Origin of the sequence: Streptomyces sp. NPDC048255 (genome assembly GCF_040652415.1) — a bacterium.
In the GTDB taxonomy this organism is placed as follows: domain Bacteria; phylum Actinomycetota; class Actinomycetes; order Streptomycetales; family Streptomycetaceae; genus Streptomyces.
Genome location: NZ_JBEZMA010000032.1, coordinates 1 through 56,662 on the forward strand (window position 1 = coordinate 1; position 56,662 = coordinate 56,662).

Annotated in this window: 49 protein-coding genes and 2 pseudogenes (1 of these 51 cut by a window edge); 37 read left to right on the top strand and 14 right to left on the bottom strand. The window is 73.2% G+C overall.

The annotated features are described in order from the left end of the window. Positions 1 to 1,208 precede the first annotated feature (1,208 nt). From AB0D94_RS23625 to AB0D94_RS23650, 6 genes are read left to right on the top strand one after another with little or no spacing between them, the layout of a single operon-like run. A complete protein-coding gene (locus AB0D94_RS23625) occupies positions 1,209 to 2,177 on the top strand; it encodes a TauD/TfdA family dioxygenase (protein WP_362055187.1) in 969 nt (322 codons plus the stop codon). A 59-nt stretch (positions 2,178 to 2,236) separates the two neighbouring features. Continuing rightward, positions 2,237 to 2,800 (top strand): NADPH-dependent FMN reductase, encoded by a 564-nt coding sequence (gene ssuE, locus AB0D94_RS23630; RefSeq protein ID WP_362055189.1) that lies wholly within the window; start codon positions 2,237 to 2,239, stop codon positions 2,798 to 2,800. A gap of 48 nt (positions 2,801 to 2,848) precedes the next feature. Further along, entirely contained in the window at positions 2,849 to 3,880 is a 1,032-nt protein-coding gene (locus AB0D94_RS23635; RefSeq protein ID WP_362055191.1) for an ABC transporter substrate-binding protein, read from the top strand. Between the two features lie 6 nt (positions 3,881 to 3,886). Next, complete coding sequence (locus AB0D94_RS23640) at positions 3,887 to 4,717, top strand: ABC transporter ATP-binding protein (RefSeq protein WP_362055193.1); 831 nt, start codon at positions 3,887 to 3,889, stop codon at positions 4,715 to 4,717. Further along, complete coding sequence (locus AB0D94_RS23645; protein ID WP_362055195.1) at positions 4,714 to 5,739, top strand: ABC transporter permease; 1,026 nt, start codon at positions 4,714 to 4,716, stop codon at positions 5,737 to 5,739. Before AB0D94_RS23640 ends, AB0D94_RS23645 begins: the two co-directional genes overlap by 4 nt. A 58-nt stretch (positions 5,740 to 5,797) precedes the next feature. Continuing rightward, complete coding sequence (locus AB0D94_RS23650) at positions 5,798 to 7,150, top strand: LLM class flavin-dependent oxidoreductase (protein WP_362055197.1); 1,353 nt, start codon at positions 5,798 to 5,800, stop codon at positions 7,148 to 7,150. Positions 7,151 to 7,217: 67 nt separating this feature from the next. On the opposite strand, the gene AB0D94_RS23655 is transcribed toward AB0D94_RS23650, so the two are convergent. Then, positions 7,218 to 8,138 (bottom strand): NADP-dependent oxidoreductase, encoded by a 921-nt coding sequence (locus AB0D94_RS23655; RefSeq protein WP_362055199.1) that lies wholly within the window; start codon positions 8,136 to 8,138, stop codon positions 7,218 to 7,220. Between the two features lie 69 nt (positions 8,139 to 8,207). Further along, positions 8,208 to 8,948 (bottom strand): DUF2470 domain-containing protein, encoded by a 741-nt coding sequence (locus AB0D94_RS23660; RefSeq protein WP_362055201.1) that lies wholly within the window; start codon positions 8,946 to 8,948, stop codon positions 8,208 to 8,210. 157 nt (positions 8,949 to 9,105) lie between these two features. Between AB0D94_RS23660 and AB0D94_RS23665 the strand changes: the two genes are divergently transcribed. The 4 genes from AB0D94_RS23665 to AB0D94_RS23680 all read left to right on the top strand — a co-directional run bounded on the left by AB0D94_RS23665 (position 9,106) and on the right by AB0D94_RS23680 (position 12,063). After that, on the top strand, positions 9,106 to 9,501 hold the full coding sequence (locus AB0D94_RS23665; RefSeq protein WP_362055203.1) for a cell division protein SepF: 396 nt from the start codon (positions 9,106 to 9,108) through the stop codon (positions 9,499 to 9,501). Positions 9,502 to 9,946: 445 nt separating this feature from the next. Continuing rightward, the gene (locus AB0D94_RS23670; RefSeq protein WP_362055302.1) at positions 9,947 to 11,089 is read left to right on the top strand and encodes an ATP-binding protein; all 1,143 of its coding nucleotides are present in this window, start codon (positions 9,947 to 9,949) and stop codon (positions 11,087 to 11,089) included. Next, positions 11,086 to 11,454, top strand: coding sequence for a nucleotide pyrophosphohydrolase (locus tag AB0D94_RS23675; RefSeq protein WP_266940428.1), 369 nt, complete (start codon positions 11,086 to 11,088; stop codon positions 11,452 to 11,454). Before AB0D94_RS23670 ends, AB0D94_RS23675 begins: the two co-directional genes overlap by 4 nt. 123 nt (positions 11,455 to 11,577) lie before the next feature. Beyond that, complete coding sequence (locus tag AB0D94_RS23680; RefSeq protein ID WP_362055205.1) at positions 11,578 to 12,063, top strand: DUF6099 family protein; 486 nt, start codon at positions 11,578 to 11,580, stop codon at positions 12,061 to 12,063. Positions 12,064 to 12,189: 126 nt separating this feature from the next. On the opposite strand, the gene AB0D94_RS23685 is transcribed toward AB0D94_RS23680, so the two are convergent. Then, a complete protein-coding gene (locus tag AB0D94_RS23685; RefSeq protein WP_362055310.1) occupies positions 12,190 to 12,468 on the bottom strand; it encodes a hypothetical protein in 279 nt (92 codons plus the stop codon). A 205-nt stretch (positions 12,469 to 12,673) separates the two neighbouring features. Between AB0D94_RS23685 and AB0D94_RS23690 the strand changes: the two genes are divergently transcribed. Both AB0D94_RS23690 and mmuM read left to right on the top strand, forming a co-directional pair. After that, positions 12,674 to 13,597 carry an LLM class F420-dependent oxidoreductase gene (locus AB0D94_RS23690; RefSeq protein WP_362055207.1) on the top strand — a complete coding sequence of 308 codons (924 nt, stop codon included), beginning with the start codon at positions 12,674 to 12,676 and terminating at the stop codon, positions 13,595 to 13,597. 16 nt (positions 13,598 to 13,613) lie between these two features. Then, positions 13,614 to 14,519 (top strand): homocysteine S-methyltransferase, encoded by a 906-nt coding sequence (gene mmuM, locus AB0D94_RS23695; RefSeq protein ID WP_362055209.1) that lies wholly within the window; start codon positions 13,614 to 13,616, stop codon positions 14,517 to 14,519. Between the two features lie 71 nt (positions 14,520 to 14,590). Here mmuM and AB0D94_RS23700 read toward each other — a convergent pair. Further along, a pseudogene (locus tag AB0D94_RS23700) lies at positions 14,591 to 14,743 on the bottom strand (excalibur calcium-binding domain-containing protein); the annotation flags it as partial. A 797-nt stretch (positions 14,744 to 15,540) separates the two neighbouring features. On the opposite strand from AB0D94_RS23700, the gene AB0D94_RS23705 reads away from it, so the two are divergent. The 5 genes from AB0D94_RS23705 to argF all read left to right on the top strand — a co-directional run bounded on the left by AB0D94_RS23705 (position 15,541) and on the right by argF (position 23,019). Further along, positions 15,541 to 17,034 (top strand): 3' terminal RNA ribose 2'-O-methyltransferase Hen1, encoded by a 1,494-nt coding sequence (locus AB0D94_RS23705; RefSeq protein ID WP_362055211.1) that lies wholly within the window; start codon positions 15,541 to 15,543, stop codon positions 17,032 to 17,034. Next, positions 17,031 to 19,742 carry a polynucleotide kinase-phosphatase gene (locus AB0D94_RS23710; RefSeq protein ID WP_362055213.1) on the top strand — a complete coding sequence of 904 codons (2,712 nt, stop codon included), beginning with the start codon at positions 17,031 to 17,033 and terminating at the stop codon, positions 19,740 to 19,742. Before AB0D94_RS23705 ends, AB0D94_RS23710 begins: the two co-directional genes overlap by 4 nt. A gap of 305 nt (positions 19,743 to 20,047) precedes the next feature. Next, positions 20,048 to 20,560, top strand: coding sequence for a hypothetical protein (locus AB0D94_RS23715; protein ID WP_362055215.1), 513 nt, complete (start codon positions 20,048 to 20,050; stop codon positions 20,558 to 20,560). Positions 20,561 to 20,606: 46 nt separating this feature from the next. Continuing rightward, the gene (locus tag AB0D94_RS23720; RefSeq protein ID WP_362055217.1) at positions 20,607 to 21,833 is read left to right on the top strand and encodes an arginine deiminase; all 1,227 of its coding nucleotides are present in this window, start codon (positions 20,607 to 20,609) and stop codon (positions 21,831 to 21,833) included. 175 nt (positions 21,834 to 22,008) lie between these two features. Next, entirely contained in the window at positions 22,009 to 23,019 is a 1,011-nt protein-coding gene (gene argF / locus AB0D94_RS23725) for an ornithine carbamoyltransferase (RefSeq protein ID WP_362055219.1), read from the top strand. Here argF and AB0D94_RS23730 read toward each other — a convergent pair. Further along, a pseudogene (locus tag AB0D94_RS23730) lies at positions 23,020 to 23,316 on the bottom strand (ATP-binding protein); the annotation flags it as partial. 96 nt (positions 23,317 to 23,412) lie between these two features. On the opposite strand from AB0D94_RS23730, the gene AB0D94_RS23735 reads away from it, so the two are divergent. Further along, positions 23,413 to 24,240, top strand: coding sequence for an enoyl-CoA hydratase family protein (locus tag AB0D94_RS23735; RefSeq protein WP_362055221.1), 828 nt, complete (start codon positions 23,413 to 23,415; stop codon positions 24,238 to 24,240). A 4-nt stretch (positions 24,241 to 24,244) separates the two neighbouring features. Further along, a complete protein-coding gene (locus tag AB0D94_RS23740) occupies positions 24,245 to 26,512 on the top strand; it encodes a bifunctional salicylyl-CoA 5-hydroxylase/oxidoreductase (RefSeq protein WP_362055223.1) in 2,268 nt (755 codons plus the stop codon). An 88-nt stretch (positions 26,513 to 26,600) separates the two neighbouring features. On the opposite strand, the gene AB0D94_RS23745 is transcribed toward AB0D94_RS23740, so the two are convergent. From AB0D94_RS23745 to AB0D94_RS23755, 3 genes are read right to left on the bottom strand one after another with little or no spacing between them, the layout of a single operon-like run. After that, positions 26,601 to 27,440, bottom strand: a complete 840-nt coding sequence (locus AB0D94_RS23745) for a GNAT family N-acetyltransferase (RefSeq protein ID WP_362055225.1) — start codon at positions 27,438 to 27,440, stop codon at positions 26,601 to 26,603. Positions 27,441 to 27,485: 45 nt separating this feature from the next. Then, positions 27,486 to 28,286, bottom strand: a complete 801-nt coding sequence (locus AB0D94_RS23750; protein ID WP_362055227.1) for a PaaX family transcriptional regulator C-terminal domain-containing protein — start codon at positions 28,284 to 28,286, stop codon at positions 27,486 to 27,488. Positions 28,287 to 28,295: 9 nt separating this feature from the next. Continuing rightward, positions 28,296 to 29,936 (bottom strand): AMP-binding protein, encoded by a 1,641-nt coding sequence (locus AB0D94_RS23755; protein ID WP_362055229.1) that lies wholly within the window; start codon positions 29,934 to 29,936, stop codon positions 28,296 to 28,298. Between the two features lie 120 nt (positions 29,937 to 30,056). Between AB0D94_RS23755 and AB0D94_RS23760 the strand changes: the two genes are divergently transcribed. Continuing rightward, a complete protein-coding gene (locus tag AB0D94_RS23760; RefSeq protein WP_362055231.1) occupies positions 30,057 to 31,196 on the top strand; it encodes an acyl-CoA dehydrogenase family protein in 1,140 nt (379 codons plus the stop codon). Next, positions 31,193 to 31,591, top strand: a complete 399-nt coding sequence (locus tag AB0D94_RS23765; RefSeq protein WP_362055233.1) for a RidA family protein — start codon at positions 31,193 to 31,195, stop codon at positions 31,589 to 31,591. Before AB0D94_RS23760 ends, AB0D94_RS23765 begins: the two co-directional genes overlap by 4 nt. A 153-nt stretch (positions 31,592 to 31,744) precedes the next feature. On the opposite strand, the gene AB0D94_RS23770 is transcribed toward AB0D94_RS23765, so the two are convergent. Together AB0D94_RS23770 and AB0D94_RS23775 are read right to left on the bottom strand one after the other, a co-directional pair. Beyond that, a complete protein-coding gene (locus tag AB0D94_RS23770) occupies positions 31,745 to 31,954 on the bottom strand; it encodes a 4-oxalocrotonate tautomerase family protein (RefSeq protein WP_362055235.1) in 210 nt (69 codons plus the stop codon). A gap of 50 nt (positions 31,955 to 32,004) precedes the next feature. After that, positions 32,005 to 32,754, bottom strand: a complete 750-nt coding sequence (locus tag AB0D94_RS23775) for an SDR family oxidoreductase (RefSeq protein WP_362055237.1) — start codon at positions 32,752 to 32,754, stop codon at positions 32,005 to 32,007. Between the two features lie 111 nt (positions 32,755 to 32,865). Here AB0D94_RS23775 and AB0D94_RS23780 point away from each other — a divergent pair, with 111 nt between their 5' ends. Next, positions 32,866 to 33,795, top strand: a complete 930-nt coding sequence (locus tag AB0D94_RS23780) for a LysR family transcriptional regulator (protein ID WP_362055239.1) — start codon at positions 32,866 to 32,868, stop codon at positions 33,793 to 33,795. A gap of 32 nt (positions 33,796 to 33,827) precedes the next feature. Here the strand turns inward: AB0D94_RS23780 and AB0D94_RS23785 are convergent, their stop codons facing one another. Continuing rightward, positions 33,828 to 35,198: an aminopeptidase P family protein gene (locus AB0D94_RS23785; protein ID WP_362055241.1), complete on the bottom strand. Its 1,371-nt coding sequence runs from the start codon at positions 35,196 to 35,198 to the stop codon at positions 33,828 to 33,830. 174 nt (positions 35,199 to 35,372) lie between these two features. Here AB0D94_RS23785 and AB0D94_RS23790 point away from each other — a divergent pair, with 174 nt between their 5' ends. From AB0D94_RS23790 to AB0D94_RS23855, 14 genes are all read left to right on the top strand, one after another. After that, positions 35,373 to 37,757, top strand: a complete 2,385-nt coding sequence (locus AB0D94_RS23790; RefSeq protein ID WP_362055243.1) for a collagenase — start codon at positions 35,373 to 35,375, stop codon at positions 37,755 to 37,757. A gap of 104 nt (positions 37,758 to 37,861) precedes the next feature. Next, positions 37,862 to 39,058 (top strand): FAD-binding oxidoreductase, encoded by a 1,197-nt coding sequence (locus AB0D94_RS23795; RefSeq protein ID WP_362055245.1) that lies wholly within the window; start codon positions 37,862 to 37,864, stop codon positions 39,056 to 39,058. After that, positions 39,058 to 39,384, top strand: coding sequence for a (2Fe-2S)-binding protein (locus tag AB0D94_RS23800; protein WP_362055247.1), 327 nt, complete (start codon positions 39,058 to 39,060; stop codon positions 39,382 to 39,384). The genes AB0D94_RS23795 and AB0D94_RS23800 overlap by 1 nt, the downstream gene beginning before the upstream one ends. Before the next feature lie 202 nt (positions 39,385 to 39,586). After that, a complete protein-coding gene (locus AB0D94_RS23805) occupies positions 39,587 to 41,023 on the top strand; it encodes an NAD(P)/FAD-dependent oxidoreductase (RefSeq protein ID WP_362055304.1) in 1,437 nt (478 codons plus the stop codon). Between the two features lie 76 nt (positions 41,024 to 41,099). After that, positions 41,100 to 42,017: a dihydrodipicolinate synthase family protein gene (locus AB0D94_RS23810; RefSeq protein ID WP_362055249.1), complete on the top strand. Its 918-nt coding sequence runs from the start codon at positions 41,100 to 41,102 to the stop codon at positions 42,015 to 42,017. A 20-nt stretch (positions 42,018 to 42,037) separates the two neighbouring features. Continuing rightward, entirely contained in the window at positions 42,038 to 43,042 is a 1,005-nt protein-coding gene (locus AB0D94_RS23815) for a proline racemase family protein (RefSeq protein ID WP_362055251.1), read from the top strand. Next, on the top strand, positions 43,039 to 44,073 hold the full coding sequence (locus tag AB0D94_RS23820; protein ID WP_362055253.1) for a proline racemase family protein: 1,035 nt from the start codon (positions 43,039 to 43,041) through the stop codon (positions 44,071 to 44,073). Before AB0D94_RS23815 ends, AB0D94_RS23820 begins: the two co-directional genes overlap by 4 nt. 89 nt (positions 44,074 to 44,162) lie before the next feature. Next, complete coding sequence (locus tag AB0D94_RS23825; RefSeq protein WP_362055255.1) at positions 44,163 to 45,080, top strand: ornithine cyclodeaminase family protein; 918 nt, start codon at positions 44,163 to 44,165, stop codon at positions 45,078 to 45,080. A 56-nt stretch (positions 45,081 to 45,136) separates the two neighbouring features. Continuing rightward, a complete protein-coding gene (locus tag AB0D94_RS23830; protein ID WP_362055257.1) occupies positions 45,137 to 45,853 on the top strand; it encodes a GntR family transcriptional regulator in 717 nt (238 codons plus the stop codon). A 183-nt stretch (positions 45,854 to 46,036) separates the two neighbouring features. After that, positions 46,037 to 47,779, top strand: a complete 1,743-nt coding sequence (locus AB0D94_RS23835) for an ABC transporter substrate-binding protein (protein ID WP_362055259.1) — start codon at positions 46,037 to 46,039, stop codon at positions 47,777 to 47,779. A 29-nt stretch (positions 47,780 to 47,808) separates the two neighbouring features. Continuing rightward, complete coding sequence (locus AB0D94_RS23840; RefSeq protein WP_362055261.1) at positions 47,809 to 48,759, top strand: ABC transporter permease; 951 nt, start codon at positions 47,809 to 47,811, stop codon at positions 48,757 to 48,759. Beyond that, positions 48,756 to 49,742 (top strand): ABC transporter permease, encoded by a 987-nt coding sequence (locus tag AB0D94_RS23845; protein WP_362055263.1) that lies wholly within the window; start codon positions 48,756 to 48,758, stop codon positions 49,740 to 49,742. The genes AB0D94_RS23840 and AB0D94_RS23845 overlap by 4 nt, the downstream gene beginning before the upstream one ends. After that, entirely contained in the window at positions 49,742 to 50,767 is a 1,026-nt protein-coding gene (locus tag AB0D94_RS23850) for an ABC transporter ATP-binding protein (RefSeq protein WP_362055265.1), read from the top strand. Before AB0D94_RS23845 ends, AB0D94_RS23850 begins: the two co-directional genes overlap by 1 nt. Continuing rightward, positions 50,764 to 51,741 carry a dipeptide ABC transporter ATP-binding protein gene (locus AB0D94_RS23855; RefSeq protein ID WP_362055267.1) on the top strand — a complete coding sequence of 326 codons (978 nt, stop codon included), beginning with the start codon at positions 50,764 to 50,766 and terminating at the stop codon, positions 51,739 to 51,741. The genes AB0D94_RS23850 and AB0D94_RS23855 overlap by 4 nt, the downstream gene beginning before the upstream one ends. Positions 51,742 to 52,151: 410 nt before the next feature. Here AB0D94_RS23855 and AB0D94_RS23860 read toward each other — a convergent pair whose 3' ends face one another. Then, positions 52,152 to 52,673: a DinB family protein gene (locus tag AB0D94_RS23860; protein WP_362055306.1), complete on the bottom strand. Its 522-nt coding sequence runs from the start codon at positions 52,671 to 52,673 to the stop codon at positions 52,152 to 52,154. A gap of 221 nt (positions 52,674 to 52,894) precedes the next feature. Beyond that, the gene (locus tag AB0D94_RS23865; RefSeq protein WP_362055269.1) at positions 52,895 to 54,802 is read right to left on the bottom strand and encodes a prolyl oligopeptidase family serine peptidase; all 1,908 of its coding nucleotides are present in this window, start codon (positions 54,800 to 54,802) and stop codon (positions 52,895 to 52,897) included. 277 nt (positions 54,803 to 55,079) lie between these two features. Here AB0D94_RS23865 and AB0D94_RS23870 point away from each other — a divergent pair, with 277 nt between their 5' ends. After that, positions 55,080 to 56,636, top strand: coding sequence for an MFS transporter (locus AB0D94_RS23870; protein ID WP_362055271.1), 1,557 nt, complete (start codon positions 55,080 to 55,082; stop codon positions 56,634 to 56,636). Here AB0D94_RS23870 and AB0D94_RS23875 read toward each other — a convergent pair. Then, positions 56,633 to 56,662 carry the 3' portion of a hypothetical protein gene (locus AB0D94_RS23875; RefSeq protein WP_362055273.1) on the bottom strand. 537 nt of this gene lie beyond the right edge of the window, so the window shows 30 of its 567 coding nt (coding positions 538-567); the start codon falls outside the window, past its right edge — the gene reads right to left on this strand; it ends in the stop codon at positions 56,633 to 56,635. The two genes, AB0D94_RS23870 and AB0D94_RS23875, sit on opposite strands and share 4 nt — an antisense overlap.

Below are 56,662 nucleotides of genomic sequence, written 5' to 3' on the forward strand. Positions count from 1 at the left end.
CGCCAGGCCTGGCTTCCGAAGCCGAGGCGTGGGACGGGGACGCGCAGGAGAGTCCCCGCAGGACGAGCGCGCAACCCAGGCCGGACATTCGCAGCATGGGCTCAGTGCGCGAGCCGAGGAGACGCTCCGGAGCGGCCCCGGCCCACACCCGCCACAGGACGGAAACGGGTCTGGCTTTCGAAGCCCGGGCCCACACCCCGCCACGGCTTCGACGGAGACGGGTCTGGCTTCCGGAGCCTGGGCCCCCACCCCGGAACGGCTTTCGACGGAGACAGGGCTGGCTTCCAAAGCCGGGGCCCCACCCCGGCGCGGCTTCCGAGGGTGGCGGGGTTGGCTTCCGGAGCCTGGGCGTGGGGTGGGGACGTGCAGGAGGGTCCCCGCAGGACGAGCGCGCAACCTGGGCCGGGCTTTCGTAGCGGGGGTTAAGTGCGCGAGCCGAGGAGACGCTCCGGAGCGGCCCCGCCGCACACCCCGCACCCCGGTAAGCACGGCGCAGCCGAGGCCGCATCCGCCAAGCCCCCCGCAGGGGAACCCGACCCCGCCCCACACCCCGGTAGGCACGGCAGGGCCCAGGTTGCATCTGCCGAGCCCCCCGCAGGGGACGTGGCGGTGGCGTTGCGGGGGCGTGAAATCCGGCCACGGGTTTCGGCCGTTCGGGGAGAGTGGCGTGAGGGGGGAAAGGGCAGGTCGGAGGCGGGGTGGGGGCTTTGGGCCGGGGGGCCGGCGGCGGCCTTGGCCGGGGTTGACCGGGCGCGGGGCCGCTGACACGCTCCGAGCCATGTCCGCGATCGAGCACCTCGTCCCGCGGCTCCACACCCCCGGCCCCTGTACCGCGCCGGGCCGGTGTCCGGGCCGCTGTCCGGCCCCGCGCCGAGCCTGAGCTCCGCCACCCCCGCGCCACGGCCCCGTGACCTTCCGGCCGTCGGCTCCCACGGAACGGCCCGCTGTACCGGCGAGCGGCTCCCGCGGAACGGCCCGCTGTAGCGGCGAGCGGCTCCCGCGGAACGGCCCGCTGTACCGGCGAGCGGCTCCCGCAGGAGCGGCCCGCTGTACCGGCGAGCGGCTCCCGCGGAACGGCCCGCCGTACCGGGGAACTCCGCGTCCCCGGTACGCCCGGCCCCACTTGCAGCGCGTCGTGCCCCGTTCGCGCACCCCCATTTCTTCCGCTGCGGAGATACATACGCGCAGCCCTGCCCCGAGGAGCAGCCATGGCCACCGCCACCCAGACCACCACCGTCACCAGGATCGGCGGGCGCATCGGCGCCGAGATCGGCGGCGTCCGGCTCGGCGGGGACCTGCCCGCTGCCACCGTCGCCGAGATCCGCGCCGCGCTCCTCGCCCACAAGGTCGTCTTCTTCCGCGGCCAGGACCACCTCGACGAGGCCGGCCACGAGGCCTTCGCCCAGCTGCTCGGCGCGCCGGTCGCGCACCCCACCGTGCCCTCCGCCGACGGCCGCTACGCCCTCGGCATCGACTCCCACCACGGCGCCCGCGCCAACCAGTGGCACACCGACGTCACCTTCGTCCCCGCCTACCCCGCCTTCTCCATCCTGCGCGCCGTCACCGTCCCCCCGTACGGAGGCAACACCCTCTGGGCCAACACCGCCACCGCCTACGCCCACCTCCCCGAGCCGCTCCGCGCCCTCGCCGACGGCCTGCGCGCCGTCCACTCCAACGCGTACGACTACGCGGGCCTCAAGCCCGACGCCCTCCCCGAGGCCCTGGCCCAGTACCGCGAGGTGTTCACCTCCACCGAGTTCCTCACCGAGCACCCGGTGGTCCGCATCCACCCCGAGACCGGCGAACGCACCCTGCTGCTCGGCAACTTCGTCCAGCGGATCAGCGGCCTCACCGGACGTGACTCCCGCACCCTCCAGGACCTCTTCCAGTCCCACATCGAGAGCCCCGAGAACACCGTCCGCTGGCAGTGGCGGTCCGGTGACGTCGCGATCTGGGACAACCGCGCCACCCAGCACTACGGCGTGGACGACTCCGACGACCACGAGCGCACCCTGCGCCGGGTCACCGTCGACGGTGACGTCCCGGTCGGCCCCGACGGCGTCCCGTCCCGCCTGATCAGCCCGGAGACCGTCCCGGACCCCGCCTTCGGCATCGCCTCCGGCGCCTCCACCACCGAGCCCGGCGAGCCCGGAACCGCCTCCGAGAACGCCGCCTGACGGGCCGCAGCCCGCCCGGCCCGCCGCCCAGCTCCCCGTACGACACCGAAGGAGCCCCCGTGCCCCGCCTGCTCGCCATCACCGGCAGCCCCTCCGCCCACTCCCGTACCGCCGTCGTCGCCGACCACGTGCTGCACCGCCTCTCCCACGCCGGGTTCGAGACCTCGCACCTGTCCGTACGCGATCTCCCCGCCGCCGACCTCCTCTCGGCCCGGCGCGGCGAGCCCGAGATCCGCCGGGCCCTCGAAGCCGTCGCCGCCGCCGACGGCCTCGTCGTCGCGACACCGATATACAAGGCCGCGTACACGGGCCTGCTCAAGGCCTTCCTCGACCTGCTGCCGCAGGACGGCCTGGCCGGGAAGACGGTCCTGCCGCTCGCCACCGGCGGCAGCCTCGCCCACGTACTGACCATCGACTACGCCCTGCGCCCCGTGCTCGCCGCGCTCGGCGCCCGGCACGTCACCGCCGGCCGGTTCGTCCTGGACTCCTCCGTCGAACGCGGCTCAGGCCCCGACCGGCTGCGGCCCGAGGCCGAACTGGACCTCTTCCAGGCCGTCGACGAGTTCGCGGACGCCCTGCTGGGCCGCACCGCGGCACCCGCCGCCCTCACCACCACCCCGTAGCCCCCGGCCACCCCGCTCCGGCCCCGCCCGTACCGACAAGGACCCGCCATGCCCACAGCCTTCGCCCCGCGCCCCACCTCCCGACGCCAGTTCCTCGCCCTGCTCGGCATCTCGGCGGCCGCGGTGAGCTGCGGCACGGCCACCGCTACCGGCGGATCCGGCAAGCAGATCACCTCCCTCAAGTACCAGGGGGCGGTCGGAGCGGTCACGCTCCCCGAACTCGCCGCGGACCTCGGCTACCTGGGGGACGTCACCCTGGACTGGGTCGGCAACACCATCAGCGGCCCGCAGGACATCCAGTCCGCCGCCACGGGCCAGACCCACTTCGGCAGCGCCTTCAACGGCGCCGTCATCAAGCTCGCCTCCACCAAGGCCCCGATCAAGGCCGTCGTCGCCTCCTACGGCTCCGACCAGCACTCCTACGGCGGCTACTACGTCCTGGAGGACAGCCCGATCCGCTCGGCCCGCGATCTGATCGGCAAGAAGGTCGGCATGAACACCCTCGGCGCCCATTACCAGGCGCTGCTCGACATCTACCTGAGCCGGGGCGGCCTCTCGAAGGCCGAGGCCGACAAGGTCGAGCCGCTCGTGGTGCCGCCCGTCAACACCGAGCAGTCCCTGCGGCAGAGGACGATCGAGGTCGGCGTACTCACCGGGGTCCTGCGCGACAAGGCCCTCGCGGCCGGAGGCATCCGCCCGCTGTTCACCGACGTCGAACTGCTCGGCCCGTTCAGCGCCGGCACCTACATCATGACCGAGCGCTTCATCAAGCAGAACCCGGACACCGTACGGACCTTCGCGACCGGGGTGGCCAAGGCCATCGAATGGTCCCGCACCACCCCGCGCGAGGAGGTCATCGCGCGGATGACGGAGATCGTCAAGAAGCGCGGCCGCAACGAGGACACCTCCACCCTCCAGTACTGGCACTCCTACGGGATCGCCGAGGCGGGCGGCCGGATCTCCGACAAGGAGTTCCAGCTCTGGCTCGACTGGCTCGGCGAGCGCGGCGACATCAAGCCGGGGCAGCTGAAGGCCGCCGACCTCTACACCAACGAGTTCAACGGCTACGGGAAGGGCTGACCCGGCATGGCGAAGATCGTGTTCGAGTCCGTGACGAAGACCTTCCCCACGAAGGGCAGGAAGAACAGGAGGGACCAGGAGGAGTTCACCGCCCTCGACGGCATCGACCTGGAGATCGGGGCGGGGGAGTTCGTGGTCGTCGTGGGCCCCAGCGGCTGCGGCAAGTCCACCCTCCTGGACCTGCTCGGCGGCCTGTCACGGCCCACCTCCGGCCGCATCCTGCTCGACGGCAGGCCGGTCACCGGTCCGGGCCTGGACCGGGGCATCGTCTTCCAGCAGTACGCGCTGCTGCCCTGGCGGACGGCGCTGGGCAACGTCGCCTTCGGCCTGGAGGCGACCGGCGTACCGAAGCGTGAACGAACGGCCAGGGCCCGTGAGTTCCTGGACCTCGTCGGCCTCACGGGATTCGAGGACCGGCATCCGCACGAACTCTCCGGCGGAATGCGCCAGCGGGTCGCCATCGCCCGCTCGCTGGCCTACGACCCGGACGTGCTGCTGATGGACGAGCCCTTCGCGGCGCTCGACGCGCAGACCCGCGAGTCCCTCCAGGACGAACTGCGCCGCATCTGGCAGCGCACCGGCAAGACCGTCGTCTTCATCACGCACGGCATCGAGGAAGCCGTGTACCTCGGGCAGAAGGTGGCCGTCATGACCTCCCGCCCGGGCCGCGTCAAGGAGGTCGTCCCGATCTCCTTCGACTCCCGCGGCCCCGGTCTCCAGGGCGAGGACCTGCGCTCCAGCCCGGAGTTCGCCCGCTACCGCCACGAGATCTGGACCCTGCTCCACGACGAGGTCGCCCGCGCGCAACAACTGGAGAAGGAGGAGGCCACCGTATGACCACCGATACGACCACCGATACGACCACCGACACGGCAGCCGACACGACCATCACCGGTACCGGGACCCGTACCGGTACCGTCACCGCCCCGCCCCCGGCCCCCGCGGCCCCGGCCCCGGAAACCGCCCCCGGCCCCGCCGCGGGCGCCGGCCCCGCGCCGCGGTCCGCCGTACGGGAGCCGGCCGACGCCCCGCCCCCGGCGACCGCCGGGCCGAAGTCGCGTACGGCCCCGCACCCCGTACGGCGGACCGCCCGGGCGCTCGCCCACGGGCTGCGGTCGGTGGCCCTGCGCTCGGCGGCCGTCCTCGTCCTGCTCGCGGTGTGGGAGGCCGCGCCCCGGCTGGGCCTGGTGGACGCGACCTTCCTGCCGCCCGTCAGCGAGGTCGCCCGGGCCTGGTGGGAGCTGCTGGGCAACGGCCAGCTGGGCCAGCACGCCCGCGCCAGCCTCGCCCGTTCCTTCGGCGGCTTCGCGATAGCCGTGGCCGTCGCCGTCCCGCTGGGCCTGCTCATCGGCTGGTACCGGCCCGTCGCCGCGCTGCTCGGCCCGCTGCTGGAGGTGTTCCGCAACACCGCGGCCCTGGCCCTGCTGCCGGTCTTCGTGCTCCTGCTCGGCATCGGCGAGACCTCGAAGGTCTCGATCGTCGTCTACGCCTGCGTCTGGCCGATCCTGCTGAACACCATCAGCGCCGTCGGCAACGCCGACCCCACCCTGGTCAAGCTGGCCCGTTCGATGGACCTGTCCACGCCGAGGCTGTTCCAGAAGGTCATCCTGCCGTCCTCGGTGCCGACGATCTTCACCGGCATCCGGCTGGCCGGAGCCGTGTCCATCCTCGTCCTGGTGGCCGCGGAGATGATCGGCGCGAAGGCCGGGCTCGGCTACCTGATCAACGCCTCGCAGTTCAACTTCGCCATCCCGCAGATGTACGCGGGCATCGTGACGATCTCCGCGATCGGCGTGGCCTTCAACCAGCTCCTGGTCACGGCCGAACGCCGCCTGAGCCTCTGGCGCGTCCCGGCCTGACGCCCCGCGGCCGGCCCGCCGCCCCCGCACGACCGGCACCCCACCCCAAGGAACAGAAATGACCGCACCCCGGACCCTCCACCTCAACGCCTTCCTGATGAACGCCGGGCACCACGACGCGGCCTGGCGCCACCCCGACAGCAGCCCCGAACGCGTCACCGACCTGCGGTACTTCCAAGGACTGGCCCGCACCGCCGAACGCGGCAAGCTCGACTCCGTCTTCTTCGCCGACGGACTCGCCCTGTGGGGCAAGGCGCGTTACAACGCCCTCGGCGGTTTCGAACCGCTGACGCTGCTCTCCGCGATCGCCGCCGTCACCGAGCACATCGGGCTCATCGCGACCGTCTCCACCACCTTCAACGAGCCCTTCCACACCGCCCGGAAGTTCGCCTCCCTCGACCACATCAGCGGCGGCCGGGCCGGCTGGAACATCGTCACCTCCGGCACCGTCGACGAGGCCCGCAACTTCAACCGTGACGAGCACCTGGAACACGGCCTGCGCTACGAGCGGGCCCGCGAGTTCCTCGACGTCGCCACCAAGCTCTGGGACAGCTGGGAGGACGACGCGATCGTCCTCGACAAGGAGCGCGGCATCTACGCCGACACCGACAGGCTCCACCCGGCTGCCCACCGCGGCGAGCACTTCGGGGTCGCGGGCCCGCTCAACGTGCCGCGCTCCCCCCAGGGGTACCCGCTGCTGGTCCAGGCCGGCTCCTCCGAGGACGGCAAGGAGTTCGCCGCCCGGTACGCCGAGGCCGTCTTCACCGCCCAGCAGACCCTCGCCGACGGCCAGACCTTCTACAAGGACCTCAAGTCCCGCCTGCCCAAGTACGGCCGTACGGACGGCGACCTGCTGGTCCTCCCCGGCATCGCCCCCGTCATCGGCTCCACCGAGGCCGAGGCCAAGGCCCTGGAGCAGCAGCTCACCGACCTCCAGGTCCCCGAGTACGGGCTCGCCCAGCTCTCCGGCATGCTCGGCGTAGACCTCACCGGCCGCCCCCTCGACGGCCCGCTGCCCGAACTCCCCGAGGAGCGGGACATCAACGGCAACAAGAGCCGCTTCACCCTCGTCGCCGAACTCGCCCGGCGCGACGGCCTCACCCTGCGCGAGCTGATCGCCCGCCTCGGCGCCGGCCGCGGCCACCGGGTCTTCGCGGGCACCCCCGAGCAGATCGCCGACCAGCTGGAGCAGTGGTTCACCCAGGGCGCCGCGGACGGCTTCAACATCATGGCGCCCGTCCTGCCCACCGGCCTGACCGACTTCGTCGACCAGGTCGTGCCGATCCTCCAGCGGCGCGGGCTCTTCCGCACCGAGTACACCGGCCGCACCCTCCGGGAGAACTACGGCCTGCCCCGCCCGGCCAACCGCTACGCCGGCGGGCGCGTGACCGGAGGGGTCACCCACGGGTGAGCGGGGCGGGGGAGGCCCCGCCGGAGCCGGGTGCTCCGGTGGACCGTCCCCGCCCGCCTCCGTGCGCTCAGACGGTCAGCACGATCTTGCCGCGGGTCCGGCCGGCGGCGCTGAGCTCCCAGGCCTTCGCGGCCTGCGCGAGCGGCAGGGCGTGCTCCACGTTGACCGTGAGCCGGCCCGTGTCCGCGAGTTCGGCCAGGAAGGCCAGGTCGGTGGTGTCCGGCCGCACCCACAGCTGGTGCGCGCCCTTGGCCGCGGCCTCGTAGTCGGCGATGGAGACGACCCGGTCGCGCTCCTTGACGAGGGACTGGAGCAGCTCGATGACGCCGTCCCCGTAGAAGTCGAGGCCCGCGTCGACGCCTTCGGGCGCCAGCGCGCGGATCCGGTCGGCCATCCCCTCCCCGTACAGGACGGGTTCGGCGCCGAGCGAGCGCAGGTAGTCGTGGTTGTGCGCGCCCGCCGTGCCGATGACGCGCAGGCCGAGGGCGACGGCGATCTGCACGCCGAAGGAGCCGGTGCCGCCGGCCGCGGAGTGGATGACGACGGTCTCGCCGGCCTTGAGCCCGGCCCGGGTGAGCGACTGGTAGGCGGTGAGCCCGGCCAGCGGGATGCCCGCGGCCTGCTCGAAGGTCAGCTCGCGGGGCTTGCGGGCGAGGGTGCGGACGGGGGCGGAGACCAGTTCGGCGTACGTGCCGAGCTCGACCCACTCCTTGCGGACGTAGCCGTAGACCTCGTCGCCCACGGCGTAGTCGAAGGTGTCCTGGCCGACCGCTTCGACGACACCGGCGACGTCCCAGCCGGGTATGACCGGGTAGCGGACTTCGAGGATCGGGTCGAGGTATCCGGCGGCGAGCTTCCAGTCCACCGGGTTGACCCCGGCGGCCTTGACGCGGACGAGGACCTCGTCCGGTCCGACCTTGGGCTCCGGGGCGTCAACGAGCGTGAGGTTCTGGGCAGTTCCGTATGCGCTGTACGCGATGGCCTTCATGATCGTCCCCAACAGGGGTCACCGGGTCGCTATTCCGCCTTCCGCGCGTTGCCTTCGCGGGCGGCGGCCTCAGGCGGGCAGCGTGTTGCGGTGCGAACGCCGCCGTGCCGCGCTGAAGAGGGCCTGGATCTGCGCCCCGGACTGCTCGACGTCGTCCAGCGGCGAGGGGAAGGGCAGGCGTACGTCACGGTGGCCGCGGCGCTCCTCCAGGCGCAGGGTGATCCCGTACCGGTCCATGGCGACCGGCAGCGCGCGGACCACGGCGGCCGTGGGCACCGGCTGGACCAGGCGCAGCAGCAGGGTGACGAGGTCGGGGTGGTCGTCGAGGAGGTGCGTGAGCATGCCGGCCTCGTAGGGGGCGAGCGGGTCGGGGCGGGCCGCGTCCAGTTCCTCCAGGCCGATGTACGAGACGCCGTCCTCGGTCTCCAGGACGGCCCGGCCGAATTCCATGCACGTGCTGTCGGAGGTGCCGGCGTCGGCGCCTCCGTCCGGGTAGGGGGTGAGCATGCGGCCCAGGACGGTGACGCGGGCGCGCACCCGGTCGCGTACGGGGGTGGGGGCGACGTCGGTGAACTCCAGCCGGATCGCGGGGCGGTGTTCGGAGCCCCCGCCGGGTTCGGCGGGGTGCAGGTGGAGCCGGCCCATCGGATCGGCGCCGTCGAGGTGGCGGACCTCGGAGCGCAGCCCGTCGGCGACCACGGTCATGGAGTGGGCGGCGGCGAGGACGGACCGGACCCGCTCGGCGTCGGTGGGCCGGGTGGCGGGCGCGGGGTGGGCGGCCGGGGTGGCGGGGGCACCGGACATGCGCATGCGGATCTCTCCATGGTCCCGAGTGGGTTAGGTATGCCTAACCTAATCTATCCGGCCCTCAGGGAGTAGCCGTCCAGCTCGTGTCGCTGTTGGGCTGAACGGGTGAAACGCGAGAGGATGGCCGGATGCACATGAAGCGCACGGCCGAGGCGGCCCGGTGAGCAGGTACGACGTCACCGACGAACAGTGGGAGGGGCTCGCGCAGGTGGTACCCCTGCGCAGTCGCAACGAATGGCCCTCCCGGGTGGACCACCGCACGATCCCCAAGGCGCCCGGGGCGTCCGCGGTGGAACAGCGGCGCTTCGTGGTGATCCGGGTCCAGATCTTCGCGGATGCCCGGGAGGTGGCCGAGTACCTGATCGCGCAGATCCCGGTGCTGCTCGACCTCACCGGCGCGGACAGCGAAGTGGCCAAGCGGATCCTGGACTTCAGCAGCGGTGTGGTCTTCGGGCTGGGCAGCGGGATGCACCGGGTCGACCGGAACGTCTTCCTGCTGGCGCCCGTCGGGACGGAGGTCGAGGGGATCGCCGCGGCGGCCGTCCCCCGATCGTAGGAAGGTCGCGGGGGCGGAACGGTTCGGCGGGCTCCCGGGGGGTCCGGCGGCCCGTACCGTCCGGCGCATGGAAGCCTCCCTGGACGCGGCGGCGGACCGCGCCGCCGTAAGCGTGACCGTCGTCGCCGCGAGCGTGACCGCCGCAACGGCCGTCGCCGCCGCCCCTGCTGCAACCGTCGCCACTGCCTCAGCTGCCGTCGCCGCGACAACTCCCGTTGCCGCCGTCACTGCTGTCCCTGTCACCGCTGAAGTCCCTGCCGTCACCGCTGTCCCGGTCTCGGGCACCGGGGCCGGGCTCGGCCCCGGCCTCGGTTCCGACCTCGGCTCCGGCTCCGGTTCCGGACCCGGCCTCGGCTCCCGACCCGGCCTCGGCTCCGGACCCGGCCTCGGCTCCGGACCCGGTTCCGGGCCCGCCGGGCCGGTCCGGTTAGCCGAAGCCGCGGCGGTGCCCGCGCAGCGGCAGCCGCAGCACCGGCCCGTCGTCACCGAGTTGCGGCTGTCCGCCTTCGGCCCGCACCGCGGCGCCGTCTTCCCGCTCGGGCCCGTCACCCTCTTCGGCGGGCCCAGCGGCAGCGGCAAGTCCCAGGTCTTGGCCGCCTACGAGGCCCTGAGCGCGCTGGGTTCCGGCGCCACGCTGGAGGAGGCCTTCCCGGACCCGTGCGCCCGCATCCCGGAGCGGGCGCTCCCCGACGCCGACCGGCGCCGCGGATTCCGCATCGGCTGCACGGTCGACGGCCCCGCCGGGCCCGTCCGGCTGGACCTCGCCGTGCAGGCCGAGCCCGAACTGCGGCTCGTCGGCGAACGGCTCACGCAGGACGGCCAGATCCTGCTCAGCACCGCCCTGCGCGACCCCGGCCGGCGCTCGGTGCAGGCCGCCTGGCTGACCGGGGGCGCCACCGGGGTCACCCGGGCCCCGCTGCCCGACGACCGGCTCGGCACGGCCCTGCTCCCGCTCCGCGTGGCGGGGGCCACGGCCGGGCAGCGGCAGGTGTTGGCGGCCGCCGAGCAGATGGTGGTGGCCCTGCGCTCGGTGTTCCCCTGCGACCCCCGCCCCGACCGGATGCGCGCCCCCGCTCCCCAGGGCGAGGGCAGGCTGCTGCGCGACTGCGTCAACCTGGCCGACGTACTGCGCCGGACGCGGCACGAGTGCGGCACCCGCCACGCACTGCTGGCCGAGGCGGCCCGCACCGGCTGCGCGGGACCGGTCGCGGGGCTGGGCGTACGGGCCGGCGCGGACGGCCCCGTCACGGCACTGCTGGAGCGCGGCCCCGGCCTGCCCGCCACGGAACTGGGCCGCCTCGGCGCGGGCGAGCTGCGCTTCCTCGCGCTGGCGCTGGTCCTGCTGACCGGGCCGGGAGTGCTGTCCATGGACCCGGCCGCCGAACTGCTGTCCGCGCAGCAGGCGCTGACGGTCCTCGCCGACGGCTTCGACCACGGCCTGGACCGGCGGCAGACCGCCGAACTGCTGCGCCTGGCCCTGCTGTCCTGCGGCCGGGGCCACGTCCGGCTGGTGGCGGCGGTGGGGGAGGGGACCGCGGACCTCGCCCGTGGGATCCCGGGCGTCACGGTGGTAGACCTGACCCCATGAACGACGAACGGCCGGACGAGCGGCTGGACCGATTGCAGCGCAGGCTCGCGGACTTCGCGGCGGCGCGGGGCTGGGAGCCCTACCACACGCCCAAGAACCTGGCGGTGGCCCTGAGCGTGGAAGCGGCCGAGCTGGTCGAGATCTTCCAGTGGCTGACGCCGGAACAGTCGGCGAGGGTGATGGAGAAGCCGGAGACCGCGCACCGGGTGGCCGACGAGGTGGCCGACGTGCTCGCGTACCTGCTGCAGTTCTGTGAGGTTCTGGGGGTGGATGTGCTGGATGCGCTCGCCGCGAAGATCGAGAGGAACGAGCTCCGCTTCCCGGTGCCGGGTACTTCGACACCTAATCGTCACTCTTCGGAGTGATGGCCCCGTCCACAATCACGTTTGTGTCCACAATTTCCGAATACCCCTGGCTTTACTGGCCCGTTGCCCTCACTCTGGGTAGTGATGAGATTGGCAGGATGTCGTGCGGACGGGGGACGGCATATGGATGCGGTACGGCTCATCGCGGCCGGCCGGCACGCGCTGGCACAGAGCGGGGCTGCGTGGGACATCGTGGGCGAGGCCTGGCAGGCCCAGGCACTCGCACAGGGACTCGGGGGATGGCTGGCGGTCACCGGGCCGCCGGAGCTGAGACCCGAGGCGAGAGGGCTGGGTGAGGCGGGGGGCAGAGGTTGCGGGGTGCTCGACCGGGCGGCCCTGCGCGGTGAGGGCATCACGCCCGAGCATCCGCCGCGGGCGGCGCAGCTGACCGAGGTGGCGGACGTCCGCCAGGCACTGCTCGGGCTCCAGGCGTTGCTGGGCGAGGTGGGCATAGCCCTGGTCGGGGTCGCCTGCGCGACGGACGACGAGGGCCTGTACTGGCAGTGCATAGAGTCGATCGACGCGGCCGACGAGTCGAGCGACCGGGTACGTGCGATCCTGCGCCGCCTGGCGGTCCGCGAACGGGGATCGGCCTCCGGCGTGGCCTGAGACCGGCCGCCACGGCGAGCTGGGACGACGGGCTGGCGCGACGGGCTGGGACGACTGGATCGCGCTGGTCCCGGCAGGGGGCACGGCACGGGTGGGGTCCCGTCGCGCGCGACGGGACCCGCACGGTCAGAACGACCGGTAGGAGGGGCTCTCGGTGGCGCGGGTGCCCGGGGTCAGCGACGTGTCGGTGCCGACGGGCGTGCGGTCCGTGGAGGACTGGAGATCGGCGTCGAGCTGCGAGAGGTCGGCGTTCAGCGCCGCCATCAGCTCTTCCATCTGCTGGAGCAGGCCCTTCGGTGCGCCGCTCGGGGCGGGGACCCCGGAGTCCTGGCGTGCGTGGTCGTGCGCTGCCTGTCCGGTCTGTCCGGTCGGTTGGGGGGTCTCCGGCACGGCCTCTCGGGACATGGCGGCCTCCTCGGCCCTGGCCCTTCCGGTGCGGAAGGGGGCGGTGGACGCACCGGCGAAAAGGCCGCCGGCGCGCGGGCCGGGCGGTCCGGCTCCGACCGAGCCAACGATCCCCCTCCGGGCTGGTCACTGGCGGGGCCGGGGCGGACCTTCCGGTTGACGCAGATTCACCCGGCAGGGGTGGGGTGGGGGCAGGATGGAGGGTATGGACCTCCGCATCTTCACTGAACCCCAGCAGGGCGCGAGCTACGAGACTCTGCTCCGCGTTGCCAAGGCCGCCGAAGAACTCCGCTTCGGAGCGTTCTTCCGCTCCGACCACTACCTCAAGATGGGATCCGCCGACGGCCTGCCCGGTCCCACGGACGCCTGGATCACCCTCGCCGGCCTGGCCCGCGAGACCAGCCGGATCCGGCTGGGCACGCTGATGACGGCCGGCACCTTCCGGCTGCCGGGCGTCCTCGCCATCCAGGTGGCCCAGGTCGACCAGATGTCCGGCGGCCGCGTCGAACTGGGCCTGGGAGCAGGCTGGTTCGAGGAGGAGCACAAGGCCTACGGGATCCCCTTCCCGGCGGAGCGGATGGCCCGCCTGGAGGAACAGCTGGCGATCGTCACCGGGCTGTGGGCCACCGAGACCGGCCACCGCTTCGACTACGCGGGCCGCCACTACCAGGTGGAGAACTCGCCCGCGCTGCCCAAGCCCGCCCAGGCCAAGGTGCCCGTCCTCATCGGCGGCCACGGCGCCCGGCGCACCCCCCGGCTCGCCGCGCGGTACGCGGACGAGTTCAACATGCCTTTCGCCTCGGTCACGGACAGCGCCCGGCAGTTCGCCCGGGTCCGGGAGGCCGCCGCGGAGGCCGGGCGGCGCGCCGACGAGCTCGTCTACTCCAACGCCCTGGTGGTCTGCGTGGGCAAGGACGACGCCGAGGTGGCCCGCCGGGCCGCCGCCATCGGCCGTGACGTGGACGAGCTCAAGGCCAACGGCCTGGCCGGCTCCCCGGCCGAGGTCGTGGACAAGCTCGGCACCTACGAGGCCATCGGCTCCTCCCGCGTCTACCTCCAGGTGCTCGACCTGGACGACCTGGAACACCTGGAGCTGATCTCCGCCCAGGTCCTGTCCCAGCTCGGCTGACGGAGGCAGGCCAGCCATGCCCCGCGCGTCCGGCCCGCTCGCCGAAGCCCTGAGCCGCAGGTCCCTGATCCTGGACGGCGGGCTGAGCAACCAGCTCGCCGCCCAGGGCTGCGACCTGTCCGGCGCCCTCTGGTCGGGCCGGGTGCTCGCCGAGCGGCCGGACCAGGTGGAGGCCGCCCACACGGCGTACGTCCGGGCCGGCGCCGAGGTGCTGATCACCGCCAGCTACCAGGTCGGCTACGCCTCCTTCGCCGCCCACGGCTACGACCGCGCCACGACCACCGCGCTGCTGCGGCGCAGCGTCGGCCTCGCCGCCCGCGCGGCCGAGGCCGCCGGCCACGAGGTGTGGGTGGCCGCCTCCGTGGGTCCGTACGGCGCGGTCCTCGCGGACGGCTCCGAGTACCGCGGCCGGTACGGCCTGAGCGTGCGCGAACTCGCCGCCTTCCACCGGCCCCGCATCGAGGCCCTGCTCGCCGCCGGACCCGACGTCCTGGCCCTGGAGACCATCCCCGACCCGGACGAGGCCGAGGCGCTGCTCGGCATCCTCGCGGAGACCGGAGCCCGGGCCTGGCTGAGCTACACCGTCGAAGGGGGCCGCACCCGCTCGGGCCGGCCCCTCCCCGAGGTCTTCGCCCCGGCCGCCGAGGCCCCGGAGGTCATCGCGATCGGCGTCAACTGCTGCGACCCGGTGGAGGTGCTGCCCGCCCTCGAAGCGGCGGCGGCCGTCACCCGCAAACCCCTGCTGGCCTACCCCAACGACGGTTCCGTCTGGGACGCCGCCACTCGTACCTGGCATGCCCCCGAGGACCCGGCCCCCTGGCCCACCGCCGCCTGGCGCCGTGCGGGGGCCCGCCTCACCGGCGGCTGCTGCCGCATCGGCCCCGACCGCATCGCCGAGTTGGGCGCCGAAGTCCTCGGCTAGTGACTCCAGTCGGAGACTGCGATCCGGCCATCGGCGCCATGGCCGGGTCTCCGCCTGGCTCGCTGAACCCCCTAGCGTTCGCAGGCGATGCCATCACCGTCGCGGTCGAGGTGCTGACCGTAGCCCGGGTCGCCGCGGCGGATGGGGGCTTTGCCGGCGGCCTTCACCGCACTGCAGTTGCGGTAGGAGACGCTGCCTCCGCCGCCGCTGCCCGAGTCGTCGTCCGCCGTCGGCTCGGGAGTGGCCGTGGGGGTGGGCTTGGGTGTGGACTTCGGGCGCAGGGTGGTGCCCTTCTCGGCCGGGCAGGTCGTACCGGCCGCGACGAGGTGGACGGTCGCCGGGACGGACGTCGACGCGAGCGCAGCGCCGGCCTCGGGTTCCTGGAAGCACACGACCCACTTCGTGTGGTCGGCCGCCAGCGTCACGTCCTCGTACGCGCTGCGCGCGGTCAACTCGGTGTCGAGCAGGGCCTCCACGGCCTGTTCGGCCCCGGCGAAGGCAGTGCCGACGACCGCGGGCATCACGGAGGAGGGAGCCGGTGACGGCGCCGCGGCCGCCGGCGCCGAGGGCTTCGGCGTGACCGTCGCCGTGGCGGCGGTCGGGGACTTGGAGCCGTCGCCCGTCTTCTTCGGTGAATCCGGCGACAGGAAGACCAGCAGGAACCAGAGGCCCGACACGACCGTGGCGATGATCTTCTTCTTCTGGTTCCACTGGCTCACCCAGACCAGTGCGATGCCTGCCGGGGGCAGCAGGATGAGAGCCGTGATGATCAGCGCCGGGTGCTGCCACCAGCGTCGTATCGGCTGCCAGGGCGTGTGGGAGTGCGGCGGAGAGTACACGGGGCTCCAAAGCTCATGGGGAACAGCGGTGTTCAAGCCAGAGCAGAGTGTCAAAATGTGACGGCTCTTGTATGGGAAACGTGAAGATCGTGTTCGTGGCCGTTCGGACGGCAGTCGGCCGTCCGTCGCAGCGCACGGAAAACGCGTTGGCCCGTGAGCAGCCTCAACACATACTCGGACGTGTGTTCCTGACGATCTCCACCACCGGCTCCCCTGAACGACCCGCCACCGACCTGGGCTATCTGCTGCACAAGCATCCCGGGAAGACACAGGCGTTCTCCACCTCCCACGGCACCGCCCACGTGTTCTACCCCGAGGCCACGGCCCAGCGGTGCACGGCGGCCCTCCTGCTGGAGGTGGATCCCGTCGCACTCGTGCGGCGCGGCCAGGGCAAGGGCCGGGGCGGGGCTCCGGACGTCGCGCTCGCGCAGTACGTCAACGACCGCCCGTACGCGGCCTCCTCGCTGCTGGCCGTCGCCCTCAGCGGGGTGTTCCGCAGCGCCCTGAAGGGCCAGTGCGCCGCCCGCCCGGAACTGCCGGAGCAGGCACGTCCGTTGCGGATCGAGGTCCCGGCGCTGCCCGCGCGCGGCGGGGCCGAGCTGGTGCACCGGCTGTTCGATCCGCTCGGCTGGGACCTCGTACGCGTCGAGGCCGTACCGCTCGACGAGCGGTTCCCCGAGTGGGGGGACTCCCGTTACGTACGGCTCGTGCTGGAGGGCGAGCTGCGGCTCGCGGACGCGCTGCGGCAGCTGTACGTCCTGCTGCCCGTGCTCGACGACGCCAAGCACTACTGGATCGCCCCCGACGAGGTCGACAAGCTGCTCCGCGCCGGAGACGGCTGGCTCGCCGCCCACCCGGAGAACGGCCTGATCAGCTCCCGCTACCTGGCCCGCCACAAGCGGCTGACCCAGGACGCCCTGGAGCGCCTTGAGCTGGTCCGCCTCGCCGAGGCCGACGGCAGCGAGGTCGAGGAGCTCGACAACGCCGTCGACGACGACGCGGTGCCCGACGACAACGACACCACGCAGGAGCGGTCCGTACCGCTGGCCGTGCAGCGGCGCGAGGCGATCCTGACGGCCCTGCGCACCGCCGGCGCCGCCCGGGTGCTCGACCTCGGCTGCGGTCAGGGCCAGCTGGTGCAGGCGCTGCTCAAGGACGTGTCCTTCACCGAGATCGTCGGTGTCGACGTGTCCGTGCGGGCGCTGAACACCGCCGCCAAGCGGCTGCGGCTGGAGCGGATGGGGGAGCGCCAGAGTTCTCGCGTCAAGCTGCTGCAGGGCTCGCTCGCCTACACCGACAAGCGGCTGACCGGCTACGACGCGGCCGTGCTCAGCGAGGTCATCGAGCACCTGGACCTGCCGCGGCTGCCCGCGCTGGAGTACGCGGTGTTCGGCTCGGCCCGCCCCCGCACCGTCCTGGTGACCACTCCGAACGTGGAGTACAACGTCCGCTGGGAGACCCTGCCCGCCGGGCAGGTCCGCCACCGCGACCACCGCTTCGAATGGACCCGCGAGGAGTTCGGGGCCTGGGCGCGCGCCGTCGCCGAACGGCACGGGTACGGCGTCGAGTTCGTCCCCGTCGGGGACGACGACCCCGAGGTCGGACCGCCGACCCAGATGGCCGTGTTCACCGCCGTCACCGTCAACGAGAACCCGAAGGAGGACGAGGCAGCATGACCACCGAGAGCAGCACCGAGATCTGCACCCAGAGCAGCACCGAGAGCAGCACCGGGACCAGCCGCGAGACCAGCACCGAGACCGCCGGTACGCCCACCGGGCCCGCCGCCGAGACCGCCGAGGGCACCGAGGGCGGCGCGGCCACCCCGCGCGCACGCGTGCTTCCCGTCACCGACCTGTCCCTCGTCGTCCTGATCGGGGCCACCGGCTCGGGCAAGTCCACCTTCGCCCGCAAGCACTTCAAGCCCACCGAGGTCATCTCCTCCGACTACTGCCGGGGCCTGGTCGCCGACGACGAGAACGACCAGAGCGCCAGCAAGGACGCCTTCGAGGTCCTGCACTACATCGCCGGCAAGCGGCTCGCCGCCGGCCGCCTCACCGTCGTCGACGCCACCAGCGTCCAGGCCGAAGCCCGCCGCCAGCTGGTCCAGCTCGCCCGCGAGCACGACGTCCTGCCCATCGCCATCGTCCTGGACATGCCCGAGGAGGTCTGCGCCGAGCGCAACTCCACCCGCCCCGACCGGGCCGGGCTGCCCCGCGCCGTCATCCAGCGCCACCGCCGCGACCTGCGGCGCTCGCTGCGCGGACTGGAGCGCGAGGGCTTCCGCAAGGTGCACGTACTGCGCTCGGTCGCGGAGGCCGAGAGCGCCGAAGTGGTCCTCGAAAAGCGGTTCAACGACCTCACCCACCTCACCGGCCCCTTCGACATCGTCGGCGACATCCACGGCTGCGCCTCCGAGCTGGAGACCCTGCTCGCCAAGCTCGGTTACGAGGACGGCGTCCACCCCGAGGGGCGCACCGCCGTCTTCGTCGGCGACCTCGTCGACCGCGGCCCGGACAGTCCGGGCGTGCTGCGCCGCGTCATGGGCATGGTGAAGTCCGGCAACGCCCTGTGCGTGCCCGGGAACCACGAGAACAAGCTCGGCCGTTATCTGAAGGGCTCCAAGGTCCAGCGGACCCACGGCCTCGCCGAGACGATCGAGCAGCTGGAAGGGGAGCCGGAGGAGTTCGTCCAGGAGGTACGGGAGTTCATCCGCGGCCTCGTCAGCCACTACGTCCTCGACGGCGGCAAGCTCGTGGTCTGCCACGCCGGGCTGCCCGAGAAGTACCACGGCCGCACCTCCGGCCGGGTGCGCTCGCACGCCCTGTACGGGGAGACCACCGGCGAGACCGACGAGTTCGGCCTGCCCGTGCGCTACCCGTGGGCCGAGGACTACCGGGGCAAGGCCGCCGTGGTCTACGGCCACACCCCGGTCCCGGACACCTCCTGGATCAACAACACCATCTGCCTCGACACCGGCGCCGTATTCGGCGGGCGGATGACCGCCCTGCGCTGGCCCGAGCGCGAACTGGTCGACGTACCGGCCGAGAAGGTCTGGTACGAGCCGGTCAAGCCGCTCGCCGCCGAGGCCCCCGGCGGCCTCGACGGGCGCCCGCTCGACCTGGGCGACGTGCACGGGCGCCGGGTCGTGGAGACCCGCCACCTGGGCAACGTGAACGTGCGCGAGGAGAACGCGGCCGCCGCCCTGGAGGTCATGAGCCGCTTCGCGGTGGACCCCCGGCTGGTGCCGTACCTGCCGCCGACCATGGCGCCGACCGCGACCTCCCAGGAGGGCGCCCGCGGCGGAGCCGCTGATGAGGCCTACCTGGAGCACCCGGCCGAGGCCTTCGCCCAGTACCTCAAGGACGGCATCGCGCAGGTCGTGTGCGAGGAGAAGCACATGGGCTCCCGCGCCACCGTCCTCATCTGCAAGGACGCCGGCGCGGCCCGCGAGCGGTTCGGCGTCGAGGGGCCGACCGGCTCCGTCTACACCCGCACCGGGCGGCCCTTCTTCAGCGACCCCGAGGTCACCGAGGAGGTCCTCACCCGGCTGCGTTCGGCCGTCACCGACGCGGGCCTGTGGGAGGAACTGGGTACGGACTGGCTGCTGCTCGACGGGGAACTGCTGCCCTGGTCGCTGAAGTCCACCGGGCTGCTGCGCAACCAGTACGCCGCCGTGGGCGCGGCCTCGGGCGCCGTCTTCCCGGAGGCGATCGCCGCCCTGGAGGCGGCCGCCGCCCGGGGCATCGACACCGGCGCCCTGCTGGAGCGCCAGCGCGGCCGGGCCGCCGACGCGGCCGCCTTCACCGAGGCGTACCGCCGCTACTGCTGGACCACCGACGGGCTGGACGGCGTACGGTTCGCGCCCTTCCAGCTGCTGGCGGCGGCCGGGCGGTCGCTGGCCGCCGTCCCCCACGACGAGCAGCTGTTCTGGCTGGACCGGCTCGTCGCCGCCGACGAGGCTTCCGGTACCGGGCTGCTGCGGCGCACCGGCCGGATCCTGGTGGACACCGCGGACCCGGACTCCGTACGGGCCGGCACGGACTGGTGGCTGGAGCTGACGGCCGCCGGCGGTGAGGGCATGGTCGTCAAGCCGCTCCAGGCGTACGCCCGGGACGGCAAGGGCCGCCTGGTCCAGCCCGGCGTGAAGGTGCGCGGACGCGAGTACCTGCGGATCATCTACGGCCCGGAGTACACGCGTCCGGACAACCTGGAGCGGCTGCGCGGCCGGTTCCTCGGCCACAAGCGCTCGCTGGCCCTGCGCGAGTACGCGCTCGGGCTGGAGGCGCTGGACCGGCTGGCCGCGGAGGAGCCGCTGTGGCGGGTCCACGAGGCGGTCTTCGCGGTGCTCGCCCTGGAGTCGGAGCCGGTCGACCCCCGGCTCTGACCCCCGGCTGACGCCGGCTCCGGGCCCGGCTCCGGCCCGCCTCCGGGCCCGCCTCCGGCCCCGCCTCCGGGCCCGCCTCCGGGCCCGCCTCCGGGCCCGCTTCCGACCCCGGCACCGGCGGCGGGCGCCGGACCCCGCTGCCGTCGCGGGGTCCGGCGTAAAGGGCGTAAAGCCGGTGCCCCCGTACGGCCGCGAATTAGGTCGTATGGGGGAACTTTCACGGAGAACTCCGGGAAAACCACCGGCGGGATCGTTCATCCAGGGCAGCGGAATGTCCGCGACCCTGGAAGGACGGAACATCACCTATGAAGATGACCGCGCGCGGAAGCATTGCGGCGCTCATGACCTGTATGGCCGCGGCCGGCGCGGCCACCCCGGCCGTGGCCGATTCGGTCCCGGTCGGTGTCCCGCTCGACGCCGTGAAGACCACGCTGGGAGTGGACACCCCCCGCGTGGCCACCGGAGTCCCGATCCCGGTCGTGGGCGCGCCCGAGGCTCCCCGCTTCCACAAGGGGAGCATGCTCCCGACCCCACTGCTCCCGGTGGTCCCGATCGGCACCGAGCTCGGCAACACCCTCGTCACCTCGCCGGTGCCGAACCTGCTGGGCGAGCCGGAGACGGACGGCGAGGGCTCCCTGGACGCCCCGGCCACCGACATGCGCGCGCGGACCCCCGGTCTGATCGCCGGCGGTCTGCTGACGGGTCCGGACGCCTCCAACTTCGGGGTGCCGAACGTGACCGCGCCCGAACTGGGCCTGGTCACACCGGAGCTGACCGGCGCGCCCTCGGCGCTCCTCGGCCTCGCCACCCCCCGCTGAGCGGACGCCGCCTCAAAAGGCCGCCCGGTCTGCGAACGTGTACGGCATGGGATTCCATGTCGACTCCGAGACCGGGCGGCTTCGCCGCGTCATCCTCCACCGGCCCGACCTGGAGCTGAAGCGGCTCACACCGAGCAACAAGGACGCACTGCTCTTCGACGACGTGCTGTGGGTGCGCCGGGCCCGCCAGGAGCACGACGGGTTCGCGGACGTCCTGCGCGACCGGGGGGTTGAGGTCCACCTCTTCGGTGACCTGCTGTGCGAGGCCCTGGACATCCCGGAGGCCAGACACCTCGTCCTGGACCGGGTGTTCGACGAGAAGGAGTACGGGCCGCTGGCCACCGACCACCTGCGGTCGGTCTTCGACGGTCTGAGCCCGGCCTCGCTGGCCGAGGCGCTGGTCGGCGGGATGACCAAGCGGGAGTTCCTGGAGCGGCACGCCGAGCCGGTGTCGGTGCGCTTCCACGCGATGGAACTGGACGATTTCCTGCTGGGGCCGCTGCCCAACCACCTCTTCACCCGGGACACCTCGGCCTGGATCTACGACGGGGTGTCCATCAACGCGATGCGCTGGCCGGCCCGGCAGCGGGAGACCGTCCACTTCGAGGCGATCTACAAGCACCACCCGCTCTTCACCTCCTCCGGGGCCTTCCACTACTGGTCGCAGGGGCAGGCGGACTACCCCTCGACGATCGAGGGCGGGGACGTACTGGTCCTCGGCAACGGTGCGGTGCTGATCGGGATGAGCGAGCGGACCACCCCGCAGGCCGTGGAGATGCTGGCCCGGGGCCTGTTCGCCGCCGGGTCGGCGACCAGCATCGTGGCGCTCGACATGCCCAAGCGGCGGGCCTTCATGCACCTGGACACGGTGATGACGATGGTCGACGGAGATACGTTCACTCAGTACGCGGGGCTGGGCATGCTCCGCTCCTACACGATCGAGCCGGGCGCCGGGGCCTCCGACCTGAAGGTGACCGACCACGCGCCGGAGCACATGCACCGGGCCGTCGCGGCGGCGCTCGGGCTGGACTCGATCCGGGTGCTGACCGCGCGGCAGGACGTGCACTCGGCGGAGCGCGAACAGTGGGACGACGGCTGCAACGTGCTGGCCGTCGAGCCGGGGGTGGTCGTCGCCTACGAGCGGAACGTGACGACCAACACGCACCTGCGGAAGGAGGGCATCGAGGTGATCGAGATCCCGGGCAGCGAGCTGGGGCGGGGGCGCGGCGGCCCGCGGTGCATGAGCTGTCCGGTGGAGCGCGACCCGGTCTAGGCGTGCCGCGGGTGCCGTGGGCGTCGGGGGCGTCGCGGGTGTCGCGGGCGCAGTGGGCGCAGTGGGTGCCGCGGGTGTCGTAGACCGAGATCGACCAGGACCAGGACTGTATATCAATGCATAGGATCGTATAGACTTCCAACATCCCCTGTCACCGTGACGCTGGAGCGACGCCATGGCCCCCGATCTCGCCGGCCGCAGTTTCCTCAAGGAGCTCGACTTCACCGCCGCCGAGTTCCGCGGCCTGATCGAGCTCGCCGCCGAACTCAAGGCGGCCAAGAAGGCCGGGACCGAGCGGCGCCTGCTCCAGGGCAAGAACATCGCGCTGATCTTCGAGAAGACCTCGACGCGCACCCGCTGCGCCTTCGAGGTCGCCGCCGCGGACCAGGGCGCCCACACCACGTACCTCGACCCCTCGGGTTCCCAGATGGGGCACAAGGAGTCGGTCAAGGACACCGCCCGGGTGCTGGGCCGGATGTTCGACGGGATCGAGTACCGGGGCGACAGCCAGGACGTCGTCGAGGAGCTCGCGGCCCACGCCGGGGTGCCGGTCTTCAACGGCCTCACCGACGACTGGCACCCCACCCAGATGCTGGCCGACCTGCTGACCATGACCGAGCACAGCGCCAAGCCGCTGGAGCGGATCGCCTTCGCCTACCTCGGCGACGCCCGCTTCAACATGGGCAACTCCTACCTCGTGACCGGCGCCCTGCTGGGCATGGACGTACGGATCGTGGCGCCGAAGGCGTACTGGCCGGCGGAGCCGGTGGTGGCCGCGGCCCGGGAGCTCGCGGAGGGCAGCGGCGCCCGCATCACCCTGACCGAGGAGATCGACGAGGGGGTCGGGCAGGCCGACTTCGTGGTGACCGACATCTGGGTGTCCATGGGGGAGCCCAGGGAGGTCTGGGACGAGCGGATCGCGGCCCTGTCCCCGTACGCGGTGACGATGGACGTCCTCCGGGCCACCGGGAACCCGGACGTGAAGTTCATGCACTGCCTGCCCGCCTTCCACGACCTGGGCACCGAGGTGGCCCGGGGGATCCACGAGCGGCACGGGCTCGCCTCCCTGGAGGTGACGGACGAGGTGTTCGAATCGGCGCACTCCGTGGTCTTCGACGAGGCCGAGAACCGGCTGCACACCATCAAGGCCGTGCTCGTCGCGATGCTCGCGAAGCCCGGCGCATAGTCATACCGCGGCGGCCCGCGCGGGCAGGGTGAACCACACGGCCTTGCCGCGCGCGGTGGGCCGGTGCCCGCAGCCCGGACTCAGGGTCCGGATCAGCAGCAGTCCGCGGCCGTGCTCCTGCCAGGGGTCGGGTACGTGGTGCCCGTCGCCGGGCCGGACCGCGAGGCCGCCCGGCAGTCGCGGGTCGCCGTCGTGGACCTCGACCTGGCAGCCGTTCGCCAGCAGCTCCACGACGAGCTCGATGGGGGCCCCGGCAGTGGTGTGCTCCACGGCGTTGGCGACCAGCTCGGCGGTCAGCGGACGGGACCTTCGTCACGTGTGGCTCCACCTGCCCACCCACCGTGTGTCGCGTGTCTGTGACGGCGGTCACGATCCAGTGATACCGTCGACGGTGTGAGCCCCTTCACCGGTTCCTCCTCAGCGACCGAACGGTGGCGCCACCTCCGGGTGACCCGGCAGGACGGCGTGGCCACCGTCACCCTCGACCGCCCCGACAAGCTGAACGCGCTGACCTTCGGCGCCTACGCCGACCTGCGCGACCTGCTGGCCGAACTGTCCCGGGAGCGCTCCGTACGGGCCCTCGTGCTCGGCGGCGGGGGCCGCGGCTTCTGCTCCGGCGGCGACGTGGACGAGATCATCGGCGCCACCCTCGCCATGGATACCGCCCAGCTCCTCGACTTCAACCGGATGACCGGCCAGGTGGTGCGGGCCATCCGGGAATGCCCCTTCCCGGTGATCGCCGCCGTGCACGGAGTGGCCGCCGGAGCCGGAGCCGTCCTCGCCCTCGCCGCAGATTTCCGCATCGCCGACCCCACCGCCCGCTTCGCCTTCCTCTTCACCCGGGTCGGCCTGTCCGGCGGGGACATGGGCGCCGCCTACCTGCTGCCCCGGGTCGTCGGCCTCGGCCACGCCACCCGGCTGCTGATGCTCGGAGAGCCCGTACACGCGCCCGAGGCCGAGCGGATCGGGCTGCTCAGCGAACTCACCGACGAGGGCAAGGCCCACGTACGGGCCGCCGAACTCGCCGCGCACCTGGCCGCCGGCCCGGCCCTCGCCTACGCACAGACCAAGGCGCTGCTCACCTCCGAACTCGACATGCCGCTGGCGGCGTCGGTGGAGCTCGACGCGGCCACCCAGGCCCTGCTGATGAACGGCCAGGACTACGCGGAGTTCCACGCGGCCTTCACCGGGAAACGGCCGCCGCAGTGGAAGGGCAGGTAGCCGGATGCCCCCGGGCGCCGGGCCGGACCCCGGCACACTGCGGGTCGCCGTCGTGGGCGGCGGGCCGGGAGGACTGTACGCCGCCGCGCTGCTGGCCCGGCAGGGCCACCGCGTCGAGGTGTGGGAACGCAACGCACCCGAGGACACCTTCGGCTTCGGCGTGGTCCTCTCCGACGAGACCCTCGGCGGCATCGAGCGGGCGGACACCGTCGTCCACGCCGCCCTGAGCGCGGAGTTCGTGCGCTGGGACGACGTGGAGGTCGTCCACCGGGGCCGGCTGCTGACCTCCGGCGGCCACGGCTTCGCCGCCCTCGGCCGGCGCCGGCTGCTGGAGATCCTGCACGAGCGCTGCGCCGGACTGGGCGTCCGCCTCCGCTTCCGGGCCGAGGCCCCCGACGCCGCCGCCCTCGCCGCCTCCCACGACCTGGTGGTCGCGGCGGACGGGGTGCACAGCGCGATCCGGCAGAGCGGGGCCGCGCACTTCGGCCCGACGGTGACGAACGGCCGCTGCCGGTACATCTGGCTGGCCGCCGACTTCGCCTTCGAGGCCTTCCGCTTCGAGATCGCGGAGACCGAGTACGGGGTGATGCAGCTGCACGCATACCCGTACTCCGCGGAATCCTCCACCGTGATCGTGGAAATGCGGGACGAGGTGTGGGCGGCGGCCGGCTTCGACCTGTGCGACGAGAGCGAGTCGGCGGCCCGCTGCGCCAAGATCTTCAGCGAGGCCCTGCGCGGGCGGCCGCTGCGCGGGAACCGCTCGGCGTGGACCCGCTTCCGTACCGTCGTGAACGAGCGCTGGTCGCACGGCAACGTGGCACTGCTCGGCGACGCGGCGCACACCGCGCACTTCTCCATCGGCTCCGGCACCAAACTGGCCGTGGAGGACGCCCTCGCCCTCGCCGAAGCGGTCGCCGCGCACCCGGACGTGCCCTCCGCCCTCGCCGCGTACGAGGCCGCGCGCCGGCCGATGGTGGCCAGCACCCAGCGGGCGGCGGCCGCCAGCATGCGCTGGTTCGAGGAGATCGCGGGCTACGTCGACCAGCCCGCCCGGCAGTTCGCCTTCAACCTGCTCACCCGCAGCCGCCGGGTCACCCACGGCAACCTGCGGCTGCGCGACGAGCGGTTCACCCGCTCCGTGGAACACGACTTCGGCACCCCGGACGAGCGGACCCCGCCGATGTTCACCCCGTTCACCCTGCGCGGACTGACCCTGCGCAACCGGGTCGTGGTCTCCCCGATGGACATGTACTCGGCCGTGGAGGGCGTCCCCGGGGACTTCCACCTGGTGCACCTCGGCGCGCGGGCCCTGGGCGGGGCCGCCCTGGTGATGACGGAAATGGTCTGCGTCAGCGCCGAGGGCCGGATCACCCCCGGCTGCGCGGGCCTGTACACGCAGGAGCAGGCCACCGCCTGGAAGCGGATCGCCGACTTCGTGCACACCTCCGCGCCCGGCACCGCGCTGGGCGTCCAGCTCGGGCACTCGGGCCGCAAGGGCTCGACACGGGTGATGTGGGAGGGCATGGACGACCCGCTGCCGCAGGACAACTGGCCGCTGCTGGCCCCCACCGCGCTGCCCTACCGGCCGGGCGTCTCGGCCGTCCCGCGCGAGGCGACGGCCGCCGACCTGGAAGCGGTCCGCTCCGACTTCACGGCCGCCGCGGTCCGCGCGGCCGACTGCGGCTTCGACCTGCTGGAACTGCACTGCGCCCACGGCTACCTGCTCTCCGGGTTCCTGTCGCCGCTGACCAACCACCGCACCGACGCCTACGGCGGCTGCCTGGAGAACCGCCTGCGCTTCCCGCTGGAGGTCTTCGACGCGGTCCGCTCCGTCTGGCCCGGGGACCGGCCGATGACGGTCCGCCTCTCGGCGACCGACTGGGCGCCCGGCGGCACCTCGGAGGAGGAGGCCGTGGCGATCGCGGCCGCCTTCGCCGCCCGCGGCGCGGACGCCGTCGACGTCTCGACCGGCCAGGTGGTGGCGGACGAGACCCCCGAGTACGGGCGCTCGTACCAGACCCCGTACGCCGACCGGATCCGCAACGCGCTGGGGATCCCGGTCATCACGGTCGGGGCGATCTCCTCCTGGGACGACGTCAACTCCCTGCTGCTGGCCGGACGCGCGGACCTGTGCGCCCTCGGCCGTCCCCACCTCTACGACCCCCACTGGACCCTGCACGCGGCCGCCGAGCAGTCCTACGAGGGCCCGGCCGCGCCCTGGCCCGCCCCCTACCGCGCGGGCAGCCGCCCCCCGCCGACCGGCCGCGGCTGACGCCCGTACGCCCGTAGGCCCGTAGGCCCGTACGCCGGTGCTCCCGTAGCCCGGTACGTCCGTCCGCCCGCGGTTTGCGGCGGCGCGGTCAGGCGGCGACGACCTCCGCGCGGTCCTCGACCGGGACGTAACCCAGGCGCAGGTACACGCCGTTGCTGGTGGGGTTGGCCAGGTCGGTGAAGAGCAGCACCTCCGAGGCTCCGGCCGCGTACGCCGCCCGGCTCGCCGCGTGCGTGACCCCGGCCGCGTAACCGTGGCGGCGGGACGCGGGCGGGGTGTAGACGGGGCCGATCCGGCAGGCCGAGCCGATCGGGCGGGTGAAGGAGGCCAGGGAGACGGGGATCCCGGCGTGCTCCCACAGGAGCATCCCGCCGTACGAGATCCGGTCGCGCAGGGCGGTCGCGGAGGGCGACCCGGGCTGCCCGGCCTCCAGGTTGAAGGCCTCGATCCATTCCAGCAGCAGCGGGAGGTCGGCCCCGGCGGCGGGCCGGGCCCGCCCGGCAGGGGCGGGATCAGGGGCGAGCAGCCCGGCCAGCCGGTACAGGCGGTTCTCCTCGGCGACCCGGACCGGCTGCCCCCACGCCCCGGCCAGCACCTCGGCGTCGGCCCGGCGGGCGTTGAACCCGCTGATGCCGGCGAACAGCGGTTCGGTGCCGAGGGCGGCCGCCAGCGCCCGGACCGCCTCGGCCGGCAACGCGCTGAGCAGCACGGGGAACGGCGGTGTGCACAGCAGCCCGCCGGTGACGGCCCCGTCGGCCCCGGTCCACCAGCCGAAGAAGGGGTCCGCCCGGCCGAAGGCGTGCGGCCCGCGCCGCTCCAGCGCGTCGGCCGTGGTCAGCAGGATGGTGTTCGACACGGGCTTCGCGGCCACGGAAGGGCCCGCCGCGGCCAGGAAGGCCGCCAGATCACGAGTGAAGGTCCAGGTCATGGCCCATCCTCGCGCCAGGGCAGGCCCCGCGCACCCGGTTTCGCGTCACGGTCCCGCGAAGGCGGCGCCCAGGTCCCGCAGCCGCGCGTGGAGCTCCGCGAACACCCCCGCCGCGCGGTCGCCCGGCCAGTCCGCCGGCAGCAGCTCGCGCGGCAGCCCCGGGTCGGCGTACGGGAGGCGGCGCCAGCTGTCCAGGGCGAGGAGATAGCCGCGGTAGGCCTCCTCCGGGGTCGGCTCCGGGCCCGACTGGAGGGCGCGCAGGGCGGGTTCGTGCAGGTCGAGGAATTCCTCGTGCTGCTTGGCCAGGGAGGCCAGGTCCCACCAGCGGGCCACCGCCTCGGCGGTCGGGGCGAAGCCGAGGTGGGCGCCGCGGAACAGCTCCACGTACGGGGTCAGGTGCAGCCGCACCAGCGTGTGCCCGGTCTCCTCGTACAGCTGGGCCGGGGCGATCCACACGCCCGGAGCCACCGCGCCGAAGCCGAGCCGGGCCAGCCGGGAACGCAGCAGGTGCCGCTTGTGCCGCTCCTGCTCCGGGACGGAGAACACCGCCACCAGCCACTCGGGCGAGCGCGGCGGGGTCCCGTAGATCCGCCGGTCGCCGTCCTCCAGCAGCTGCCGCGCTTCCCGGGAGAGCTCGTACGCCGCCGAGCCGTCCGCCGCGCGCGCGGGCAGCAGGAAGCCGCGCCGCTTCAGCCGGGACACCGAGGAGCGGACCGACGGGGCGTCCACGCCGGCCGCGCCCAGCAGGCGGATCAGCGCGGACACCGGGACCGGGCCCTCGAAGGCCCGCCCGTAGGCGCCGTAGAAGGTGACGATCAGGGATCGCGGGGTGTGCTGCTCGACCACAGCTTCACTTTAGGGCTGTCCCGTGGGCGTCTCCTGATCGCGCAGCCGGAAGCGTTGCAGTTTGCCCGTGGCCGTGCGGGGGAGGGCGCGCAGGAAGACGAAGGAGCGCGGGCACTTGTGGGGGGCCAGCTCGGCCCGCATGAAGGTGCGCAGATCCTCCTCCGTGAGCGTGACGCCCTCACGGGTGACGGTGTACGCCACCACGACCTGCCCGCGTCGCTCGTCCGGGCGGCCCACCACCGCCGCCTCCACCACGTCCGGGTGGCGCAGCAGGGCCTCCTCCACCTCCGGGCCCGCGATGTTGTACCCCGCCGAGATGATCATGTCGTCGGCGCGCGCCACGTACCGGAAGTACCCCTCCGGGTCCCGTACGTAGGTGTCGCCGGTGAGGTTCCAGCCGTCCCGTACGTACTCGGCCTGCCGGGGATCGGCCAGGTACCGGCAGCCCACCGGGCCGCGTACGGCCAGCAGCCCCGGCTCGTTGTCGGCGACCGGCCGGCCGGCCGGGTCCACCACCCGGGCCTGCCAGCCCGGCACCACCCGGCCGGTCGTACCGGGCCGGATGTCCTCGTCGGCGGCGGAGATGAAGATGTGCAGCAGCTCGGTGGCCCCGATCCCGTTGATGATCCGCAGGCCGGTGCGCTCGTACCAGGCCTGCCAGGTCGCGGCCGGCAGGTTCTCCCCGGCGGAGACGCAGCGGCGCAGCGCGGAGAGGTCGTACGCGCCCGCGTCGTACGGACCCAGCGTGTCCAGCATCGTCCGGTAGGCGGTCGGGGCGGTGAACAGCACCGTCACCCGGTGCTGCGCCAGGGCCGGCAGCAGCGTGCGCGGCCCCGCCTCCGCCAGCAGCAGCGCGGAGGCGCCGGCCCGCAGCGGGAAGACGACCAGGCCGCCGAGCCCGAAGGTGAACCCGAGCGGCGGACTGCCCGCGAAGACGTCGTCGGGACGGGGGCGCAGCACGCTGCGGGAGAAGGTGTCGGCGACGGAGAGCAGGTCCCGGTGGAAGTGCATGCAGCCCTTCGGCCGCCCGGTGGTCCCCGAGGTGAAGGCGATCAGCGCGACGTCGTCGGCGGAGGTGTCCACGGCCGGGAAGGGCACGGCCGTCCGGGCCTCGGCCAGCCTCAGCAGGTCGTCCTCGGCCCCGCTCCCGTACGGGGTGATGCGCAGCCCCGGCACCCCGGCCCTGACGAGGTCGTCGAGCACGTCGGCGTGGCACAGGGCGTGGCGCACCTGGGCCATCGCGCAGACCGTGGCCAGCTCCTGCGCACGCTGCTGGGGCAGGACGGTGACGGCCACCGCGCCCGCCTTCATCACCGCGAGCCAGCACGCCGCGAGCCAGGGGCCGGTGGGTCCGCGCAGCAGCACCCGGTTGCCGGGGACGACGCCCAGATCGACAGTGAGCACGTGGGCGAGGCGGTCCACGCGCTCGCGCAGCGCACCGTAGGTCCACACCTCGCCCGCGCCGGTGCGGAAGGCCGGGCGGTCGGGCCCGAACCGGGCGATGGTCGCGTCGAGCAGCTCGGACCCGCAGTTGAGCCGGTCCGGGTACGCGAGCTCGGGCAGCTCGAAGAGGAGCTCCGGCCACGAGCCGGCGGGCGGCAGGTGGTCACGGGCGAAGGTGTCGGTGTGAGCGGAAGGCTTGAGGTCCAAGGCGGGTTCGCCCCCTTGCGACGGTCCGGATTGGGGTGGAGCCGGCCGTGCGGTCGCGACACGAGCGTATCGTGATGGTGACGGCAGTCAACAGGACGCGATAGATGCGGGGACATTCGGATGACCGGATTCGCGCTCGGGGCGGACCAGGAGGAGTGGTGCGGGCAGTTGCGCGCACTGTCGGCGGAGCGGCTGAGGCCGCTGGCCGAGAAGGGGGAGCCGGGCCGGGTCAACCGGCCGCTCCTCGCGGCACTGGGGGAGGCGGGCCTGCTGGAACGGGTCTTCGCGTCGGGCGCGCTGGAACTGTGCCTGCTGCGCGAATCCCTCGCCTACGGCTGCACGGAGGCCGAGACGGCGCTCGCCCTCCAAGGACTGGGCGCCTACCCGGTCCTGCGGGAGGGCAGCGAGGCGCAGCGCGAACGCTGGCTGCCAGGGGTGCGCGCCGGCCGCACCGTGGCGGCCTTCGCGCTGAGCGAGCCGGGGGCCGGCTCGGACGCGGCTGCGCTGGCCCTGGAGGCCGCCCCGGACTCCGCGGGCGGCTGGCGCCTCAGCGGGGAGAAGCGCTGGATCTCCAACGCCCCGGAAGCGGATTTCTACACCGTGTTCGCCCGGACGGGTGAAGGGCCGGGCGCCAGGGGGGTATCGGCCTTCCTCGTCCCGGCGGACCGACCCGGACTCTCCGGCGAGCCCCTGGAGATGCTCTCCCCGCACCCCATCGGCGCGCTGGCCTTCGACGGGGTCCCGGTCGGCCCCCGCGACCTGCTGGGCGAGCCCGGGCGGGGCTTCCGGGTCGCGATGGACACCCTGAACCTCTTCCGCCCCAGCGTCGGCGCGTTCGCGGTGGGCATGGCCCGGGCCGCGCTCGACGCGACCCTGACGTACACCGCGGGCCGCACCGCCTTCGGCGGGGTGCTGCGCGACCTCCAGGCCGTGGCGCACCGGGTCGCCGAGATGGCCACCCGCACCGAGGCGGCCCGGCTGCTGGTGTACGCGGCCGCCGGGGCCTACGACCGCGGCGCCCCGGACGTACCCCGCCGCGCGGCGATGGCGAAACTGCTCGCCACGGAGACGGCCCAGTACGTCGTGGACCACGCGGTCCAGCTGCACGGAGCCGTCGCCCTCCAGCGGGGCCACCTGCTGGAGCACCTCTACCGGGAGGTGCGGGCGCCCCGGATCTACGAGGGGGCGAGCGAGGTGCAGCGCACGATCATCGCGAAGGAGCTCTACGGGGCGCTGCCCGGGGAGGTGGCCGCGCGATGAGCCTGGAGCGGATCAACCCGGAGGAACTGTCGCCCGCGAGGGGCTTCTCGCACGCGGTCGCGGCGAGCGGCTCCCGGCTGGTGTTCCTGGCGGGCCAGACCGCGCTGGACCCCGCGGGCAAGGTGGTGGGCGAGAGCCTGCCCGAGCAGTTCGAGGTGGCCCTGGCCAACCTCCTGGCGGCCCTCGCCGCGGCGGGCGGCGCCCCGGCGGACCTGGCCCGGGTGACGGTGTACGCGGTGGACGTGGCGGCGTACCGGGTGCACGCGGCCGAACTGGGCGGGATCTGGCGGAGGTTGGCGGGGCGGGACTACCCGGCGATGGCCGTCATCGGCGTGGTCCGGCTGTGGGACGAGCAGGCCCTGGTGGAACTCGACGGCCTGGCGGTCCTCCCGTGACCGCGGCCCGAGAAGTCGGCCGCCCGGCGTCCGGGGGCACGGCCGGGCCGCGCCGCGGCCCGGCCATCCGATGCGGCCGGAGCGCGGCCACCTGCCGCCGGACTCCGGCGCGGCTGTACCCGTCCGGGCCGCAGGGTGATCCGAAGGGAGCGCTCAGTTCCGCGCGTTGATGCGGCGGTACTCGTCCGTCCGGACGCCGCCCACGCCCCAGTCCTCGAGTTCGACCTCGTCGATGAGGACGAAGGTGGTGGCCGGGTCCTTGTCGAGGACCCGGACCAGCAGGTCGGTCACGCCGGCGATGATCTCGGCCTTCTGGGCGGCGGTGGCACCTTCACGGGTGATCTTGACGTTGACGTACGGCATGGTGGTGGACGTCCTTCCGGCAGGCAGGGGGAGAGGGGCAGGGCGGGGGCTCAGGCGCGGCCGGTGACGTGGCCGCCGTCCACGCGCAGGGCGTGGCCCGTGACGAAGGTGGAGCCCGCGAGGTAGAGCACCGCCCCGGAGACCTCGGATACCTCGCCCACCCGGTTCAGCAGGGCGAGCCCGCCCAGGGAGTCCACGTCCGAGCCCGCGTGCAGCGGGGTGCGGATGATGCCCGGCGAGACGAGGTTGACGCGGATGCCGTCTGCGGCGAGTTCGGCGGCCAGGCTCGTGGTCAGCGCGTGCACACCGGCCTTGCTGACCACGGGCGCGGAGGACGGGAAGCCCGCCAGCGCGTGGTCCACCAGGACGGTGCCGATGTTGACGATGCTGCCGCCCCGGCCCTGCGCGCGCAGCGCCCGTACCACGGTCTGGGTGGTGAGGTACGTGCCCTTGAGGTTGCCGGTCAGGAAGCCGTCGAGCTCCTCCTCGCTGACCTCGGTGAAGGGCTTGGGGGCGAAGGTGCCGGCGTTGTTGACCAGGACGTCGATGCCGCCGAAGCGGTCGAGCGCGGTGCGGACGAGGGCCTCGCCGGTCTTCGGGTCGGAGGTGGCGCCCGCGACGCAGGCGGTCCGCTCCGGGTGGCCGAGACCCGCCGCGGCCTCGGCGAGGCGGCCGGGGTCCCGGCCGTTGAGGACGACATTGGCGCCGGCCGCCAGGAAGGCGCGGGCGATGTCCAGGCCGATGCCGCTGGAGGATCCGGTGACGAGAGCGGTGGTGGCGGTGGTGGCGGTGTCGGTCATGGTGCGACTGCCTTTCGTGGCGGCTCGGTCCGTTCTGCTGACACCGGAAACCTACGAACTCTCAACTCATAACACCACGACGTAGATTGGAGCATGTGATAATCCAGCGTTATGGATGTGGACCTGCGTGACCTGGAGCTCCTGGACGCCACCGCCGAGGCGGGATCGCTGACCGCCGCCGCCGAGCGGCTCTACGTGAGCCAGCCGGCCCTCAGCCAGCGGCTCACCCGGCTGGAGGCCCGCCTGGGCATGCCCCTCTTCGACCGCAAGGGCCGCCGCCTGGTCCCCAATGCCGCGGGCCGGCGGCTGCTCGTCGCGGCCCGCCACGTCCTCGGTGAACTGGAGTCGGCCTCCCGGGACTTGCGGGAGATGCGCGACGGCCGCGACCGGCGGGTCCGCTTCACCGCCGAGTGCAGCACCACCTTCCCGTGGCTGCCGCCCGTGCTCCGCGCCTTCCGTGAGCGCGAGCCGGACATCGACGTGCGCATCGAGGCCGTCCCCGGCGACGCGCCGATCCCGGCGCTGCTCGCCGACCTGGTCGACGTCGCCCTGGTCACCAAGCCCGACCTCCAGATGGACCGGGTGTCGCTGACCAGGCTGTTCGAGGACGAGATGGTGGCGGTGGTGCCCGCCGGACACCCGTGGGCCTCGCGCGCGCACCTGACCGCCCGGGACTTCGACGGCGCCGACCTGGTCCTCTACGACGGCTACGACCAGAACCGCATCCCGTCGATGCCGCTGCCGATCCCCGCCGGGGCCCGGCCCGGCCGGATCACCACCATGCCGGTGGTGACCGATCTGGTGGTGGAGATGGTGGCGGGCGGCCAGGGCGCGACGGTGCTGCCCAACTGGGTGGCCGCCCCGTACGCCACCTCGCACGGCCTCGCCCTGGTCCGCATCGGCGCACGGCCGATGACCCGCACCTGGTACTGCGCCACCCGGACCGGACCGCGCCCGCCCCATCTGGAGGTGTTCGTCGAGGAACTCACGGCCCGGCTCACGGACACCCCCTGGGAAGGTGCCCGGCGGGCCGGGTCCTGATCGGCGGGACGTCCCTGATCGGCGGGACACCCCTACCCCTCCAGCAGCCGGCCCATCCACTCCTCGATCCCCGCCACCGTCCGCGGCAGGGCGCCCGACATCAGCCGGGCCCCGTCCGCCGTGACGACCAGGTCGTCCTCGATGCGAACGCCGATGCCGCGCAGCTCCGCGGGGAGGGTCTCGTCGTCCGGCTGGAGGTAGAGGCCCGGTTCCACCGTGAGGACCTGGCCCTCCTCCAGTACGCCGTCCAGGTAGGTCTCGGCCCGCGCCTTCGCGCAGTCGTGGACGTCCAGGCCCAGCATGTGGCCGCTGCTGCACAGCGTGTACCGCCGGTGCAGGTCGCCCTCAGCGTCCTTCAGGACGCCCCACTCCGCCAGGCCCTCGGCGATCACCCGCATCCCGGCCCGGTGGAAGTCCCGGAAGCTCGCGCCCGGCCGCAGCGCCGCCATGCCCGCGTCCTGGGCGGCCAGGACCAGTTCGTAGACCTGGCGCTGGACGGGGGAGAAGCGGCCCGACAGGGGGAGCGTGCGGGTGATGTCGGCCGTGTACAGGGTGTCCGTCTCCACGCCCGCGTCCAGGAGCAGCAGTTCGTCGCGGTCGAGCCGGCCGTCGTTGCGGATCCAGTGCAGGACGCAGGCGTGGGCGCCCGAAGCCGCGATGGTGTCGTAGCCGGTGCCGTTGCCCTCCGCCCGGGCGCGCAGGCCGAAGACCCCCTCGATCCACCGCTCGCCGCGCGGGTGCGCCAGGGCGCGGGGCAGGGCCCGTACGACGTCCTCGAAGCCCGCCGTCGTGTGGTCCACCGCGAGCTGGAGCTGCTCGACCTCCCACGCGTCCTTGACCAGGCGCAGCTCCGAGAGCGCGATGGTGAGCTCCTCGTCGGTGCCGGCCACCCGGCCCGCCGGTGACCCGAGTGCGTCCAGGTGCGCGCAGCGGATGCCGGTGAGGCGTTCGGCCTCCGCCAGGTCGGGCCGGCGGCCCACCCAGAACTCCCCGTAGCGCCGGTCCCGGTAGAACTCCTCGTTCCCGTCCGCCCGCGGCGAGCGCGGGCGCAGGTACAGCACCGCCTCGTGGGCGTGCGGGCCCGAGGGCTCCATGACCAGGACGTGGCCCACCTGGTCCTCGCCGGTCAGGCCGGTCAGCCAGGCGTACGCGCTGTGCGGGCGGAAGCGGAAGTCGCAGTCGTTGGAGCGGACCTTGAGCTGTCCGGCCGGGATGATCAGCCGCTCGCCCGGGAAGCGCGCCGAGAGCCGGGTGCGGCGGGCCGGGGTGACGGCGTGGGCGGGTACGCGTGCGGAGCCGGGCAGCGGAGAAGCGGCCCAGGCGCCCGCCATGAAACGGGTCAGTTCCGGAGCTACCGGAAGGTCGTGGCTGCCCGTGTTGAGGCGGGAGGGGGTGGCGGTCACGGGGTCTCCCTCAAGAAGATGCGAACTGGTGGGCGCACAGGGGTTGTCAGTGCAATTTCACATTACTATGTTACAGCTCACACCGCGGCACGTTAATCCCCGTCAAACGCCGTGTGACGCAGGGCAGTTCACGCACCACCCCCCACCTCACCTCTCCCCTTTCAGGAGTTCTCGGTGCTCAAGCACAGAGCTGTGCGCTCTTCCCTTCTCGCCTCCGCCGTAGCGGTGACCCTCCTCGCCACCGCGGGACAGGGCACCACGCAGGCGGCGGAGTCCGCGGCCCCGGCCCCGGCGGCTTTCACCGGCGCACAGGCCGCCCCGGCCCACGGCCCCACCGGCAACCCGTTCGACGAGGTCGAGCGCCTCGCCAACGCGCAGGACAACACTCCTGCCCCCGCCTCGGCTCCCGGCGGGCTGGCCCTCACCGGTCAGGTCCCCGGCGCGGCGCCGGCCTCCGCCGCGGCCTCCGCTCCGGTCGAGAAGAGCGGCAAGGCGGCCCAGGCGGCCCCCACCGCGCGGAGCGTCGCCGCGGGCGTCCCCTGCACCCTCGACGGGATCAAGAACCTCGGCCCGGAGCAGTTCGCCGACTTCCTCGCCGACCAGGCCGTCACCGCCGACGGCTGTCTGCGCGACCTCATCTGGACCTGGGACGCCCGGCTGGCGCCCGTCATGTCCGACGCGCACGTCCAGGCCGTCTCCCGCCGGATATCCGGCCTCGCCGCCGCCCACGACGGCCGCAACTCCTCCCACCTGGAGGAGATGTTCACCTACCTGCACGCGGTCGCCTACCACGACTACTCGCGCGAAGAGATCGACGTCACCGACGCCCCGACCGTGAACGCCATGCGCCAGGCCGTAGCCGACTTCGGGGGCGCCGCCCGCACCTTCGAAGTGACCCCGAGCAACGCCCGCACCCTGCGCGAGGCCCTCTACGCCGCCAGCGCCCCGGGCCTGCGCCAGCACCAGCTCGGCCTCATCAAGAAGGTCCTGGCCACCATGGACCCGGCCCACCCGGCCACGAACCAGGACTCCGGCTGGGCGGGCGCCGCCCTCGCCGCGCTCTCCGTCAACTACCTCGGCGTCTACCCGGGCAACCAGGACGCCGCCTTCCACACGGCGGTCGCGGGCGACGCCCCGTACCGCGCCGCCTTCAAGTCCTTCGCCTCCTACACCCACCTCAAGGGCACGGGCAACGACTGGGTGGCGCGCGACGCCCTCAGCGAGTACGGGCGCTTCGGCCAGGTCGCGGGCCTCAAGGAGCAGACCGTCGCCGACCTCGGCGCCCTGCTGGAGCCCGTCAAGGCCGCCTTCGGCGACGGCAGCCAGCAGTGGGCCAAGCTCGTCAACTGGCTGAACTTCTACGAGGCCTGCAAGCCCTACGGCGTGTGCAAGGAGGACATCGAGAAGCGGATCTTCCCCTACACGTACACCTACGACAACGGCGCGATCAAGGTCCGCACCGGCCTCGACCGGGCCACCGTCGACCAGCTCTACTACGCCAGCAAGCAGGTCAAGGCCCAGTACCACCGCGTCCTGGGCACCGAGCAGCCGCTCGCGGGCGACCCCAACTCCACGCTGAACATCGTGCTCTACGGCTCCCGCGCCGACTACGAGAACTACCACCCCATCCTGACGGGCTACGACACCAACAACGGCGGCATCTACATCGAGAACGGCGCCACCTTCTACACCTACCAGCGCCGTGTCCCGCAGGACTCCTCCCTCACCCTCGAGGAGCTCTTCCGCCACGAGTACACGCACTACCTCAACGGCCGGTACGCCGTCCCCGGCTTCTTCGGCGAGGGCCCCTGGTACGAGGGCGACCGTACGACCGCCATGGACGAGGGCACGGCCGAGTTCTTCGACGGGGCCACCCGCGACAACGGCATCGCCGTCCGCAAGTCCCTGGTCAAGAGCATCATCAGCGACACCGCGGGCGGCGGCCCCCGGATGTCGGTGGAGCAGCTGCTGAACGCCACCTACGACGGCGACGGCTTCCGCTTCTACAGCTACGCCGGCACCTTCTTCGAGTTCCTGTGGACCGAGAAGCCCTCGCTGCTGCGCGAGATGTACACCCACCTGCGCAACAACGACGTGGCGGCCTACGACGCCTGGCGCAGCCGGCTGAGCGCGGACACCTACCTCCAGCGCGACTACGACCGCTTCCTGGACGCGCAGATCGTCAAGGTCGACCAGCTGTACGTGCCGAACACCAAGTTCACCCCCGGTGACCAGCTGCGTGACTCGGCACTGGCCTCGGTGAAGTCCTCCTTCGCCACGGCCACGTACAACACCCCGGACTGCGTGGAGAACGGCGAGCCCGGCAAGCGCCGCTTCACCTGCACCGGCAGGATCAGCTCGAACCTGAAGAACTGGCGCAGCGACGACCAGAACTTCAAGGACATGTCCGAGACGGTCGACTACTTCATCCTCGACCGCGCGGGCGCGGTCTCCAACAACCTCGCCGACATGAACTGCTCCTTCGGCCCGGTGGAGATCTGGACCGACAAGAAGGCGGGCACGTCGAGTTACAGCTGCGAGGGGCCGCTCCGCGGCTGATCCGGACCGGACGGATCCGCCCGGATCCCGTCGGACCGGTCCCGCGTCCGAGAGGCCGCGGGACCGGTCTGGGCAGGCACTAAAGAATGTGACATATTACTGTCGTGCTCAACAGACACTCCCTGGACGCCGTGATCATCGGCGCCGGCGTCGTCGGGGCCGCGTGCGCCTACTACGCGGCCCGCGCCGGACTCTCCGTGGCCGTCGTCGACCGCGGCCCCGTCGCGGGCGGCACGACCGGCGCCGGCGAAGGCAACCTGCTCGTCTCCGACAAGGCGGCGGGACCGGAACTCGACCTCGCCCTGCTGTCCACCGGGCTCTGGCGCGAACTCGCGGAGGCCCTCCCCGAGGAGACCGAGTACGAGGCCAAGGGCGGCCTGGTCGTCGCCCCGGACGAGACCACCCTCAAGGCCCTGCGCACGTTCGCCGAAGGCCAGCGCGCGGCCGGGGTCGAGGCAGCCGAGGTCGGGGCCGCGAGCCTGCACGACCTCGAACCCCACCTCGCCCCAGGCCTGGCCGGAGGGTTCCTCTACCCCCAGGACGCCCAGGTCCAGCCGGCCCAGGCGGCGGCGCGGCTGCTGGCCGCGGCGGCCGCCTCGGGCGCGGAGGTCCACCTCGGCGAGGAGGTCACCGAGATCCTCCTGGACGGGGCGGGCGCCGTCCGGGGCGTCCGCACCCCGCGGCGCGAGCTCCTCGCCCCGGCCGTGGTGAACGCGGCGGGCACCTGGGGCGGGCACATCGCCGGTCTGGCGGGCGTGAGCCTGCCGGTCCTGCCGCGCCGCGGGTTCGTCCTGGTCACCGAACCCCTGCCGCGCGTCGTGCGGCACAAGGTCTACGCCGCGGACTACATCGCCGACGTGGCCAGCGGCTCCGCCGCCCTCCAGTCCTCGGCCGTGGTCGAGGGCACCCCCTCGGGCCCGGTCCTCATCGGGGCCACCCGGGAACGCGTCGGCTTCGACCGCAGCCTGTCCACCGAGGCCCTGCGCCGCCTCGCCGCCCAGGCGGCGGCCCTCTTCCCCGTCCTGGCCGGTGTCCGCGTCCTGCGGACCTACCACGGCTTCCGGCCCTACCTCCCCGACCACCTCCCGGCGATCGGCCGGGACCCGCGCCGCCCCGGGCTGCTGCACGCCTGCGGCCACGAGGGCGCGGGCATCGGGCTGGCCCCGGCGACGGGCGTGCTGATCGCGGCCGCCCTGTCGGGGGCCGAACCCCCGCTGGACCCCGAGCCGTTCCGTCCCGACCGCTTCGCCCCGGCCCCCACCGGGCACCGGCCCGCCGACACCCCCGAGGAGAACCGCTGATGGGCAGCCCCCGCGCCAGGACCCCCCGCTCGCTGGTCGGCGGCGGCCCGGTGGCGACGTACAGCATCGAGTTCGACGGCCGGGAACTGCCCGCGCAGGAGGGCCAGTCCCTCGCCGCGGTGCTCTGGGGCGCCGGGATCCTGGCCTGGCGGACCACCCGCGAGGGCGGCGCCCCGCGCGGCGTGTTCTGCGGCATCGGCAGCTGCTACGACTGCCTCGTCACCGTCAACGGCAGCCCGAACCAGCGCGCCTGCCTGGTCCCGGCCCGGCCGGGGGACACCGTCACCACCCAGGAAGGAACGGGCCGTGCCGACCTCGCCGTCTGAGCCCACCGCCGCGCCGACCGCCGGGCCCGCTGCCGGGTCCACGGCTGAGTCCGCTGCCGTGCCGACCGCCGGGCCTGCTGCCGTGCCGAGCGCCGAGGGCACCGCCGCGGCGCCCGCTGCCGGGGCGGCTGAGTCCGCTGCCGCGCCTGCTGCCGTGCCGACCGCCGGCCCCGCTGCCGCGCCCGCCGCCGCGCGCCCCGCCGTGGAACCCGCCGCTGACCCCGTCGCGGACCTCGCCGTCGTCGGCGCCGGTCCCGCCGGGCTGGCCGCCGCGGTCACCGCCGCGGACCTCGGGCTGCGGGTCACCGTACTGGACGCGGGGGAGCGCCCCGGCGGGCAGTACTACCGCCATCCCGCGCCCGGTCTGGGCGCGGTCCGCCCCGAGGCCCTCCACCACGACTGGCAGGCCTTCGCGACCCGCGAAGCCGCCCTGCGCGACCACGAGTCGGCCGGGCGCGTCACGTACCTCCCGGGCCACCACGTCTGGACGGTGGTCCCGGACGGCGGCGCGGGCTGGACCCTGCACGCCGTCGCCGGCCACGGCCCCGAGGAACGCGCCGCGGCCGTCCGCGCCCGGGCGGTGCTGATCGCTACCGGTGCCTACGAGCGGCAACTGCCCTTCCCCGGCTGGACCCTGCCCGGGGTGATCGGTGCGGGCGGGGCGCAGGCCATGGTCAAGGGCGGCCTGGTCCTGCCCGGCAAGCGGGTGGTCGTCGCCGGGAGCGGGCCGCTGCTGCTCGCAGTGGCCGGCACCCTGGCCGCCGCCGGAGCCACCGTGCCCGCCGTGGTGGAGGCCGCGTCCTACCTCGCGTACGCGGGCCACGTGCCCGCCCTGCTGCGCAACCCCGGCAAGCTCACCGAGGCCGTCACCTTCGGCGGCGCCCTGCTGCGCCACCGCGTCCGGCTCCTGACCCGCCAGGCCGTCGTCGAGGCCCACGGCACCGGCCGGGTCGAGGCCGTCACCGTGGCCCGGCTCGACCGGGACTGGCGCCCGCTGCCCGGCACCGCCCGCCGAATCCCCTGCGACGCCCTGGCCGTGGGCCACGGGCTCGTGCCCCAGCTGGAACTGGCCACCGGCCTCGGCTGCGCCACCGTCCGCGGGCCGGACGGCACGGCCGCCCTCGTACTGGACGCCGGGCAGCGCACCTCCGTCCCCGGCATCTGGTCCGCCGGGGAGACCGGCGGCATCGGCGGCGCCGGGCTCGCCCTCGTCGAGGGGGAGATCGCCGCGCACACGGTCGCCGGCCGGCCCGTGCCGGGCGCCCTGGCCCGCGACCGGGCCCGGCTGCGCGCCTTCGCCCGCGCGATGGCCGCGGCCCACCGGCCCGGACCGGGCTGGACCGACTGGCTCGGCGACGAGGACCTGGTGTGCCGCTGCGAGGAGGTGCCGGCCGGCCGGATCCGCGAGGCGGTCCGGGACCTCGGGGCTCGGGACGCCCGTACGGTCAAGCTGCTCACCCGCTCGGGCATGGGCTGGTGCCAGGGCCGGATGTGCGGACCGGCCGTCTCCGCCCTCGCGGGGGAGTCCGCCCTCGCCGGGGAGTCCCCCCTGTCCCCGGGCGCGGCGGCCGAGCGGAGGCCGCTGTCCTGTCCGGTACCGCTGCGCCACCTCGCCGAACTTCCTCCCGCGGACGGCTGATCCGCTGGCTCCGGGCCCTTGTGGCCGTCTCGCACCCACTAGTAAAATGTCACACATCACTCTAGGGAGCTCTCACATGACCCACGCGCACACCCCCGCGCCCGTCCGCACCCGCCCCTGGCACGGAATCATGGTCGCCACCGCGCTGCCCCTGCGCGAGGACCTCAGCGTCGACTACGACGCGTACGCCGAACACGTGGCCTGGCTCATCGCCAACGGCTGCGACGGCGTGGTCCCCAACGGCTCTCTCGGCGAGTACCAGACCCTCACCGACGAGGAGCGGGCCCGCGTCGTCCGCACCGCCGTCGAGGCGGCGGGCGACGGCGACCGCGTCATGCCCGGTGTCGCCGCCTACGGCAGCGCCGAAGCCCGCCGCTGGGCCGACCAGGCGGCCGAGGCCGGCGCCGGCTCCGTCCTGCTCCTGCCCCCCAACGCCTTCCGGGCCGACGAGGACGCCGTACGCGCCCACTACGCCGAGGTCGCCGGGGCCGGGCTGCCCGTCGTCGCCTACAACAACCCCATCGACACCAAGGTGGACCTGACCCCGGCCCTGCTCGCCCGGCTGCACACCGACGGCACCATCGTCGCCGTCAAGGAGTTCAGCGGCGACGTGCGCCGCGCCTACGAGATCGCCGAACTGGCCCCGGGCCTCGACCTGCTCATCGGCGCCGACGACGTCCTCCTCGAACTCGCCCTCGCGGGCGCCGTCGGCTGGATCGCCGGCTACCCCAACGCCCTGCCGCAGTCCTGCGCCACCCTCTACCGCGCCGCCGTGGCCGGGGACCTGGCCACCGCCCTGCCGCTCTACAAGTCCCTGCACTCGCTGCTGCGCTGGGACTCCAAGACCGAGTTCGTCCAGGCCATCAAGCTCTCCATGGACCTGGCCGGCCGCCCCGGCGGCACCACCCGGCCGCCGCGCTTCCCCCTCACCGGGGACACCGAGGCCGCCGTCCGCGCCGCCACCGAGAAGGCCCTCGCCGAGGGCCTCAACTAACCAGCCGCAGGGGGCTTTTGATGCGTACGCGCCACATCTATCACGCGGTGGACTCCCACACCGAGGGCATGCCGACCCGGGTCGTCACCGGCGGGGTCGGGGTGATCCCCGGCGCCACCATGGCCGAGAAGCGGCTCCACTTCATCGAGCACATGGACCACGTCCGCACCCTGCTCATGTACGAGCCGCGCGGCCACTCCGCGATGAGCGGCGCGATCCTGCAGCCCCCCACCCGTCCCGACGCCGACTTCGGCGTCCTCTACATCGAGGTGTCCGGCCTGCTGCCCATGTGCGGGCACGGCACCATCGGGGTGGCGACCGTCCTCGTCGAGACCGGCATGGTGCCCGTCGTCGAGCCGGTCACCACCGTCCGGCTCGACACCCCGGCGGGCCTGGTGAGCGTCGACGTCCGCGTCGAGGACGGCGCGGCCACGGCCGTCACCCTCACCAACGTCCCCTCCTTCTGCGTCGGGCTCGACCTCAAGGCCGAGGTCCCCGGCTTCGGCACGGTCACCTACGACCTCGCCTACGGGGGCAACTTCTACGCCTTCGTCGAACTCGACGCCCTCGGCCTGCCCTTCGACCGCGCCCGCAAGGAGGACCTGCTCGCCGCCGGACTCGCCGTCATGGACGCGGTCAACGCCTCCGGCGACCGCCCCGTCCACCCCGAGAACCCCTCCATCGCCGGGGTCAAGCACGTGTACCTCGCCGCCCCCGGCTCCGACGGCCGCCGCTCCCGGCACGCCATGGCCATCCACCCCGGCTGGTTCGACCGCTCGCCCTGCGGTACGGGGACCAGCGCGCGCATGGCCCAGCTGCACGCCCGCGGCCTGCTGGAACTCGGCGCGGACTTCGTCAACGAGTCCTTCATCGGCACCGAGTTCACCGGCCGGCTGGTCGACGCGACCACCGTCGGCCCCCACCCGGCCGTCGTGCCCACGGTGACCGGCCGGGCCTGGATCACCGGCACCGCCCAGTACTTCCTCGACCCGACCGACCCCTTCCCCGGAGGGTTCCTGCTGTGACCGCCTCCCCCGTCCGCACCACCGACTACCACACCGCCGGAGAACCCTTCCGGATCGTCGACGCCACCGGCGGCGCCGACGGGGGGCTCCCGCCCGTGCCCGGGGACACCGTCGCCGAGCGCTGCGCCACCGCCGTCGGCCCCGGGGGATCGGGCACGGCTCCGCGCCGGGGCGCGCTGGACGACGTACGGCGCCTGCTGGTGCAGGAGCCGCGCGGACACGCCGGCATGTACGGCGGGTTCGTCGTCCCGGCCGACGACGACGGGGCCCACTTCGGCGTGCTGTTCTGGCACAAGGACGGCTACTCCACCGCCTGCGGCCACGGCACCATGGCCCTCGGGGTCTGGGCCGTGGACACCGGCCGGGTCGCCGCCCCGGCCGACGGGGACGTGCAGGTGCGCATCGACGTGCCGTCCGGGCGGGTCGGCGCCACCGTGCACCGGGCCGGCGGCCGCACCACCGGGGTCACCTTCCGCAACGTCCCGGCGCGGGTCAACGCCCGCAAGGTGCCCGTCGCCACCACGCTGGGGATCGCCGAGGTGGACATCGCCCACGCCGGGGCCTGTTACGCCTCCGTGCGCGCCCGCGACCTCGGCCTTGCGGTCACCGGCTCCGCGCTGCCCGACCTGGTCCGGGCCGGCCGGGAGATCCGGGCCGCACTGGCCACCCACCCGGCCACCTGGCACCCCGACGGCGCGCTGCTGTCCGGGGTCTACGGGGTGATCCTCTACGAGGAGCTGCCCGACACCCCCTTCGGGCCGCACCAGCGCAACGTCACCGTCTTCGCCGACGGGCAGATCGACCGCTCGCCCTGCGGCTCCGGCACCTCGACGCGGCTCGCGCTGCTCGCGGAGGACGGGCGGCTCGGGGCGGACGAGGACCTGCTGCACGAGTCGGTCACGGGCACGGTGTTCACCGGCCGGATCCTGCCGGGCGGCGTCACCGAGATCACCGGCAACGCCTACCGCACCGGCGAGCACACCTTCATGGCCGACCCGTACGACCCCCTCGGCAGCGGGTTCCTGCTGTGAGCGGGCCTGATGCGGGGAGGCTCGCTCGGTCGCAGAGCGCCGTGGAGGTGCCGGCCGCGCGCGGTCTCCCGCAGCTGAGCGCCGCCGACATGGCAGGGATCCTGACTCCGGCAGCCGCCGCCGACGCCCTGGCCGCCGCCCTGCGAGCCGGCCTCGACCCCGAGAACTCCCCGCAGCGTACGGCGCTCGCCGTGCCCGGCGGCGAACTGCTGCTGATGCCCGCCGCATCGGGCTCCTACACCGGGGTGAAGATCGCCGGGGTCGCGCCCGGGAACCCGGCCCGCGGGCTGCCCCGGATCACCGGGTCCTACCTGCTGCTGGACGGGCCCACCCTGCGCCCGCTGGCGCTGCTGGACGGGGCGGCCCTGACGGCCCTGCGCACCCCGGCGGTCTCCGCCCTCGCGCTGCGCCATCTGGCCCCCGCCGGGCGCCCGTTGCGTCTCGTCCTCTTCGGCTCGGGACCGCAGGCGTACGGCCATCTCGAAGCGGTGCTCCCGCTGCGGGAGCTGGCCGAGGCCGTGGTGGTCGCCCGGAACCCGGCGGGGGCGGCGGCGCTCGCCGCGCACGCCGTGGGCCTCGGGGTGCCCGCCCGGACCGGCACTCCGGGCGACGTGGCCGGCGCCGATCTGGTGATCTGCTGCACCACCGCCCGGGAGCCGCTCTTCGACGGGCGCCTGGCCGGCCCGGGCACCACCGTCGTCGCCGTCGGCTCGCACGAGCCGACGGCCCGGGAGACGGACACCGCCCTCGTGCGACGGGCGGCGGTGTACGTCGAATCGCGCGCGGCGGCCCTGCGTGAGGCGGGCGACCTGCTGGTGCCGGAGGCGGAGGGGGCGATCGGGCCCGGTCATATCACCGGCACCCTCGCCGACCTGGTCTCCGGGCGGATGCCGGCGGGTGGGGCCGCGAGTTGTCCACAGCTCTTCAAGAGTGTGGGCATGGCCTGGGAGGATCTTGCCGTGGCGGTCGCGTTGGTCCAGGCCGCCGGGGTGAGCAGCGAAACGTGACATTGTACGCTGTTCCTCTGCTCATCGGCAGTGTCGGGGGTCTCGGAGGAAATGCAATGGGTGACCTGAAGCAGCACAGTCTCATCAAGGCCCAGGAACGGCTCCGCGACCAGGTCGGCCATGCCCTGCGAGCAGCCCTGATAGCGGGCGAGCTGCGCCCCGGGAGCGTCTACTCGGCCCCCGGTCTCGCGGCCGAACTCGGGGTCTCGGCCACCCCGGTGCGCGAGGCGATGCTCGACCTGGCCCGCGAGGGGCTGGTCGAGCCGGTCCGCAACAAGGGATTCCGGATCACCGAGGTCAGCGAGCGCGACCTCGACCAGTACACGGAACTGCGCACGATGATCGAAGTGCCGACGATCGGCCGGATCACGAAGTCCGCCACGTCCGAGCAGCTGGAGGCCCTGCGGCCCATCGCGCAGGAGATCGTCACCAGCGCCCGCGAGCACAACCTCATCGGCTACCTGGAGGCGGACCGCCGCTTCCACCTGACGCTGCTCGGCCTCGCGGGCAACGACCGCCTCGTGGAAACGGTCGGCGACCTGCGCAAGCGCTCCCGGCTGTACGGCCTGACAGGCCTGGACGAGGCCGGCAAGCTGGTCTCCTCGGCCGAGGAGCACATCGAGCTGCTCGACCTGATGATCAGCGGCGACGCGGAGGCGGCGCAGGCCTGCATGACCCGCCACCTCGGCCACGTCCGCTCCCTCTGGGCCCAGGGCCGCGACGAACCGGTGGGCCGCACCCCGGGCGGCCTCGGCGGCGCCGCGAAGGGCTGACCCCGCCGCCCGCACCTCTCCGCCCCCAGGGCCCGGACCGCCTCGGTCCGGGCCCAACTCGCTTTCCAGGGCGCGGATTTGGACACGGCTGGATAACGGCAGGCTCAAACCCTTGTCAGTGCAATTTCACATTACTATGTTACCGGTCACATCGTAGAGCGCCGCCCCTCACTGGAGTGACCCATGACCAAGCGCACCCAACTCGCCCTCGCCACCGCCCTGGTGGCGGCTCTCGCACTCGGTGCCTCGGGCTGCTCCGGAACCAAGAAGGGCTCGGCCGGCGCCGGCGCCTCCAACCCCGCCGCCGCCAACGACGGCAAGATCCTCGGCGGCACCCCCGTCAAGGGCGGCACCCTCACCGTCCTGTCCAACCAGGACTTCGCCCACCTCGACCCCGCCCGCAACTGGGTCATGCCGACCATGGACTTCGGCACCCGGCTGCTCTACCGCACCCTGGTCACCTTCAAGGCCGAGCCAGGCAAGGCCGGCAGCGAGCTGGTCCCCGACCTCGCCACCGACCTCGGCGCCCCCTCCAACGGCGGCCGCACCTGGACCTTCACCCTCAAGGAGGGCGTCAAGTACGAGGACGGATCCCCGGTCAAGGCCCAGGACATCAAGTACAACGTCGAGCGCTCCTTCGCCCCCGACCTCACCGGCGGCCCCGACTACGCGGCCCAGTACCTCGCCGGCACCGAGGGGTACAAGGGCCCCCTCCAGGGCCAGCACCTCGACTCCGTGAAGACCCCCGACGACCGCACGATCGTCTTCGAACTCAAGCGCCCGGTCGCCGAGTTCTCCGCGACCGCCACCCTGCCCACCTTCGCGCCCGTGCCCCAGTCCCAGGAGAAGGGCACCCAGTACGACGCCCGCCCCTTCTCCTCCGGCCCGTACAAGATCGAGTCGTACGACCGCGACAAGAAGCTGGTCCTGGTCCGCAACGAGCACTGGGACGCCGCCACCGACCCCGTCCGCAAGGCCTACCCGGACAAGTTCGTGGTCGTCATGGGCCTCAAGGGCGGCCAGATCGACGACCGGATCATCGCCGGGGAGGGCGTCGACGCCTCCACCGTCCAGTACGCGGACATGCGTCCCGAGAGCGCCCCCAAGGTGCTGCCCAAGCCGGACGTCAAGGCGCGACTGCTCGCCGAGTCCCAGGGCTGTACCGAGATGCTCTACCTCAACAACTCCCGCGCGCCCTTCGACGACCCCAAGGTGCGCGAGGCCATGCAGTACGCCGTGGACAAGGAAGCCGTGATCACCGCGGGCGGCGGCCCGGCCCTCAACGAGGTCGCCACCGCCTACCTGCCCCCGGCCCTGTCCGGCGGCAAGCAGGCCGACACCCTGAAGATCGCCCCGGCGGGCGACCCGGACAAGGCCAGGGAACTGCTCAAGGCCGCGGGCAAGGAGAAGCTGAAGGTCTCCCTCGCCGTCTCCACCGGCGACAAGGCCAAGGCCGAGGCCCTCCAGCAGGGCCTGTCCCGCGCCGGCATCGAGGTCGTCGTGGACACCGTCGACCCCGGTGCCTACTACGACGTCATCGGCGACCTCTCCACCACCCCCGACATGAGCCTCACCGGCTGGTGCCCCGACTACCCCTCCGGCTCCACCTGGATCCCCTTCGTCTTCGACGGCCGCACCATCAAGGAGAAGGGCAACCAGGGCAACCACAGCCAGTTCCGCGACGAGGCCACCATCAAGCGGATCGACGAGATCAACGCCATGGCCGACGCCAAGCAGGCCAACCAGGCCTGGATCGACCTCGACGCCGAGCTCATGAAGAAGTCCCCGTCCGTCCCGATCCTCCTGGAGCGCAAGCCGCTGCTCGTCGGCACCAACATCGCGGGCGCCTTCGGCCACCCCGTGTGGACCGGCACCATCGACTACGGCACGATCGGCCTCAAGGACCCCTCCAAGGGCCAGGGCTGAGGCCGGACGAGCCCACCCGGCATCCCGTCATGACCACCACCGCACCCGCCGCCGGCGCCCCGGAGGCGACGGAGGTCCCGCCCGGCAGCAGCCCCTGGCAGCTCGCCCGGCGGGAGCTCCGGCGCCGCCCCGCCGTCCGCTTCAGCCTCTGCCTCGTCCTCCTCTTCGTCCTGATGGCCGTCACCGCCCCCTGGCTGGGCGCGCTCGGCGGCTGGTCCCCGGAGGAGTTCGACAAGACCGCCATCGACCCCTACCTCGGAGGGCAGCCGCTCGGCTCCCTCGGCGGGATCAGCTCCGAGCACTGGCTCGGCGTCGAACCCGTCACCGGCCGCGACCTGTTCGCCCGCGTGGTGCACGGCGCGCAGGTCTCCCTGCTCATCGCCTTCGCCGCCACCGCGATCGTCGTGGTCACGGGCACCGCCGCGGGCATCGCCGCCGGCTACTTCGGCGGCCGCACCGACGCGGTCCTGTCCCGGCTCATGGACCTGACCATGTCCTTCCCCTCCCTGATCTTCATGATCGCCATGCTGTCCGTGGCCAAGGACGTGAACCGGATCCTCCTCATGACCGCCGTCATCGGCGTCTTCGGCTGGCCCGGCGTCGCCCGCGTCGTCCGCGGCCAGACCCTCTCCCTCAAGCACCGCGAGTACGTGGACGCGGCCCGCGTGGGCGGCTCCGGCTCCTGGCGGATCCTCACCCGCGACATCCTCCCGGGCGTCTCGGGCCCGGTCATCGCCTACACCACCCTGCTCATCCCCGGCATGATCAGCACCGAGGCCGCGCTGAGCTACCTCGGCGTCGGCGTCCGCCCGCCCACCCCGTCCTGGGGCCAGATGATCGCCGAGTCCGTCGCCTTCTACGAGACCGACCCCATGTACTTCGTCATCCCCAGCGTCTTCCTCTTCCTCGCCGTGCTCGCCTTCACCCTCCTCGGCGACGCCCTGCGCGACATCCTCGACCCGAGGGGCGGCCGCAGTTGATCCTCTACCTCGCCCGCCGCCTGCTCGCCCTCGCCGGCGTGCTCCTCGCCATCGCCGCCGTCACCTTCCTCATCTTCTACGTCCTGCCCGCCGACCCGGCGGCGGCCGCCTGCGGCAAGACCTGCAGCCCCGAACGGCTCGCCGACGTACGCGCGTACCTCGGGCTCGACCAGCCCCTGTGGCGCCAGTTCAGCGACTTCCTCACCGGCATCTTCACCGGTCGCACCCTCGGCACCGGCCAGTACGCCGTCGAGTGCGGCTTCCCCTGCCTCGGCTACTCCTACGAGAACTCCCTGCCCGTCTGGGACCTGCTGATGGACCGGCTGCCGGTCTCCGCCTCCCTCGCCCTCGGGGCCGCCGCACTGTGGCTGCTCCTGGGACTCGGCGCCGGGGTCACCGCCGCCCTGCGCAAGGACACCGCCACCGACAAGGCCCTGATGGTCGGCGCCGTCGCCGCGGCCTCGCTGCCCGTCTACTTCACCTCCGTCCTGCTCATCTACGGGGTCATCCGCACCGCCGGCCTCCTGCCCTACCCCAGCTACCAGGCCTTCACCGACGACCCGCTCGCCTGGGCCTCGAACCTGCTCCTGCCCTGGACCGCGCTCGCGCTGCTGTACGCCGCCATGTACGCACGCCAGAGCCGCGGTTCGATGATCGAGGCCATGGCCGAGCCGTACATCCGTACCGCCCGGGCCAAGGGCATGCCCGAGCGCACCGTCGTCGTCAAACACGGCCTGCGCTCCGGGATGACCCCGATCCTCACCATCTTCGGCATGGACCTCGGCGGACTGCTCGCCGGAGCCGTCATCACCGAGTCCATCTTCGGACTCCCCGGCATCGGGCGGCTGTTCTACGGGGCGCTCGTCAGCTCCGACCAGCCCGTGGTCCTCGGGGTCACCCTGCTCGCCGCGTTCTTCATCGTCGTCGCCAATCTCGTCGTCGACCTCCTGTACGCCGTCATCGACCCGAGGGTGAGGTACTGATGGCCGCCCCGGCCGCCCCCCTTCTCGAAGTACGCGATCTGCGCGTCACGTTCACCACCCCCCGCGGGACCGTACGGGCCGTCGACTCCCTCGGTTTCACCGTGGAAGCCGGGCGCACCCTCGGCATCGTCGGCGAGTCCGGCTCGGGCAAGTCGGTCACCTCGCTGGCCGTCATGGGCCTGCACCGGGGCGCCGCCGAGGTCACCGGGTCCGTCGCCCTCGCCGGGCGGGAGCTGACCGGGCTCTCCGAGCGGGAGCTGTCCAAGGTGCGCGGCCGCCGGATGGCCATGATCTTCCAGGACCCGCTGTCCAGCCTGCACCCCTACTACACGGTCGGCGAGCAGATCGCCGAGCACTTCCGGGTGCACTTCAAGGCCGGCCGGGCCGCCGCGCGCAAACGGGCCGTCGACATGCTCGGCGAGGTGGGCATCCCGGAACCGGCCCGCCGCGCGGGGGAGTACCCGCACCAGTTCTCCGGCGGCATGCGCCAGCGCGCGATGATCGCCATGGCCCTGGCCTGCGAACCCGACCTGCTGATCGCCGACGAGCCGACCACCGCCCTGGACGTCACCGTGCAGGCGCAGATCCTGGAGCTGATCGCCCGGCTCCAGCAGGAACGCGGGCTCGGCGTGGTGATGATCACCCACGACCTGGGTGTCGTCGCCCGCGTCGCCCACGAGGTGCTGGTCATGTACGGCGGCCGCGCCGCCGAACAGGCCGGGGTAGACGCCCTGTTCGCCGACCCCGCCCACCCCTACACGCGGGGCCTGCTCGACTCGCTGCCCCGCCTCGACACCGCCGACGACGAACCCCTGCCCTCCATCCCCGGCTCACCGCCGTCCCTGCTCGCCCCGGCCCCGGGCTGCGCCTTCGCGCCGCGCTGCCCGAGGGCGGCCGCCCGCTGCGACGAGGCACGGCCGGAACTCGCGGCGTACGGGGACCCGTACGGGGCCGGGGACGGGCCCGGCCGCACCGTCGCCTGCCACTTCGCCGGCGCCCGCACCGCCGAGGAGGCGGCCCGATGACCAGCACCGACACGCTCCTGTCCGTACGGGACCTCACCATGACCTTCCCCGGGAAGCGTTCGCTGACCGGGCGCCGGGGGGCGCCCGTGCGCGCCGTGGACGGGGTCTCCTTCGACCTGGCGGCCGGGCAGACCCTCGGCCTGGTCGGGGAGTCCGGCTGCGGGAAGTCCACCACCGGCCGGATGCTCGTACGCCTCCTGGAACCCACCTCCGGCCGCGTCACCTTCGACGGCAAGGACATCAGCCGGCTGTCCCAGAGCGCCCTGCGCCCGCTGCGCAAGAACATCCAGATGGTCTTCCAGGACCCGCACTCCTCCCTCAACCCCCGCCAGACGGTGGCCCGGATCATCTCCGACCCGCTGCTGGTCCAGGGCTGGAGCGCCGCGGACGCCCGCCGCCGCGCGGCCGAGCTGATGGAGCTCACCGGGCTGATCCCCGAGCACATCGACCGCTACCCGCACGAGTTCTCCGGAGGCCAGGCCCAGCGCATCGGCATCGCCCGCTCGCTGGCCACCAGCCCCCGGCTGATCGTCGCCGACGAGCCGGTCTCCGCCCTCGACGTCTCCGTACAGGCCCAGATCGTCAACCTGATGGAGCGGCTGCGCACGGAGCTGGGCCTCGCGTACGTGTTCATCGCGCACGACCTGTCGGTGGTCAAGCGGGTCAGCGACCGCGTCGCCGTCATGTACCTCGGCCGGATCGTCGAGATCGGCGACAAGAAGTCCCTGTACGAGAACCCGCAGCACCCCTACACCCGGGCGCTGTTGTCCGCCGTACCGCTGCCCGACCCGGCGGCGGAGCGGCGGCGCGAGCGGATCGTGCTGCTCGGCGACCCGCCGAGCCCGGCCGCCCCGCCTCCCGGCTGCTCCTTCCATCCGCGCTGCCCCAAGGCGCAGCAGATCTGCCGCACCGAACGGCCGCTGCTGCGACCGGCTGCCGCCCGCGAGGTGGCCTGTCACTTCCCGGGAGACTGACGGGGATCCAAAGGGAAGAAGAAGGGCCCCGGGGACAAAGGCGTCCCCGGGGCCCTTCCGCATGCCGGACGAGGGCATGGTGAGCATGGCTCGGTCGAGGCGGCCTTCGGCCATGTCGATGAACGCCTGGTCGATGGGGTCGAGGTGCGGGGCCTGCATCTCCCGTCCGACGGTGAGTACGGCGGTCAGGGCGCCCGCGGAGCGGTCCATCGCCAGACGCTTCTCTACAGTGGCGAGCTGGGCCCGGAGTTCAGGCGAGACCTGTGTGGCGATGCCTGGCGCTGGGCGGCTGGCAGCGTCCGGTAGTGGGCCAGGAGGGTCTCGTGGTCGCGCGTGGCCATCAGCTGATGGCCTGGTCCGTGAGATCGATCAGGGCGGCGAGCTCGTCGGCGCGGTGTCCCGCCGCGACTCTACTGCCCCACGCGGCCGTCGATCCGCTCACGCAGGAAGTCAGCGTGACCGTTGTGCCGTGCGTACTCCTCGATCATGTGCACCAGCACCTCCCGAAGCTGCATTGGCTTCTGGCCGGTCGTGCCGGTGACGCTGAGATCGGGAGCCTCGTCCACGAACCGTTCTGCGAACGCGACCTCTGCCCGCCATGTTGCCCAAGCTTCCGCCACGACCTCAGGGTCGGGCACCGCGTCGTTGAAATCTCCGTGGGGGTCCTCATCGGAGCGGTAGTGCCGAGGCGCGTCCTGCCCAGCCATCACCTGCCGGAACCACTTCTGCTCCACCCCGGCCATGTGGCGCACAAGCCCCAGCAGCGACAGGTTCGACGGCTCCACCGAACGACGAGCCAGGGCTGCGGCATCGAGACCAGAACACTTCAATTCAAGCGTCAGACGCTGGTCGCGCAGGTACCCAGCAAGGATGGCCCGCTCGCCTTCGAACCCCCCATCGGTTCGCGGGTCCTCATCAGGGCTGAGAAACATGTTCGACCACCCAAAGTTCCGGGCGGCGGACTGTTCCTTCGACGAGCCCTCGGTTCGCGGGCCGTGATCCAGGCGTGTATCGGCATCGTTGGACATGCTGAAGAGCATCAGCGATCCGCGCCCGGATCCACAACAGGGTTTGCCTGCCGTGGGCAGCCCTTCCACCACTCTCGCTCCGAGCGGCGTCATACGCTCGGACCCAGCAATCGCGGGGCAGCCCGTTAGGCGAGTTCGCGGCGGAAGAACTCCAGTTCCAGGGCCATCAGCTTCTCCCGGGTGCCGCCCGGGGTCATGTGGGTGACGCCCGGCAGGGCCAGCAGCTGGTGGGGGCGGCCCGCGTCCGTCAGGGCCTGGGAGAGGCGCAGGGTGTGCGAGGGGTGGACGTTGTCGTCGGCCAGGCCCGTGGTCAGCAGCAGCGGCCGGGTCAGCTTCGGGGCGTCGGGGATCAGGCAGTCCCGCTCGTACACCTCCGGGTGCTCGTGGGGGAGGCCCAGGTACCGCTCGGTGTAGGCGGTGTCGTAGTGCCGGAAGTCGGTGGGCGCGGCCCCGGCGGCCGCCGCGTGGTAGACGTCCGGGCGGCGCAGCACGGCCATCGCCGCCAGGTAGCCGCCGTAGGACCAGCCGCGTACGCCGACCCGGCCGAGGTCGAGGTCGGGGTGGCGGGCGCCGAGCGCCCGGAGCGCCGCGACCTGGTCCTCCATGGTGACCTCGGAGAAGCCGCGGTACATGGCGTGGGTGAAGGCGGGCGAGACGTAGGGGGTGCCGCGGTTGTCGACGGTGACCACCGCGAAGCCCTGGTCGGCCCACCACTGCTTGGCCTGCCAGCGGCGGGGTTCGGCGCTGATGTCCTGGTAGCCGGGGCCGCCGTACGCGTCCACCAGTACGGGGAGCCGGCGGCCGGGGACGTGGCCGCGGGGCAGGACCAGGGCGGTGGGCACACCGTGCTCGGTCACCCGTTCCAGGACGGGGACCACCCGGTGGGGCAGTGGCTCGGACAGGTCGAGGGGGGTGAACTCCCGCCCGTCGGCGGTGCGTACGGTCCGGCGTATTCCGTCGGCGTCGGCCGAGGTCAGCAGCAGCGACCCGGCGGAGGCGAGGACGGTGTGCACCCCGGGCCCGTCGGCGAGGGCGGTCAGCTTCCCGGTCGCGGGGTCGAGGAGCAGCACTTGCTGCTCGGAGGGGTCGCGCTGCCCGGCCTCGATCAGCAGGGCCCCCTCGTGGTGCCCGGCCACGCGGCGGACCTGGAGGCCCTCGCCGGTGAGGAGTTCGCCGTCCACGGCGAGGGCGCGGGCGGTCCCGCCCGGGGTGTCGGCGGCGGTCAGCATCCGCCCGTCGGGCAGGCGCGCGGGGGTGCCCGGCACCATCGGGTCCACCCACTGCGGGTGCGTGGTGCGCGACAGTTCCCGGGTGCGTCCGGTGGCCGGGTCGGCGGAGAGCAGCAGGACGGTCCGCTGGAGCCGGTCCTGCACGGTCAGCAGGATCTCCCCGGCGGCGGTGTCCCCGGCGGACCAGTCGGCGTCGGAGACGTACGGGTACTCCTCGGCGTCCCAGTCGAGCCGTACGGGGGCCTCGCCCTCGCCGAGCACCCACAGCTGGACCCCGGCGTTGGGCCCGCCCGCCTCGGGGTACGCGAAGTCCTCGGCCGGGAGCTCGGGGTGTGCGGGGTCGGCGAACCAGCGGCGCTGGAGCGCGGTCTCGTCGACCCGGGCGGCCAGCAGGCGGACCCCGTCGGGCGACCACCAGTGGCCCCGGGCGCGGCCGAGCTCCTCGGCGGCCGCGAACTCGGCGAGCCCCCAGCGGGCCCCGTCGGCGGGGCTGATCCGGCCGCCCGGGGCGAGGTGCAGGGCGTCCTCGCTGACGTAGGCGGTGCGGGAGCCGTCGGAGTTGGGGCGGGGGTCGACCGCGGGTCCGGCGGCCGGGATCTCCTCGGGCGCCCCGGCGGTCCCGGCGGACCCGGGCCGGGCCCTGCGGGCCCCTCGTAGGAGACCCCGTAGAGCCGGCCGTGGAGCGCGAAGACGGCGCGCCGGCCGTCGCCCGAGAGCGCGTACGAGCCGATGCCGGCGGCGACGAGCCGGGTCCGCTCGCGCAGCCGGCGTTCGGCGTCGGGGAGGGTGCCGGGCTCGGGGCACAGTTCGCGGGGGTCGGCAAGCCGGGTCTCGGTTCCGGTGGCCGTTTCGAGCACCCAGAGGCTCTCGAAGGGGTCGGTGGGTCCACCGGAGCGGAGGAACCAGAGCAGCCGGCCGTCGTCCCCGAAGGTGAACGCGCGCGGGGCGCCGTAGGTGAAACGGGCCGTGCTCGCGGAGAGCCTGAGGAAGTCATCCATGATCGTAGTGTGACATGTGAAATGTCACCCACACTAGGCCGTTCGAGTGGTGACCCCAGGGGTGCGGGCTTAGCGTCGTGAGGGTGGACCGGAACGCATCGCCGAACAGCACCGGGACCGACGGCAAGGTCCAGGGAAACGGAAGCGGACTCGCACTGTTCGTCATCGCCTCCTGCCAGCTCATGGTCGTTCTCGACATCACCATCGTGAACATCGCGCTGCCGCACATCCAGACCGCGCTCGACTTCTCGACCGAGAGCCTCTCCTGGGTCGTCAACGCCTACACCCTCACCTTCGGCGGACTGCTCCTCCTCGGCGGCCGCACCGGCGACATCCTCGGCCGCAAACGTGTGTTCATCTCCGGCATCCTGCTCTTCGGGCTCGCCTCGCTGCTCGGCGGATTCGCCCAGAACGAGGGCCAGTTGCTCGCCGCCCGCGCCCTCCAGGGCGTCGGCGGCGCCATCGCCTCCCCGACCTGCCTCGCCCTGATCACCACCACCTTCCGCGAAGGCCCCGAACGCAACCGGGCCTTCGGGGTGTTCGCGGCGGTGTCGGCCGGCGGCGGCGCGATCGGCCTGCTCGCCGGCGGCGTGCTCGTCGAATGGCTCAACTGGCGCTGGGTGCTCTTCGTCAACGTCCCGATCGCCGTGGTCATCGCGCTGATGGCCGTGAAAGTGCTCCACGAGTCCGAACGCCGCCCCGGACACTTCGACTTCATGGGCGCGCTGCTCTCCACCACCGGCATGGTCGCGCTGGTCTACGGCTTCATCCGCGCCTCCCAGGAAGGCTGGCGCGACGGGTTCACCCTCAGTTCCTTCGGCGCCGCCGTGGTCCTGCTGACCCTCTTCGTCCTCAACGAGCGGCGCTCGCCGCAGCCCATCACCCCGCTGCACATGTTCGCCGACCGGAACCGGGCCGGGACCTACGGGATGATGCTCTTCCTGGCCTGCGCGATCTTCGGCATGTTCTTCTTCCTGACGCTGTTCGTGCAGAACGTGCTCGGCTTCAGCCCCCTGCAGGCCGGCCTCGCCTTCCTGCCGGTCAGCGTCATGGTGGCGGTGGCGGCCGGGTTCGCCTCGCAACTGCTGCCGAGGTTCGGGCCCAAGCCCTTCATGGTCACAGGCGCCCTGTGCTGCGCGGCCGGTCTCGCCTGGCTCACCCAGACTGACATCCACTCGACGTACCTGGGCAGCCTCCTCGGTCCGGTGCTCGTGTTCGCCACCGGCATGGGCCTGCAGTTCGTCTCACTGACGCTGATGGCCCTGTCCGACGTCCCCGACCGGGAGTCGGGCGCCGCGTCCGGGCTGCTCAACACGATGCAGCAGGTCGGCGGTTCCCTCGGCCTGTCGATCCTGGTCACCGTCTTCGGCACGGCCAGCCGCAACGAGGCCAGGGACCAGGTGCCGGCCTTCCTCCGCTCGGCGAACCCCGAGGAGATGGCCTACTTCCGGCGCACCGGACAGCTGCCCAAACCGTGGGCCGACCAGGTGCTCACCTCGGGCGTCAGCGCCGCCTTCGTGGTGGCGGCCCTGTTCACCCTCGTCGGGGCGGTGATCGCCCTGGCCGCCATCCAGGTCCGCCCGTCCGACCTCGAACGGCTCCAGGGAAACCACACCCCGGCGGCGAAGGCCAGCTCCTAGGGGGATTCCGGGGTCAGGAGCGCCCG

What these genes read in the sequence shown, in the direction of transcription:
- AB0D94_RS23625 (WP_362055187.1), top strand. Translation starts at nt 1,209, where the DNA reads ATGGCCACCGCCACCCAGACCACCACCGTCACCAGGATCGGCGGGCGC.
- AB0D94_RS23635 (WP_362055191.1), top strand. Translation starts at nt 2,849, where the DNA reads ATGCCCACAGCCTTCGCCCCGCGCCCCACCTCCCGACGCCAGTTCCTC.
- AB0D94_RS23640 (WP_362055193.1), top strand. Translation starts at nt 3,887, where the DNA reads ATGGCGAAGATCGTGTTCGAGTCCGTGACGAAGACCTTCCCCACGAAG.
- AB0D94_RS23645 (WP_362055195.1), top strand. Translation starts at nt 4,714, where the DNA reads ATGACCACCGATACGACCACCGATACGACCACCGACACGGCAGCCGAC.
- AB0D94_RS23650 (WP_362055197.1), top strand. Translation starts at nt 5,798, where the DNA reads ATGACCGCACCCCGGACCCTCCACCTCAACGCCTTCCTGATGAACGCC.
- AB0D94_RS23655 (WP_362055199.1), bottom strand. Translation starts at nt 8,138, where the DNA reads ATGAAGGCCATCGCGTACAGCGCATACGGAACTGCCCAGAACCTCACG.
- AB0D94_RS23660 (WP_362055201.1), bottom strand. Translation starts at nt 8,948, where the DNA reads ATGCGCATGTCCGGTGCCCCCGCCACCCCGGCCGCCCACCCCGCGCCC.
- AB0D94_RS23675 (WP_266940428.1), top strand. Translation starts at nt 11,086, where the DNA reads ATGAACGACGAACGGCCGGACGAGCGGCTGGACCGATTGCAGCGCAGG.
- AB0D94_RS23680 (WP_362055205.1), top strand. Translation starts at nt 11,578, where the DNA reads ATGGATGCGGTACGGCTCATCGCGGCCGGCCGGCACGCGCTGGCACAG.
- AB0D94_RS23685 (WP_362055310.1), bottom strand. Translation starts at nt 12,468, where the DNA reads ATGTCCCGAGAGGCCGTGCCGGAGACCCCCCAACCGACCGGACAGACC.
- AB0D94_RS23690 (WP_362055207.1), top strand. Translation starts at nt 12,674, where the DNA reads ATGGACCTCCGCATCTTCACTGAACCCCAGCAGGGCGCGAGCTACGAG.
- mmuM (WP_362055209.1), top strand. Translation starts at nt 13,614, where the DNA reads ATGCCCCGCGCGTCCGGCCCGCTCGCCGAAGCCCTGAGCCGCAGGTCC.
- AB0D94_RS23710 (WP_362055213.1), top strand. Translation starts at nt 17,031, where the DNA reads ATGACCACCGAGAGCAGCACCGAGATCTGCACCCAGAGCAGCACCGAG.
- AB0D94_RS23715 (WP_362055215.1), top strand. Translation starts at nt 20,048, where the DNA reads ATGAAGATGACCGCGCGCGGAAGCATTGCGGCGCTCATGACCTGTATG.
- AB0D94_RS23720 (WP_362055217.1), top strand. Translation starts at nt 20,607, where the DNA reads ATGGGATTCCATGTCGACTCCGAGACCGGGCGGCTTCGCCGCGTCATC.
- argF (WP_362055219.1), top strand. Translation starts at nt 22,009, where the DNA reads ATGGCCCCCGATCTCGCCGGCCGCAGTTTCCTCAAGGAGCTCGACTTC.
- AB0D94_RS23740 (WP_362055223.1), top strand. Translation starts at nt 24,245, where the DNA reads ATGCCCCCGGGCGCCGGGCCGGACCCCGGCACACTGCGGGTCGCCGTC.
- AB0D94_RS23745 (WP_362055225.1), bottom strand. Translation starts at nt 27,440, where the DNA reads ATGACCTGGACCTTCACTCGTGATCTGGCGGCCTTCCTGGCCGCGGCG.
- AB0D94_RS23760 (WP_362055231.1), top strand. Translation starts at nt 30,057, where the DNA reads ATGACCGGATTCGCGCTCGGGGCGGACCAGGAGGAGTGGTGCGGGCAG.
- AB0D94_RS23765 (WP_362055233.1), top strand. Translation starts at nt 31,193, where the DNA reads ATGAGCCTGGAGCGGATCAACCCGGAGGAACTGTCGCCCGCGAGGGGC.
- AB0D94_RS23770 (WP_362055235.1), bottom strand. Translation starts at nt 31,954, where the DNA reads ATGCCGTACGTCAACGTCAAGATCACCCGTGAAGGTGCCACCGCCGCC.
- AB0D94_RS23775 (WP_362055237.1), bottom strand. Translation starts at nt 32,754, where the DNA reads ATGACCGACACCGCCACCACCGCCACCACCGCTCTCGTCACCGGATCC.
- AB0D94_RS23780 (WP_362055239.1), top strand. Translation starts at nt 32,866, where the DNA reads ATGGATGTGGACCTGCGTGACCTGGAGCTCCTGGACGCCACCGCCGAG.
- AB0D94_RS23800 (WP_362055247.1), top strand. Translation starts at nt 39,058, where the DNA reads ATGGGCAGCCCCCGCGCCAGGACCCCCCGCTCGCTGGTCGGCGGCGGC.
- AB0D94_RS23810 (WP_362055249.1), top strand. Translation starts at nt 41,100, where the DNA reads ATGACCCACGCGCACACCCCCGCGCCCGTCCGCACCCGCCCCTGGCAC.
- AB0D94_RS23815 (WP_362055251.1), top strand. Translation starts at nt 42,038, where the DNA reads ATGCGTACGCGCCACATCTATCACGCGGTGGACTCCCACACCGAGGGC.
- AB0D94_RS23825 (WP_362055255.1), top strand. Translation starts at nt 44,163, where the DNA reads ATGGCAGGGATCCTGACTCCGGCAGCCGCCGCCGACGCCCTGGCCGCC.
- AB0D94_RS23830 (WP_362055257.1), top strand. Translation starts at nt 45,137, where the DNA reads ATGGGTGACCTGAAGCAGCACAGTCTCATCAAGGCCCAGGAACGGCTC.
- AB0D94_RS23835 (WP_362055259.1), top strand. Translation starts at nt 46,037, where the DNA reads ATGACCAAGCGCACCCAACTCGCCCTCGCCACCGCCCTGGTGGCGGCT.
- AB0D94_RS23840 (WP_362055261.1), top strand. Translation starts at nt 47,809, where the DNA reads ATGACCACCACCGCACCCGCCGCCGGCGCCCCGGAGGCGACGGAGGTC.
- AB0D94_RS23850 (WP_362055265.1), top strand. Translation starts at nt 49,742, where the DNA reads ATGGCCGCCCCGGCCGCCCCCCTTCTCGAAGTACGCGATCTGCGCGTC.
- AB0D94_RS23855 (WP_362055267.1), top strand. Translation starts at nt 50,764, where the DNA reads ATGACCAGCACCGACACGCTCCTGTCCGTACGGGACCTCACCATGACC.
- AB0D94_RS23860 (WP_362055306.1), bottom strand. Translation starts at nt 52,673, where the DNA reads ATGTTTCTCAGCCCTGATGAGGACCCGCGAACCGATGGGGGGTTCGAA.